Genomic DNA, 57671 nt, shown 5'->3' on the forward strand with positions numbered 1-57671 from the left:
TATATTATCTTGCATAAGCAAACAAAGAAACCATTTAAGCTAATTTTTTTTCAACTTAACAAACTTTAACATGGAAAATCTGTATAGTCTTAAAACTTATTCGATATTTATAGCTTACTAATCACTAACATGATAAAATTTTGCGCGCTCCTTCTATTTTGTAGTTTGGCTAATTTTGCAATTGCACAACAACATACCATTTCAGGAACCATAAGAGATACAGGCGGGCAACCAGTACCTTTCGCATCTATTTATATAAAAAATACCACCATAGGCACATCAGCCAATGTTGATGGAAAATACACAATAAAATTAAACAGCGGTCAGTATACGCTTAGTTTTAGGGCGGTTGGTTATAAACAGCAAGACCATATTGTTAATCCGGTTGAAAATATTAACCTAGATGTTAAGTTATCTTCTGAAAGTTATACACTTGATAATGTAACCATCAGGGCAAATGCAGAAGATCCTGCCTATGGTATCATCAGACAAGCCATTAAAAAAAGAAAAGAACACCTGGAAGAAGTGAAGGAGTTTTCTACCGATGTGTATATAAAAGGTGTTCAGCGGCTGAAAGGTGCCCCTAAGAAATTTATGGGCAGAGACATCAGAAAAGTGATGGATTTAGATACGAATAGAAAAGGCATCATTTACCTTTCAGAATCGCAGAGTAAATTTAATTTCCGCCGCCCGGGCGATGTGCATGAAGAAATGATTTCTTCGAAGATTGCCGGGAGAAACAATGCGTTCAGCTTTAATAAGGCATCAGATTTAATGGTCAACTTTTACGATAATTATCTTTTAGAAAATAAATTGAGTTCGAGAGGTTTTATATCGCCAATCGCAGATAATGCCTTGTTTTACTATAAATATAAGCTATTAGGCGAATCACAGGAAAACGGTATCCTTGTTCATAAAATACAGGTAATTCCTCGCCGGGAAAATGATCCTGTATTCAGAGGAATCATTTACATCATTGATGAAAGCTTTAGAATTTACAATACTGATCTGTTTCTGACTAAAAATGCGGGGATAAACTTTATTGATACCCTGAACATCAGCCAGCAATTTACTAAGGTAGAGAATGTTTATATGCCCACCAGCATTAACTTTCAATTCAATGGTGACATTTTGAAATTCAAATTCGCTGGTTATTTTGTTGGCGTATACAGCAATTACAACCTTCATCCAAAATTCCCGAAAAACTTTTTTAATGGCGAAATTCTGAAGATTACCCAAATGGTAAACAAAAAGGATTCTATATACTGGAGCAATAATCGTCCTATTCCTTTAACTGCCGACGAGAAACTAAATTACGTTCAAAAAGATAGTGTGGCGAAGCTTAAAGAATCTAAAAAGTACCTGGACTCTCTTGAAAAGGAGAATAATAAATTTAGTGTAGGTAAGCTTTTACTTCGTGGGGTGAGCATTAATGATCGCTATGACAAAAAATATTACACTTTCGACCCGGTATTGAGGGCTATTTTTTACAACACGGTTGAGGGCTTAACTGTAAAATATGGAGTTACTTATAGAAAAGATTTCGAGAATAACGTTTCTTACAGCATCAGGCCAGAAGTTAGATATGGCTTCGCCAATCAGAAATTAACAGCCAGTTTGACCGGTAATTATTTTTACAACCCCTTAAAAAGAGCCAATATAGGTGCTTCCTTTGGTAATGGAATTTTTGACATGAATAACCTGGGTTCGATGACCACCATTGGAAATATGGTTAACTCACTGCTATATGAAAAGAACTTTGCAAAATTTTACGAAAAGAGTTTTGTCAATATCAATACCAGCAGAGAAATTGCAACAGGTTTACAAGCCAGTTTAGCAGTTGAATATAATAAAAACCATTACCTGACCAACAGCACTAATTTTAAGTTTTTTGATAATAAAGAAAGGGAATTCACCTCTAACAACCCTTTCAGTCCGAATGTAGAAACACCATTATTTCCAACCTACACTTCAGTAAGCGCAACAGCTAGTTTAACTTATACCATCGGCCAGGAATATATCAGCAGGCCAGATGGAAAGTTTTATACTGAATCGAAGTTCCCTAAAATTACCGTTTTATACAAGATAGGATTGAATGGTGTGCTGGGCAGCAACGTTGATTATGACTTTTTAAAAGTAGAAGTTACACAAGAGCGTATTAGCTTAGGTTTATGGGGATATACTTCGTTTTTAGGTGGTGCAGGTATGTTTTTAAATAACAAACAAATGTACTTCCCAGATTATAAGCATTTCGCGGGTAACATTTCAACCATCTTCCCTCCTAACATCAGAAAATTTCAGTTTTTAGATTTTTATCAATTTAGTACAAACAAAGAGTATTTCGAAGCCCACTTAGAACACAACTTCGCAGGCTTCTTTATCAATAAAATCCCATTGCTGAGAAAGTTGAAATTACAGGAATTTGTTGGCGGGAACTACCTTACTCAACCTGATAAGAAAAATTATAAAGAATTTTACTTTGGACTTGAACGTTTAATTTTAAGAGCAAGTTATGGCTTTTCTTATGATGGAAGCAAAAAAATAAATCATGGATTTAGAATAAGCTATGGCTTTTAACGTCTGCACTTGTAATAATAGCTCTACAACAGATAAACGTTTTTGTTCATTTAAAATATTAATGATTAAGTTAAAAATTCTCTTTAAATCAATATTCTTACTATATTTCTTGCCGAAGATTTGACATACGGGATGAAATTATTTTTAAAGCTGTTTCTGGTAGCTTTTTTAGGGGGATTTACTGCGCAGGCGCAACAATTATTAACGTTAACAGGTAAGATTACCGATGGTAAAGGTAATCCTGTTCCTTTTGTGACCATTTATGTTAACACTACAACAAGAGGCACATCATCCAATATAGAGGGAAATTATAAGTTAAATCTTCCTGTAGGTAAAATAGATTTACTTTTTACGGCTATTGGGTTTGAAGCTAAATTACTAAGCATCAATTTATTTGAAAACAAATCCCTGAATATAGAGCTGGTATCTAAGGTATTTACGTTAAACGATGTGGAGATCGGTCGGAATAATGAACCAGAAAATACGGCTGATGAAATCATCCGAAAAACCATCGAAAACAGAAAGACATACCTTGATGAAGTTGAGGGTTTTACCTGCGATGTGTATACCAAAGGCATGCAAAAACTGCTATCATCACCAAAGAAATTTTTTGGGCGTGATGTGGCTAAAATTCTGGATCTGAATGATCAGGGGCAGGGCATTATTTACCTGTCAGAAACGGTCTCCAAGCTCGATTTTCAAAAGGAAAATAAAATTAAAGAGATGATGGTATCTTCCAAAGTTGCCGGAAACGACAACGGATTTAGTTTTAATAAGGCATCGGATTTAACCGTTAATTTCTATAAAAATGTGGTATTAGAAGATAAGCTGAATGTGAGGGGTTTTATCTCACCTATTGCTGATAACGCTTTTTCTTATTACAGGTTTAAACTGCTTGGCACCAATCAGGATCAGGATGGGCAAACCATTAGCAAAATAGAAGTTAAACCAAAAAGGATTAACGACCCGGTGTTTACGGGAGAAATCTATATCATTAATGGGAGCTGGCGGTTAAATTCTGTTAACTTATTTCTAACCAAAAAATCGGGAATTGAATTTATTGATACCTTAAACATTAAGCAACAACTAGTTTTAATTAATAAAGTTGCAGTTCCGTCATCCGTACAATTCGATTTAAAGGGCAAGGTACTTGGGTTTAAGTTTTCTGGTTATGCAGTAGGTGTCTACAAGAATTATAATGTTGAACCTGCTTTTAACAAACATTTTTTCAGCAACGAGCTTTTACGGATAGTTCCTTCATCCAATAAAAAGGATTCTTTATACTGGGCTAAATCACGTCCTGTTCCACTTACCTTCGAGGAAAGTGAGAACTATATCAAAAAGGATAGCGTAAGCAGGTTAAAATCATCCAAAAAGTACCTTGATTCGGTTGATCGGGTTAAAAACAAATTTAACCTCAAGCAAATACTCATTACTCCTTACGTATACTACCACAGTTACAATAAGAAAAGCATTACTTACGTCCCTCTTTTTAAGAGTGTATTCTACAACACCATTGAAGGGGTTGCCTTAAGGTATGCCGTTTCATTAAGGCAGGGCTTTGATGATGGCCGCTATTATTCGGTAAGGCCAGAAGTGCGCTATGGCTTTGGTAACCATCATTTTAATGGCAATATCCAGGCGAAATATTTTTACGACCCCATTAAGAATGGAATGATTAGCGTTGGTTTTGGAACAGAGGTGGCGAACTTAAATTCACTTAAGCAGAGCAGCCTTTTCCGTAACAGTATCAATGCGCTGGTGTTTGGTAGAAACATTTCCAAATTTTACGAAAGGCGTTATTTAAATATCCAGGCCAGCAGAGAATTTGCACCAAGTTTTGAATTGAAAGTTACGGCAGACTATGCAGAACGCGAAGCACTATTAAATTCCAGCTATCATTCATTCGGTAAAACAAATGATTTCACCGCTAACGATCCTTTTAATCCAACGGATAATGAAAGTCTTCTTTTCCCGAAACATACCGGATTTATATTAAGCGGAACGCTTGCTTATACCATTGCGCAAAAATACATTACCCGGCCTGACGGAAGATTCTATGTAGAAAGCAAATATCCCCGATTAGAAGTCACCTATAGAAAGGGAATTCCGAATTTCTTTAATTCTGACGTAAATTATGATTTTCTGTCGGCAGAGATTTTCCAGAAAGATATGCATTTTTTATTGCTCGGAAAGTCTTCACTAATGATCGGAGCCGGAAAATTCTTAAACGCTAAACAACTTTATTATCCAGACTGGAAACATTTCAGGGCAAACCGTTCCTTAATCTTTGATGCAGATGTTCGAAATTTCCACTTTTTAGACTTTTATCTTTTCAGCACAACCAAGCAATATTTCGAAGCACATTATCAACATAATTTTGGTTCGTTTTTTATTAGTAAGATCCCTTTGCTCAGAAGATTAAAAATTGAAGAGATTATTGGTGGGGCCTACCTCACCTCACCAGAAAAAAGAAATTACAGCGAATTTTTCTTCGGTTTTAAAAGATTAAACCTGAGAATAGATTATGGCTATGCCTTCGATTCAAACAGAAGAATAGAACAAGGTTTTAAATTGTCTTATGGCTTTAATTAATCTGATCAATACCATATTTTTAATTGCTTTTGCCAGTTTTTACCTTCCAGATAATTCCTTATCTTTGCCCCGCTTTAAACGCCGTTTGCAACGGTATCAACAGCGTTATGAAAAAATATCAGACACTACTTTATTATTGCTATAGTTACATAGCTGGTGCAGAACAATTTGCTGCAGATCACTTAAAATTTTGTAAATCATTGGATTTAGTCGGCCGTATTATCGTGGCTGATGAAGGTTTAAATGGAACGGTTTCAGGAACTTCTGAATCTTGTGAGGCTTACATGAAAGCTATACATGCAGATGAACGTTTCGCTAAGACGGAATTTAAAATTGATGATGTGGAAGAGCCATCCTTTTTGAAGATGCATTGCCGTTATAAATCGGAGATTGTGCATTCTGGTTTAAGAGATACTTCAATTATCAATCCGAATGAAAAAACAGGTAAACACCTGGAGCCTGCAGATTTCATGGCCATGAAAGATGATGAAGACGTAGTGATTTTAGATGTTCGTTCCAATTATGAACACAACTTGGGAAAATTTAAGAATGCCATTACTTTGGATATAGAGAATTTTCGCGATTTCCCTGAGCAGATTAATCAGCTGGCTCAATATAAAGACAAAAAGATTTTAACTTATTGTACTGGTGGAATTAAATGCGAAAAAGCTTCTGCACTTCTTTTACATCATGGTTTTAATGATGTTTACCAGTTGCATGGTGGCATTATCAAATACGGAAAAGAAGCTGGAGGTAAAGACTTTGAAGGTAAATGTTATGTTTTTGATAATCGCATTGCAGTAGATGTTAATCATATTAATCCAACGGTTGTTTCTGTATGCTACAACTGTGGCAAAACCACTCCAAAAATGATTAATTGTGCTAACCCGGAGTGCAATGAACACATTACACAATGTGATGATTGCGGAGAAGAATTACAAGGCTGTTGCTCTACAGCTTGTACCACCAACCCACGGAAACGCCCATACGATGGAACAGGTTATTATGTAAAAGTTCCTCAGCCCGTTGCTAAGAAAACAGTGTTGGCTGAATAATGCCATTTTTATATCTTCAAAAGCCTTTTGTAAATGTATCCTTTACAAAAGGCTTTTTATTTTAATGTTTATTACCAGTTTGCAAAGAATCAGATTAAGTCATTGATTCTGCATGTTCATCTAATTTTGTTTACTTTGTAAAGCGATGGCTTAATTACACTCCATTATATGTTTAGCGTTTTACGTCTGTTTTTATTATTCTTACTGTTATCCCATTCTACTTTTTCATCCGAAATTAAAAGTATAGGTGTTCCATATATCGAAAATTATTCTAAATCTATTTATGGGGCAGGCAATCAGAATTGGAGCATAGCTAAAGATAATCATGGTATTATGTACTATGGCAATGCCGAAGGTTTACTAACATTTGATGGAAGGTACTGGCAAAAGTATAAAATGCCCAACGGTCAGATTGTGAGGTCTGTAGCTGCAGATAATAAAGGAAAAATTTATACCGGATGTTTTGGAGAGTTTGGTTACTGGGCCATCAAAAACAACAAATTAACCTACCATTCCCTCACCTCCCTCATACCAAAGGGATCGAAAATTACAGATGAAATCTGGAAAATTTATATCGATCAAGACAGGGTAATTTTCCAGTCATTCTCCAAAATCTTAATTTATCAAAATCAGAAAATTTCGGTTATTTCATCATCAAAATCATTACTTTTTCTCCATAAGGTAAATAAAAGGTTTTTTGTAGAAATTTTGGAAAACGGATTACATGAACTTGTTGGAAATAAATTAGTTTATTTACCACAAAGCGATCTGTTGGGTAAGCAGGGCATTCTATCTATACTGCCCTACAAAAATGGTGGACTTTTAATTGGGACCAGCAAAAACGGCCTTTTTATTTATGATGGAAAAAATTTCAATCCACTAAATACACCTGCCAATGCTTTCCTAAAAACTTATCAGCTTAATAATGGTGTTCAATTACTCGGTAAGTATTACGCCTATGGCACGATTCTGAATGGTTTAATCATTATTGATGAAAATGGCAACATCGTACAGAAAATTAATAAATCAAGCGGACTTCAAAATAATACTGTATTAAGTTTATATGCTGATGATGAACAAAATTTATGGGCAGGTTTAGACAATGGTATTGATAGGATTGAATTAAATTCACCACTATATTTTTATTTTGATAAAACGGGTCAGTTTGGTACAGTTTACTCCAGCATAATTTTCAATAATAAAATTTATCTCGGCACCAATCAAGGTTTATTTTATAGTGAATGGTCTCCAAATACAGCATCGAACTTAAACTTTAAACTGATTCAAGGCTCTCAAGGGCAGGTATGGGAATTAAACATTATTGATAATGAATTGGTTTGTGGCCATAATAGCGGAACTTTTAAGGTTTTAGGCGATCGGATAGAATGGATCTCCAGAACAAGTGGTGGCTGGACCATTAAAAAGTTAAATTCCAATCCAAATTACCTAATTCAGGGCACTTACGTAGGCCTGTCTCTTTATCAAAAAACACCTGGCACCGGGTTGAAATTTATTACACAGATTTCAGGTTTTGATGCGCCATCAAGATTTATTGAACAGGACAATAAGGGTGATATTTGGGTCGGACATGCCTACAAAGGCCTTTATAAGCTCATGCTAAATTCAGATTACACTAAAGTTGTCTCGACAAAATATTTTGATGAAAGAAATGGATTGCCGGGAAATTACAATATTAATATTTTCAATTTAGAGAATAGAATTGTCTTTTCAACTGACCATGGCTTCTATACTTATGATGAACTGAGCAATAAATTTACCAGATACGAGGTATTAAATAAGAAATTAGGTTCTTTCGCTTCCTCTAATAACATCATCAAGGCAGGAGAAAAAAAATACTGGTTCATCAATCATGGGAAAACATCACTGGTCAATTTTACTGAACCAGGCAAAATAGAAATTGACTCTAACCAATTTAGTCTACTGGATGGAAGAATGGTTCAATATTATGAGAACATTAGCAAAATCAGTAATTCTATTTATTTGATTAGTGTAGATGATGGCTTTGTTATTTATCATACGCAACAAAATCAATCAAATGCCAGAAATAAGCTTCCTAGAATACTAATCAGACGTATTGACGACATTACTGATAAATATTATACCCTTAGTGAAACAGGAAATGATATGGAAATTCCATATCGTAGAAATAATATCAGAATCTCTTTTTCCCTCCCCTATTACAGGCAGGCGAAAGTTAAATACCAGTATTTTTTAGAAGGTTACTCGAAGGATTGGTCAGAGTGGAGCGATGCAACGGATAAAGATTTCACTAATCTGGCTAGTGGAAGCTATAAGTTTAAACTTCGGGCCAAGTTAAATGATTCCTCCGTTACAGATGTTACTACATTTAAATTCACCATTTTAAGGCCATGGTATTTAAATAACTGGTCATTGCTGGTGTATTCTTTATTTTTTGCAGTGATATTAATTTTTGGAAAGAAGATCTATGAAAGAAAACTAAAAAAGGATAGTCTGGCAATAAGTGCAAGGTTAAAGGCTGAACGAGATGAAATTTTAAGAAAGGAAGCCGAAGCAAATGAAAAACAAATCAATAAGCTTCAAACGGAAAAACTTCAGGCAGAACTGGCTTCTAAAAATAGGGAGTTAGCCAATTCTGCCATGACATTAGTTTATAAAAATGAGTTATTGCAAAAGCTAAGTGACGAGATTGCAAAGTTAAAAGATGAGAATGGCAAAAAGCTTTCTGACGATCAGACCCGTAAAATTCAAAAGGTGATTAATGATGGAATGAATGATGAACGGGACTGGCATTTGTTTGAGAATAGCTTTAACGAAGCACATGAAAGTTTCTTCAAAAAGTTAAAGGCACAGCATCCAGATTTAGTTCCTAACGACCTTAAACTTTGTGCATATCTAAGAATGAATATGAGCAGCAAAGAAATGTCATCACTTTTGAATATTAGTTTGAGAGGAGTTGAAATCCGAAGATACCGTTTACGTAAAAAATTAGAAGTACCGCACGATAAAAACCTTACCGAATTCTTAATGGAATTGTAGATCAGGCTTTACAAAAAATGCTAGGAACGATCTCATGAATTGGCAATTTTTGCCTGAAACTACATTACATCTTGTTTTTCGACTACATCATTACCTCTCACAAGCAAAAATTACACCCCACAAAAACCTTCGTGTACTTTTCACACTTAGCCTAATGTTAAAATAATGTTAAAAAGCTAAAAACTGCGTTTTTGGTCTGAAACAGCATTTGGTTCTATACTTTCACATAGCAATCTGGCTCTCATGGTGTAATGATGTTGAGGTAAATTCACTTGCACAAGCGAAGAAACAACCTCACTTTTATATTAACAATTAAACTAAATTTTAATAATAGCATGAAAAGAATCTTTACAAGAATTTCTGTTCTCGCTGCATTTTGCTTGCTAACCATTAACGTAGCATTTGCGCAAAACATTACCATCAAAGGTAAGGTAACTGATGGAGGTGATAAGACATCTCTCCCAGGCGTAACCATTGTTATAAAAGGAGCACAAGGCGGAACGCAGACAGATGCAGACGGAAATTATTCAATCAGCGCACCTGCTGATGCAACTTTAGTATTCAATTTTGTAGGTTACACCGCCCAGGAGCAGGTTGTTGCAAACCGTACAACTATTAATGTAGCTTTAGCTTCATCAACTCAACAACTCGAGCAGGTTGTGGTTGTGGGTTATGGTACACAAAGAAAAATTGATGTTACCGGATCTGTAGCCAGTGTTAAGGGCGAGGATATTTCAAAACAACCATCTACCAATCCAATTAGTGGCTTACAAGGTAAAGTTGCAGGGGTTTCTATCAGCAATAACGCTACACCTGGATCGTCGCCTCAAATTACCATTCGTGGAACGGGTACTATTTATGGTAACACAGGACCATTATATGTGGTGGATGGTGTTTGGTATGATGACATTACATTTTTGAATCCTGCAGATATTGCTAGCATTAATATTCTGAAAGATGCCTCTTCACAATCCATTTATGGTATCCGTGCTGCAAATGGTGTGGTATTGGTTACTACTGTTAAAGGTAAGACAGGTAATGCTACCATCAACTATAACGGTACTGTTGGCGTGCAAAGTGTAACGAATGCGGTTGAAATGACTAATGCAAGTGAATATGCAACTGTAGTAAATGAAGCATATGCTATAAATGGTTCCAGCCCTTTGTTTACAAATACAAATCTTGGAGAAGGTACAGACTGGTACGATCAGGCATTAAGAAATGCGATCATTACAAACCATCAGCTTTCCATTAATGGTGCAACAGAAAAATCCAGTTATAATTTTTCATTGGGTTATGTAGATCAGGATGGTATCATAAAAACAAATAATTATAAGAGATATACAGCACGTTTATCAAACGATTTTCAGGTAAAGAAAGACCTTAAAATAGGATATAATGTTACAGGTAGCTCTAGTATCTCTAAAAATGCTCCTGCATCAATATACCGTGCTTTATATACCGCTGCTCCGGTTCTACCGGTTTTTAATGCAGATGGTTCATACGGAGATCCGACTAAAGTACCTGTTGGAAATGGTACCGTAGATTTAGGAAATGGAAGTAACGTGAATCCTCAGGCTACACTTGATTTTAACAATAGCAGAACTTCAAAATACAGAATAACCGGAAATGTTTATGCAGAGTTAAAATTCGCGAAACATTTCACGTTCAAAACCAGCGCTGGTGGAGATTTCGGCCAGGAAGAAAACACCAATTATACCCCAAAATACAAGGCTACAACCGCACAAAACGCTAATATCAGTACACTCTCTATTGGCAGGGTTGAAACAAGAAACTGGATTTTGGAAAATACATTAACCTATGATAATAAGTGGAACGATCACAGTTTAACCGTATTAGCAGGTCAAACTGCACAACGTTATAAATCTTACACTACAACAGGAACCGCCCAGAATGTTCCATATCAATCTGAAGGCGATCTTTACCTGCGTTTAGGTAATGCCGATGGAAGGAAGATTGAAGATAGTGGCTCATTAAATACGGCTACATCCTATTTTGGTAGAGTAAATTATGGTTTTAAAAACAAATACTTATTGAATGCTTCATTGAGAGCAGATGCTGCATCACAGTTTTTCGGCGGAAGTGATTTATGGGGATATTTTCCTTCAGTTGGTGCGGGTTGGGTAATAACCAATGAAGATTTTATGAAAGATCAAAAGATCTTCAGCAATTTAAAGTTAAGAGGTAGCTGGGGTAAAGTAGGTAACGCAGGTGTACCTATCAATCCTACAACATTAACAGTAGATCAAAGTGCTGGTTTAATAGCATTCTATAATGGGATTGCGAATACTGGCGCAAGTGTAACCAGCATTGTTCCTTCAGCACTTTTTTGGGAGCGCAGTGCAGGAACTGATATTGGTTTAGAAATGGGTTTCTTTAACAACAAACTATCAATTGAAGCGGATTACTACAGTAAAAAGACAGAACAGGCAATCTTTAATATCCCTATTTTAGGTTCATTAGGTACATCTAACAGTTTGTTACTAGGCAACCAGGCCGATTTTAGAAATAGAGGATTTGAACTTTCTGCTACTTGGTCTGATAAAACTGATGGTGGTTTAACCTATTCTATCAGTGGAAATGTGGGCATCAACAATAATAAAGTTCTGAATGTAACCTCTGGCTCTAATCCAATAGACGCTGGTGGTACTGGATTAAATAACGCAGTAGTACCAACCAGAACTGTAGTTGGGCAACCAATAGGATCATTTTTTGGTTATGAGGTAACCGGCATTATACAAACTGCTCAAGAAGCTGCAACTTCTGGTTTATCAGGAGCTAAACCCGGAGATTTCAAATATGCTGATCTAAACGGAGACGGTACTATTGACCAAAGGGATAAAACCTTTCTTGGAAATCCAAATCCTAAATATACCTATGGTGTAAATACAAATTTCGCATACAAAAATTTCGATCTAACTCTTGACATTCAAGGTGTTGCTGATGTAGATGTATATAATGCGAACTTAGGTAACAGGTTAGGTAATGAAAACTACACTAAAGAGTTTTATGATAACCGCTGGACTGGTGCCGGATCTACCAACACTTATCCTTCAGCAAATTTAGCTGGCGGAAATAACAATCAAACCAACTCATTTTATGTAGAAAGTGGTGCATACATTAGGTTAAGAAATATTCAATTGGGTTATAATTTACCACAACAATTAACTTCCAAATGGAAAATACAAAAATTACGCGTGTTTGCAAATGCACAAAACGCAGTTAATTTATTTGGATACCGTGGCTTTACTCCTGAAGTTGGTGGAGTACCGACCAGTGCAGGTATTGATCTCAATGTATATCCAATGTTTGCTACCTATAATATCGGTGTAAACTTAACCTTTTAATTGATTTGAAAATGAAAACATATATGAACATAAAATTACAAAAATGGTGTGTAGTTGGTGTTTTATCCACCTTAGTATTCGCATCTTCTTGTAAAAAAAGCTTTCTAGATGTAGATCCTCAAGGACAACAGGCTGCCCAACAGTTCTGGAAAACCCAAGATGATGCAACTAAAGCCGTTAACGCCATTTATGGAAACTTACGTACGTGGGAAAACCTGGCCTTTCCAGCTATAGCGATAGAAAGCACTGGATCTGACGAAGCTGATAAAGGCAGCACACCTGTTGATGCTACCTTCTTTAATTTATATGATACTTTTACTGTTACCTCTACAGAAGGTTCTTTACAAAGTTTTTGGACTGGTCAGTACAGAAATATTAATCTTTGTAACCAGGTACTAGATAACGTTCCTTCTATTTCTATGGATGAAAGTTTAAAATCGCGTTATCTGGCTGAAGCGAAATTTGTAAGGGCTTATTCATATTTTAGATTAGTCAGAGCTTACGGTGGTGTGCCACTTAGATTAAAAGTTCCGGCAGATGCATCTGAATATAATATCCCACGAGCAGATAAAGCAGCAGTTTATGCTCAGATCGAAAAAGATCTAAACGAAGCTGCTGCGGCATTACCTGCATCTTACGGTGCTTCAGATTTAGGTAGAGCTACAAAAGGCGCAGCTCTTGGTATGCATGCTAAAGTGGCTATGTATCAACAAAAATGGAGTGATGTATTATCGTTAACCAATCAGGTAATTTCGATGGGTTACTCTCTATTTCCTGATTTTGAAAAGGGATTTCGTACTCAGAATGAAAATAATGTAGAATCATTATTTGAGGTTCAATGTGAATATTATCCTACAAATTTAGATGCATCTAATTCACAATATAGCCAGGTACAAGGTGTGGCTGGAGAACCAGCTGGAGGCTGGGGATTTAATACACCTTCTCAGGCCTTAATTGATGGTTTTGAAACAGGTGACCCAAGAAGAGATGCGACTATTCTTTTCCCAGGTGAAACGACTCCACAAGGAGATTTTATTAAAACCAATATAGTTAACATTGGCTATAATCAAAAGTCATATGTTCCTTTCAGTATGTTCATCGCTGGAAATCAAGGATCTCAACAAAATTTTAGAGCGTTAAGATTCGCTGATGTCTTGCTTATGAATGCTGAAGCAGCAAATGAATTAGGAAACCCTTCTTTAGCCTTAACATCGCTAAATAAAGTACGTGCTCGTGCAAGAGGTACTTTATCCGGAATTCTTCCGGATGTTGTCACTACAGATAAAGCATTACTTCGTTCGGCAATATATAACGAAAGAAAAGTTGAATTAGCTTTAGAGAATGACAGGTATTTTGATGTGATCCGTCAAGGCAGAGGTGTTGAAGTATTTGGTGTTAAAGGTTGGAAGGCTAATAAAAATGAAGTATGGCCAATCCCACAAACAGAAATTGAATTAAGCGGGGGCTTGCTAACGCAAAATCCTGGTTACTAATAAAAATTTTGATAAAGGTTGCCAGATGATCTGGCAACCTTTTTTTTTTAAAGTCGCTATGTTAAAAACTTACCATATCCGTCATATCTTAATTTTCTCGCTCCTCCTGGTTTCACTTTCATCATGTGCACAAAAAGAAAATGCTAATGATAGTGCTAAGCTGACCATCAAAAAAAATCTTTCTGATGAGCAACTTTTAGACCTCGTTCAAAAACAAACCTTCCAATATTTCTGGGATGGTGCCGAACCTACATCAGGAGCTGGAAGAGAGCGCTTTCATGAAGATAATGTTTATCCTGAAAATGATAAGAGCACAGTTGCAACCGGAGCTACGGGTTTTGGTTTAATGGCTATTTTAAGTGGCATTGACAGAGGCTACGTAACCAAAGAAGATGGTTTAAAACGGCTGAACAAAATACTTGATTTCCTGGCGAAAGCCGATCGTTTTCATGGTGCATGGCCACATTGGATTTATGGTGAAACAGGTAAAGTTCGCCCTTTCGGACAAAAAGACAATGGTGGTGATTTAGTGGAAACTTCGTTTGTAGCCCAAGCGCTGATCTGTATTGATGCTTATTACAAAAATGGATCTGCTCAAGATAAAGCCCTGGCAAAAAAAGCAGATGAGCTTTGGAGAGGAATCGATTTTAACTGGTATCGTAATGGAAACCAAAATGTACTTTACTGGCATTGGTCGCCAGAATATAAATGGGAAATGAACTTCCCCATTAAAGGTTATAATGAATGTTTGATAATGTATGTTTTAGCCGCATCATCGCCTACACATACCGTTCCCGCAGCAGTTTATCATCAAGGCTGGGCCGATAATGGTGCAATAAAAGCCAATTTTGAGGTCTACGGCCATCCATTCACATTGAAATATCAGGGACAAAAAAATGCTGTTGGTCCTTTATTCTGGGCACACTATTCTTATCTGGGTTTAAATCCTAAAGGTTTGAAAGACCGCTATGCAGATTATTGGGAAAACAATGTGAATCATACACTTGCCATACACGATTATTGTGTGGCCAATCCAAAGAAATTTAAAGGTTATGGCGAAAACAGCTGGGGCTTAACTGCAAGTTACTCCGTAAAAGGCTATGCTGCGCACAATCCTCAGGAAGATTTCGGTGTAATTTCTCCCACTGCAGCTATCTCTTCTATTCCATATACGCCAAAAGAATCAATGAAAGTAATCCGCCACCTTTATGAAGATTTAGGTGATAAAGTATGGGGTAAATATGGTTTTTATGATGCTTTTTCTGAAAGCGACAACTGGTATCCAAAAAGATATTTAGGCATTGATCAGGGACCAATAGTAGTAATGATTGAAAATTACAGATCAGGTTTATTATGGAAGTTATTTATGAGTAACCCAGATGTTCAGAAAGGGTTGACAAAATTGGACTTTCAATTTAAGCCATAGTATTAAACTGAATATAAATGTTTAGCCATCATATACTTAAATCTTAGAACCATGAAAAGAATAATTTTAATTTTAACAGCAATGATGGGATTAGTAATCCTTCACTCAAGTTTTACAACCATACCAAAGGCTAAACATAAAACAATAAAAGCAAAATTCGCTACTGTAAATGTAACCGCCACAAATTCAACCAGTGATGGTGTATATGTACAATTAGAAAATACTACCAGTGGAGGTAGCTATTCATTTTTTATCCCACCAAATTCTCCGAATGGAACAATCATTGGACAAATTCCAGAAAACGGAGATATTTATGCAGTAAAGCTAACCTCAACCGGTGGCGCTCATGATATGTGGGTTTACTGGGAACACCGAACACATGTTACCGGATTAAGCGTAAGTGGAATGGCAATTGGATGCTCTAGCTGCGCAAGAATAAATATTTTTAATTAATTATAACAGAATAATGGCTAAACATTTATTCAAGATTTTTAATAGTATAATTAATCTACGGTTACAAGCAACTGGTTTTAAATTAAATAAGCAGCGTTATAAATGAGAAATATTTTATTGATCTTATTATTTTTCAGCGCATTGGGATCTAAGGCCCAGCAAAAAACCTATTGTAATCCCATCAATGTTGATTATGGCTACACCCCTATTGAAGATTTTACCAAATGGGGAAAACACCGCGCCACAGCCGATCCTGTGATTGTTAATTATAAAGGTGATTTTTACCTTTTCAGCACCAACCAATGGGGTTACTGGCACAGTCCGGATATGCTGAACTGGAAATTTGAAGAACGCAAGTTTCTTCGCCCATGGAATAAAACGAAAGATGAATTATGCGCACCAGGCGTAGGCATTGTAGGTGATACCATGGTGGTCTTCGGAAGTACCTACACTAAAAACTTTACTTTATGGGGAAGTACCGATCCGAAAGGTAATAAGTGGTTTCCATTAGTTGATTCACTTGAAATTGGCGGTTGGGATCCTTCCTTTTTTACCGATGACGATGGTAAATTTTACATGTACAATGGCAGTAGCAATAACTATCCCATGTATGGAGTGGAGTTAGATCGCAAAACGTTTAAGCCAAAAGGAACGCGAACCCCCATGTATTTATTGGAAAGCTGGCGATATGGTTGGCAACGTTTTGGTGAATACATGGATAATACCTTTCTTGATCCCTTTTCAGAAGGTGCCTGGATGACCAAACATAATGGCAAATATTATTTTCAATATGGTGCTCCCGGCACCGAGTTTAGCGGGTATTCTGATGGTGTGGTTGTAGGGAGCAAACCCTTATTCTACGATACGCAGTTTACACCACAATCTGATCCATTAAGTTATAAAGGCGGAGGGTTTTCACGTGGTGCAGGTCACGGGGCAACCTTTCAGGATAATGCAAAAAATTACTGGCACATTTCCACCAGCATTATTTGTGTAAAAAATACCTGGGAACGCCGGATGGGCATCTGGCCAACAGGGTTTGACAAAGATGATGTGATGTGGACGAATACAGCATTTGGAGACTACCCGCTGTACCTTCCATCCGAAAGAAAAGAAAATGGCCCCGCTGGACCAGGCTGGATGTTGATCAATTATAAAAAACCTGTTACCGTTTCCTCCACCTTAGGGAGCTTTTATGCCAACAATGCAGTTGATGAAAGTATTAAAACTTATTGGAGCGCAAAAACAGGCAATAATGGTGAATGGATTCAAACTGACTTAGGCAGTTTATCAACAGTTAATGCCATTCAGATCAATTATGCCGATCAGGATGCTGAATTTATTGGTAAACAGATTGGTATCTATCACCAGTATAAAATCCTGTCTTCAACTGATGGAAAGAAATGGACAATCTTAGTTGATAAAAGTAAGAACAAAACCGATGTTCCTCATGATTATATTGAGTTAGAAAAGCCAGTTAAAACCAGGTTTATCAAAATGGTAAATATCCATATGCCCACCGGAAAGTTTGCTATAAGTGGTTTGCGTGTTTTCGGAAATGGTAATGGCGAAAAACCATCAGAAGTAAAAAACCTGATCGTATTGAGAACTGAAAAAGATAAACGCAGTGCCTATATTAAATGGGAACCTGTTGACAATGCTTTTGCATACAACCTGTATTATGGAACAGCACCAGATAAACTGTATAACTGTATCATGATTCATGATTTTAATGAATATTGGTTTAAGGCAATGGATAGCCAGAAAGCCTACTATTTTTCAATTGAAGCGATCAATGAAAATGGCGTTTCAGAAAAAACAGCGGTAAAGAAAGTAGATTAAATTTTAAAAGAACAAAATACACACATAATGAATAGAGCGAAAATCCTGATTATTTTATTAGCATCCTTTGCGCTGAACGCATCAGCACAAAACAAAAAAACAGTATCGTCCGAAGAGGCAAAGATGAACGCCTTCATCAGCAATCTTATGGCTAAAATGACGGTCGATGAAAAGATTGGTCAGCTGAATTTACCCAGTTCAGGAGATATTACTACCGGACAAGCCAACAGCAGCGACATTGGCAAGAAAATCGAAGCTGGGCAAGTAGGCGGTTTGTTCAACATTAAAGGTGTAGAGAAAATCAAAGCGGTACAAAAGGTTGCAGTAGAAAAAAGCAGAATGAAAATTCCACTACTTTTTGGTATGGATGTGATTCACGGTTATAACACCGTTTTCCCGATTCCATTGGGTGTTAGTTGCATCTGGGACATGGATCTGGTTCAAAAATCAGCTAGAGTTGCAGCGATTGAGGCAAGTGCAAGCGGTATTAACTGGACCTTCTCTCCTATGGTTGATATTTCCCGTGATCCACGATGGGGTAGAATTTCAGAAGGTAGCGGAGAAGATCCTTACCTCGGTTCAAAAATTGCTGCAGCCATGGTAAAAGGTTATCAGGGTAGATTACAAGCCAACAATGAGATTTTAGCTTGTGTAAAGCACTACGCCTTATACGGAGCAGCTGAGGCCGGCAGAGATTATAATACTACCGATATGAGCAAAGTGAGGATGTATAATGAATATTTCCCTCCTTATAAAGCCGCTGTAGATGCTGGTGCAGCAAGCATCATGGCTTCATTTAACGAAGTTGATGGCATCCCCGCTTCCGGAAGCAAATGGTTAATGACAGATGTTTTGCGTAACCAATGGGGTTTCAAAGGTTTCGTAGTGACCGATTATACCGGAATTCCGGAAATGATTGCACATGGTATGGGCGATTTGCAAACCGTATCAGCATTGGCGATGAATGCAGGTATAGATATGGATATGGTTGGTGAAGGTTTCCTCGGCACATTAAAGAAATCATTGGCAGAGAAAAAAGTAAGCATTAATGAAATTAACAGGGCTTGTCGTTTAATACTTCAGGCAAAATATAAACTGGGTTTATTTACTGATCCTTATAAATTCTTAAGTACAGCAAGAGCAGAGAAAGATGTATTTAACGCAGAAAACCGTCAGGTAGCACGTGAAATTTCAGCTGAAAGTTTTGTATTACTTAAAAATAACAACAACATTTTACCGCTTAAAAAATCAGGCACCATTGGTTTAATTGGTCCATTGGCAGATAATACCGCGAATATGTACGGAACCTGGAGTGTTGCTGCCTTGTTCGATAAGTCTGTTACCGTTTTACAAGGATTAAAAAATGCTTTAGGTAACGATGCTAAAATTTTAACCGCTCGTGGTTCAAATTTCCTGGCTGATTCAGCCATGGAACATCGCTATGTAAATGTTCACAATCCAACTTACAAACGCGATCCGCGCAGTGAAGAAGACATGATTAAAGAAGCATTAAAAGTTGCCGAAAAATCTGATGTTATCGTTGCCACTCTTGGCGAAGGTTCTGAATTTACAGGCGAAAGTAGCAGTGTTACAGACATCCAAATTCCTGAAACGCAAAAAAACCTACTTAAAGCCTTAGCCAAAACAGGAAAACCAATTGTTTTAGTATTGTTCACTGGCCGTCCGTTGGCATTAAAATGGGAAGAAGAAAATATTCCAGCCATCTTAAATGTTTGGTTCCCGGGAAGTGAAGCTGGAAATTCAATTGCTGATGTATTATTCGGTAAAGTTAATCCTTCGGGAAAACTGAGTACTACTTTCCCTCAAAACGTTGGCCAGGTACCGCTATATTATGCACACAAAAATACTGGTCGCCCGTTGGCAGAAGGTAAATGGTTTGAAAAATTCCGATCAAATTATTTAGATGTAAGTAACGATCCATTATATCCATTTGGTTTTGGTTTGAGCTACACCACTTTTAATTATAGTGATGTTAAATTGAGTGCTAACACTCTAACAAAAGGAAAATCGATCACGGCGTCAGTTACCTTAAGCAATACCGGTAAATACGTCGGAAAAGAAGTCGTTCAATTGTACATCCGCGATTTGGTGGGTAGCATTACCCGCCCGGTTAAAGAATTGAAAGGTTTCCAAAAGGTGAGTCTGAAAGCTGGAGAAAGCAAAACCATTAGTTTCAATATCTCAGAAAATGACCTTAAGTTTTACAATTCAGAACTAAAATTTGTTGCTGAACCTGGAGATTTTCAGGTATTTATTGGCACCAATTCCAGAGATGTAAAAGAAGCTGCCTTTACATTAAAATAAAGAAATCAAATTGTTACTAAACCCTGACTCATTGCAAAATGGTCAGGGTTTTTTATTTTTGTCAGATGAAAAAGATTGTGCTATCCATTTTTTTATTTTTCAGCTTTACATTTTTAAATGCCCAGGATTTCAAAAAATATGATTACGGAAGCTTTATTAAAAGAAGTGATTCCATTTATTATAGAATACTCTTCCCTGAAAACTTTAATCCCACACAAAAATATCCAATAGTATTCGTGTTGCACGGCAGGGGCGAAAGTGGAAAGGATAATGAAAAACAATTAACCCATGGTGCCGCATTGTTTCTTAGAGATGATGTCAGACAAAATTTCCCAGCCATAGTCATTTTTCCACAGTGCCCTATTGAAAGTTACTGGGCGAATGTGAATATCACCACAAATAGCAAAGGGAAGAGAAATTTTAGTTTTGTAGAAGGTGGTAGACCAACAAAAGCAATGCATGCCCTGCAGGGAATGGTTAAAGACTTTCTTAAAAAACCCTTTGTAGATAAGGAGCGGGTTTACGTAGGCGGCCTTTCAATGGGGGGAATGGGTACTTATGAATTGCTAAGGAGACAGCGTAAAACTTTTGCCTCCGCATTTGCAATCTGTGGTGGAGACAATACCAATAACATTAAAAAATATCAAACTGTACCCCTTTGGATTTTTCATGGCGGAAAGGACGATATAGTCGATCCGGCATTTTCCATCGCCATTGCCGAAAGATTAAAAACTGTTAGTGATGAAGTTAAATTTACGCTTTATCCTAATGATAACCACAACAGTTGGGATAGCGCATTTGCAGAACCTGGATTATTACCCTGGTTGTTTGGGCATAGGAGATAGATAACAGACTTTATAGGTTTTAAAAACCTATAAAGTCTATACAATTAATTATTATTCAGCCATATTATGGTATACGGCCTGAACGTCATCATCCTCTTCTAGCTTATCAATCAGTTTTAATACATCAGCAGCTTGCTCTTCTGTAACTTCATGATGAGATAAGGCAATCCGCTCTAATTTTGAACTTTTTAGTTCAATTCCTTTTTCTTCCAATGCTTTTTGTAGAGAACCAAAGTTTTCAAAAGCAGCCTGTGCAACTGCAACGTCATTCCCATCTTCATCAGCTTCTACGTAAAGTTCTTCTAAACCAGCGTCAATTAATTCGAATTCCAGTTCTTCCAGGTCAACACCTTCAGCAGGTGTAAAACGAAAAACAGATTTTCGGTTAAATACAAAATCCAATGATCCGGTTTTGCCTAAAGATCCGTCAGTCTTATTGAAATAGCTACGAACATTGGCTACCGTTCTATTGGTATTATCGGTAGCAGTTTCAATTAAAACCGCAACACCATGAGGTGCATAACCTTCATAAACAATTTCCTCATAATTAGCCATCGATTTATCAGATGCACGCTTGATTGCAGCTTCCACCCTATCTTTTGGCATATTTACCGCCTTGGCATTCTGCATGGCAGTACGTAAGCGTGAGTTGGTTTCCGGATGAGGCCCAGATTCCTTAACGGCCATTACAATATCTTTTCCAATCCGCGTAAACTGAACCGCCATTTTGGCCCAACGCTTAAATTTTCTTTCTTTTCTAAATTCGAATGCTCTTCCCATGTTTTAGTATTGAGATAGGTGACGGGAGATAGAAGACCTTAAACCTTCAGCCTACCAACCTTGTACCTAATTATTTATTTTTTAACTTATTCCTTCAGCTTTAGTCTTTTGACTTTGATCTTTTAGCTTTTAGCTTTGGTCTATTAGCTTTTCTTTAAATTATTTAACATATCTGCCGTCAATTTTGCTAAATCAAATTCTGGTTTCCATCCCCAGTCTTTCGCTGCGAAATGATCATCAATTGAACGGGGCCAGCTGTTTGCAATTTGCTGGCGAGGATCATTATCTGCGTAAGTTAGCGTAAAATTAGGAATATGTTTTCTGATTTCAGCAGCTAAAACCTCTGGTGTAAAACTTACACCGCTAAAATTATAACTACTTCGTACCGAAATCTGATCGGCTGGGGCATCCATTAACTCAATAGTCCCACGGATGGCATCATCCATATACATCATCGGGAGTTCAGTTTCAGCACTTAAAAAGCTCTGATAACTTCCCTTTTTTAAAGCTTCATGAAAAATATGAATGGCATAATCTGTAGTTCCACCACCCGGTGCTGCCTTCCAGCTGATTAATCCCGGATAACGAATACTGCGAACATCTAAACCATATTTTTGATTATAGTACTCACACCAACGCTCACCTGCAAGTTTACTAATACCATAAACCGTATTTGGATCCATCACACAATATTGCGAAGTATTGTCTTTAGGAGAATTTGGTCCGAAAACGGCAATAGAACTTGGCCAGTAGACTTTAGCTACCTGATATTCCAAGGCCAAATCCAATACATTCAAAAGGCCATTCATATTTAAATCCCAGGCTAATTTAGGATTCTGTTCTCCTGTTGCAGAAAGTAATGCAGCCAAAAGATAAACCTGAGTAGGTTTATACTTTTTAAAAATGCCATTAATCATTTCCTTATCCAGCACATTTACAAACTCAAATGGAGCAGAGTTTTTGATATCGTAATCAGGTCTGCGAATGTCGCAGGCAACTACATGATCATCACCATATATTTTACGTAACATGGTTACCAGCTCCGTACCAATTTGCCCGTTAGAGCCTAAAACAATAATTTTTTCCTGCATATTTTTTTTGAGAATGTGCAAAGGTAAAAAAATGAGACAAATGGGCTATAAATTATTTTTACCGTCAAGCAATCATTGAAATGATTTTTCACTTTTTAAAATTTGAAATGAATAACAAATATCAAGAGCTATTTAGTATTTGAAGTTATTGATCATCCAAACCTATAAGTCTAAACGGAAGCTTATTTGAAAAAAATTATAGATTAAATCGTGATTTATTTTATCAAAATTAGCTCTACACTAGGCTTAAGGCACCTTCAGCTTTAAAAAACAGATTTGCACCTAGTTAATGTAGTTTGTACACGAAGTAATTAGTAATTAAAAACTAATAATAAACGTGCTTAAGACGGTAATTCAAACTCTATTTAGAACGATTCTATCTAGTAACAATCGCATAGATTATGTTTATTTTAAAGACTTCGTATTTGATTATTATGCCTTTTTTTTCTAATATTACTTATTCAACGCAAACATAACCATATATAAATATAACAAAACAATGCATAGAAGAGAAGCACTCAAAAACGTTGCATTTTTACTGGGAGGAGCCATCTCAGCAAGTACAATGGGCGTTTTATTTGAAAGTTTTACGCTTCCTGAAAATGAAAAGAATTTCGTTTCTTTTTCTGTACAGGATCAAAAAATTTTCGCTGAATTTGCCGACATTATTGTTCCCACAACAAAATCATCTGCAGGCGCTAAAGCAGCTGGTTTAGGCAAATTTATTCCTATGATGATGCAAGACTGTTATCCAAAAGAAATGCAAACCTCATTTGCCAGAGGATTTAAACAACTTCAGGATAAGTCAATGCAAGATTATAAGAAAAACTACATCTCCTTAACCGTTCCTGAACGAACCAAATTAATGGTGGATTTGAGGCTGATGTCTATCGCGCAAAAAGAAACCAAATCAGAAGAAAATAAAGATCTGGTTTACTTTTTCATTACCGCCAGAGACCTTACTTTACTAGGTTACTATTCTTCAGAAATTGGATGCACTAAAGCACGGGAATATGTTCTCGTTCCGGGCAGATTTGATGGAAACACCAAGCTAAAACCTGGACAAAAATCCTGGGCAACCTAATTTCACAACTACAACGACAAAACATCATGAATTTAAATACAAATTTAAAAGCAGAAAATACGTACGATGCTATTGTTATAGGATCGGGGATTAGTGGCGGCTGGGCTGCAAAAGAACTTACTGAGAAGGGCTTACGTGTACTTATGCTCGAAAGAGGAATGAACATTGAGCACATTACAGGTTATGAAACTGCCATGAAAAATCCATGGGATTTTGAACATGCCGGTAAATTAACAGAAGAGCAAAAACGTACTCACCCAGTACAAAAAAGAGATTATCCATATAGCGAAGCCAACGAGAAATGGTGGGTAAATGATTTGGAATGTCCATACACCGAGGATAAACGTTTTGACTGGTACCGTGGTTTTCATGTTGGAGGGAAGTCTTTAATGTGGGGCCGTCAGAGTTACCGTTTAAGTGACCATAACTTTGAAGACAATGCAAAAGACGGACATGGCAGCGACTGGCCTGTACGCTATAAAGAACTTTCTCCATGGTATGATTATGCAGAGCGATTCGCAGGAATCAGTGGCTCTAAAGAAAACTGGTCTACCTGTCCAGATGGGGAATTTTTACCTCCAATGGACCTGAATGTGGTAGAAAAATCAGTTAAAAAAAGAATCGAAGAGCATTATAAACGCGAAAGGATCATGATGATTGGCCGTGTGGCTAATTTAACAGTTCCTCATAAAGGTCGTGGTAACTGTCAATACCGTAACTTATGTAGCCGTGGTTGCCCGTTTGGAGCATATTTCAGCACACAATCTTCTACCCTACCTGCGGCAATGGCCACTAAACGTTTAACGTTGAGACCATACTCTATCGTAAATCATATTATTTACGATAAGGATACCAAAAAAGCTAAAGGTGTAATGGTAATTGATGCAGAAACCAATAAAACAATGGAGTTTTATGCAAAAATCATTTTTGTAAACGGCTCTACGTTAGGTTCTACATTCATTTTATTAAACTCAACTTCAGATGCACATCCAAATGGATTGGGTAATGGCAGTGGACAGTTAGGCCATAACTTAATGGATCACCATTTCCGTTGCGGTGCATCAGGAGATGCAGAAGGTTTTGATGACAGATACACTTATGGACGCCGTGCGAATGGTATTTATGTACCTAGATACCAGAACATTGGAAATGATAAACGCGATTACCTTCGTGGTTTCGGTTATCAGGGTGGTGCAAGCAGATCAAACTGGCAAAGTGATGTGGCCGAATTATCGTTCGGTTCTGGCTTGAAAGAAAAAATGACTAAACCAGGAAACTGGACAATGGGTCTAGGCGGTTTTGGAGAGATGTTACCTTATTACGAAAACCGGGTTTACATTGATAAAACCAAAAAAGATAAATGGGGCCAGCCCGTATTGGCAATTGATTGCGAGTATAAGGAAAATGAGAAAAAAATGCGGGTAGATATGATGAATGATGCTGCAGAAATGCTGGAAAAGGCAGGCATGAAAAATATCAGAACCTACGATGCTGGTTGTTATCCAGGTATGGCTATCCATGAAATGGGAACCGCAAGAATGGGTAATGATCCAAAAACTTCAGTTCTCAATAAATGGAATCAAATGCATGAAGTTAACAATGTATTTGTAACAGATGGTGCTTGTATGCCTTCAATCGCATGTCAAAACCCGTCACTAACATTTATGGCTTTAACTGCTCGTGCAGCAGATTATGCCGTAAAAGAATTAAAGAAAAACAACATTTAAATAGGTAAAAGTTGAAAGGTTTAGGGTATATGAGCGTAAATCATATACCTTAAACCTTTTGATTTAACCTGAAATTTTATGAAAAGAAAATTAAAAATGGGTATGATAGGCGGTGGAAAAGACGCCTTCATTGGAGCAGTACATCGCCTTGCAGCTAATATGGATGGTTTAATTGAACTAACCGCAGGTGCATTAAGTGTGAATCCGGAAGTTGGTTATGAATCTGGAAAACTACTCTTCCTCCCTGACAACAGAATATATAAGAGTTACGAAGAAATGATTCAAAAGGAAAGTGAATTACCTGTTGATGAAAAAATAGATTTCGTAACGATTGTTACCCCTAATTTTGCTCACTTTGCTCCGGCTATGCTGGCTTTGGAACATGGCTTTAATGTGGTAATCGAAAAACCAATGACACTTACCTTAGAAGAAGCTAAATTATTAAAAGCTAAGGTAGAAGAAACAGGATTAACCCTTTGTTTAACGCATACCTATTCTGGTTATCCAATGGTTAAACAAGCCAGGCAAATGGTTAGTGATGGTCTGCTGGGTGCTATCAGAAAAATTATTGTTGAATATCCGCAGGGTTGGTTAAGTACCTTGTCTGAACGTGAAGGAAATGCACAGGCTGCCTGGCGTACGGATCCATCAAAAACGGGCAAAAGCGGTAGCATGGGAGATATCGGAACGCATGCAGCGCACTTGGCAGAATATATTTCGGGTTTGAAAATTAATAAGATCTGTGCAGATCTAAATATTGTAGTTCCTGGAAGGGCTATTGACGATGATGGAAACGTGCTCCTAAAATTTGATAATGGTTCAAATGGCGTACTTATTGCATCTCAAATTGCTGCAGGAGAAGAAAATGCATTAAAAATTAAGGTATATGGTGAAAAAGGTGGATTAGAATGGCACCAGATGGAGCCAAATACGCTTATAGCTAAATGGCCTAATGCACCAGCTCAAATCTACAGAACAGGTAATGGATATATGGGAAGCTTCGCTAAACACAATACCCGCACACCTGGAGGACATCCTGAAGGATACCTGGAAGCATTTGCCAACATTTACAAAAACTTTGCATTAACTGTTAATGCAAAACTTAATCAGGAGCAACCGACACCAGAAATGTTAGATTTCCCAACAGCTGATGATGGAATCCGGGGAATGGCATTTATTGAAAATGTGGTAAACTCAAGCAAATCAGATCAGAAATGGTGGGATTATAAAATTTAAGATAAGCATGACAACAATAAAAGGACCAGCCGTATTTTTAGCTCAGTTCATTAGTGACGAAGGGCCATTTAATTCACTGGATAATATATGCAAGTGGGCAGCAGGTTTGGGTTTTAAAGGGATCCAAATGCCTACTTTGGATAAGCGGTTTATCGATTTACAAAAGGCTGCAGAGAGCAAAACCTATGCTGATGAGTTAAAGGGAACAATTGCTTCTTATGGCTTGGAAATCACTGAACTATCTACGCATTTGCAAGGGCAACTGGTAGCTGTTCATCCTGCCTATGATGATTTATTTGATGCCTTTGCACCAAAGGAACTTCATAAAAACCCAAAAGCCAGAACAGAGTGGGCAGTGCAGCAAATGAAATACGCTGCAAAGGCATCGCAAAACTTAGGGTTAAATGCGCATGCTACTTTTAGTGGTTCATTACTATGGCAATATTTTCATCCATGGCCTCAACGTCCTGCAGGTTTAGTAGAAGAAGGCTTTGCTGAACTTGGAAAACGCTGGATGCCTATTTTAAATGAATTTGATCATTGCGGTGTGGATGTCTGCTATGAAATTCATCCTGGTGAAGATTTATTCGACGGTGAAACCTATGAAATGTTTCTGGATGCTGTTAATCAGCATAACAGGGCATGCTTATTGTATGATCCATCTCACTTTGTATTACAACAGTTAGATTATATTCAATACATCGATATTTACCATGAAAGGATTAAAGCTTTTCACGTAAAGGATGCAGAGTTTAATCCAACTGGTAAGCAAGGTACATTTGGGGGTTATCAAAGCTGGGCTAATAGAGCTGGCCGGTATCGCTCTCCTGGAGATGGGCAAGTAGATTTTAAAACCATATTCAGTAAGCTTGCTCAATATGATTTTAAAGGTTGGGCAGTTATGGAATGGGAATGCTGTATTAAAAACCAGGAAGATGGTGCACGTGAAGGTGCAGAATTTATTAAAAATCATATTATTAAAGTAACTGATAAAGCATTTGATGATTTTGCTGCATCGGGTAGTGATAGCGCTTTCAACAAAAAAATATTAGGTTTATAAGAGTAACAACACCAACATTTACATCTGCCTGGTTTTCTACATTAGATCATCAAAACTTGCAGACTTAACTTGTTATTAAAACAACACACACACACACATGAAAAAAACATTATTAGGTTTAGGCGCTGTAGTTATATTTATGGCCTCTTTTACCAAAGCAGATTTAGAGAAAGAGAAGACGGTAGTAGCAACAGCTACATTATCAAACCATGCGATGCAGATGAGCGCAGGCGAAAAGCTGATTAATAAATCAGACTGTATCGGTTGCCATAATAAAGTGAATAAAATTATCGGCCCGGCATACGTAGATATCGCAAAGAAATATCCTGCTACAGAAAAGAACATCAATTATTTAGCAGACAAGATCATCAAAGGTGGTACAGGTGTTTGGGGAACCATGCCAATGACAGCTCACTCTACATTAAAACCTGCAGATGCTAAATTGATGGTTAAGTATATTTTATCATTGAAAAAGAAATAAATAGCACGTCATTTAAACCTCAAACTATTCTAATGAAAACAGAGCAAGAAAATAAAAACACGAGTAACCGCCGTGATTTTATTAAAACCAGCGCCATCGCCGCTGCTGCATTTATGATCGTTCCCCGCCATGTTTTAGGTGGGACAGGATTTATTGCACCTAGCGACCGTTTACTCATTGCCGGTATTGGTGTGGGTGGTAAAGGACAAAGTGATATTGCCATGTTTGCCAAAAGCGGCAAGGCTGATATTGCCTTTTTATGCGACGTGGATGATCGTCGTGCTGCATCAAGTGTAAAAGCATTTCCAAAAGCGAAATACTACAAAGATTATCGCGAAATGCTCGATAAGGAACATAAAAATTTTGATGCGGTATCCATTTCTACTCCTGATCATAATCATGCAATTCAAGCCCTAGCAGCCATGCAACTGGGTAAGCATGTTTATGTACAGAAACCACTTACACACGATATTCATGAAGCCCGTATCTTAACTGCTGCAGCAAAAAAATATAAGGTGGTTACGCAAATGGGTAACCAGGGTGCATCAAATGATGGTCCACGCCAAATGAAAGAATGGTATGAAGCAGGATTGATCGGAGATGTACATACGGTTTACGCCTGGACTAACCGCCCGGTTTGGCCACAAGGAATTCCATGGCCAGATAAAAAAGCTGAGATTCCAAAAGAGCTTGACTGGAACTTATGGTTAGGTACAGCGCCTGAGAAAGATTACGTAGATAAATTGGTGCCCTTTAACTGGCGTGGCTGGTGGGATTATGGAACAGGTGCACTTGGCGACATGGGCTGCCATTTAATTGAAGCTCCCTTTAGTGTGCTAAATTTAAAATATGCTAAAGAAGTTGAAGCTAGTGTTGGCTCAGTTTACGTTGATGAATTTAAACGTGGATATTTCCCGGAAAGTTGTCCTCCTTCAAGTCATGTTACCTTAAAATTCCCTAAAACAGATAAAACGAAAGGTGACGTAACTTTACACTGGATGGATGGCGGTATTCAGCCTGAACGCCCTGCTGAATTAGAAGCCAACGAAACTTTTGGTGATGGTGGCAATGGTACCTTATTTATCGGAACAAAAGGTAAAATGATGTCGGAGACCTATAGTGCAAACCCGAAATTATTACCACTCAGCAGAAACAAAGATATTAAGGTAAAAGAAAAATATGCCCGGGTTAAAGGTGGTGCCGACGGCCATTATGCGCAATGGGTTGAAGCATCAATTGCAGGCTATGGCAAACAGGAAGTAAGTTCTCCTTTCGAAATTGCTGGTCCTTTAACTGAAGCTTTATTAATGGCCAATTTAGCCATTAGAAGTTTCGATATTCAGAAAACTGTAAATGGTAAAGTGACTTATCCAGGCAGATATATGAAGATGCTTTGGGATAATGACAACATGAAAATCACGAATTTTGATGAAGCAAACCAGTTCGTAAAACGCGAATACCGCAAAGGCTGGAATGACTTAATTCTTTAATAAATCCTCATCATTGCGAGGCACCATGCAATATAATAAGATGCTTTATACCTCGCAATGATGATAAATAAAACACAATGAAAAAACTTATTCTTTCTGCCTGTATCATACTGGCAGTTACACAAATATCTAAAGCCCAAAAAGGCTTTAAACCTTTGTTTGATGGTAAAACAACCACTGGCTGGCATACGTATAATAAAACAGCCGTTGGCAGCGCATGGCAGGTTCAGGATGGAGCTTTACACCTCGATCCGAAAACTAAAGGTACAGATGGCGGCGGTGACTTAGTTACCAATAAAGAATATAAAGATTTCCATTTGAAATATGAATGGAAAGTAGCCCCAAAAGCAAATAGCGGATTAATTTTTTATGTTCACGAAGAACCGAAATACCATGCTACTTACTCTACTGGTTTAGAAATGCAGGTATTGGATAATGATGGTCATCCTGACGGAAAAATCACTAAACACCGTTCAGGAGATTTATACGATTTAATTAAAAGCTCATCAGAGCCAGTTAAGCCAGTAGGCGATTGGAACAAGGCAGAAATTATTAGCAAAAAAGGAAATTTAACCTTAATTTTAAATGGAGTTGAGGTTGTGAAAACGACTTTATGGGATGAGAATTGGAAAAAGCTGGTCGCAGGAAGCAAATTTGCTAAATGGGAAAACTGGGGAACTTACACATCAGGAAAGATAGCATTACAAGATCATGGTGATGAAGTTTGGTACAAAAACATTACCATTAAAGAATTATAGCACAATAGAAAATGTAAGTGGAGCTTGTATAATGTGAATATTTATTTGCTTTACTTCCATTTCATATTTAAATAACACGTAAGTTGGATACACCAATCCAATATATTTTACCACTTAAATTCCATTTAATTAAACTGACCAAATGAATAGTACTACCCGCTTTAAACTCTCTACCATGATGTTCCTCGAATTTTTTATTTGGGGGTCCTGGTTCGTAACATTAGGAACCTTTTTAGGGAATAACTTAAAAGCAACAGGTGGAGAAACAGGAGCAGTTTTCTCTACTCAATCATGGGGCGCAATTATTGCCCCTTTTATTGTTGGTCTAATTGCCGACAGATATTTTAATGCAGAAAGAATTCTTGGTGTGTTGCATATTGTTGGTGCAATATTGATGTATCAAATGTATAATGCTACTGATGTAAGTGTATTTTATCCTTATGTTTTGGGTTATATGATTTTGTTTATGCCAACCTTGGCTCTGGTAAATTCGGTATCATTTAACCAGATGAAAGATCCTGAAAAGGAATTTGCAAATATTCGCGTTTTCGGAACAATCGGATGGATTTTGGCTGGCTTAGCCATTAGTTTTGTTTTCCATTGGGATTCAGCTGAAGGTGTTACACAAGGCTTGTTAAAAAATACTTTTCTCTTAGCAGGAATTGCATCAGCAGTATTAGGCCTATTCAGCTTTACATTGCCCAAAACACCTCCAAAAGTTTCTTCATCTGAAAAAATTAAAATTGGTGATTTAATTGGTCTTGATGCACTAAAATTATTAAAGGATAAGAATTTTGCCATTTTCTTTATTTCATCAATATTGATTTGTATTCCTTTAGCTTTTTATTATCAAAATGCACACCCATTTTTAACTAACGTTGGCGTCGAAAATCCAACTGGAAAAATGGCAATCGGGCAAATATCTGAAGCACTATTCTTACTTTTTATTCCAGTATTCTTTGCTCGTTTTGGTTTTAAGAAAACCATATTGGTTGGTATGCTTGCCTGGGCAATTCGCTATGCCTTATTTGCATACGGAAATGGGGCAGAATTAAGCTGGATGTTAATTATTGGTATTGCTTTACATGGTGTTTGTTATGATTTCTTCTTTGTATCAGGTCAAATTTATACCAACTCTAAAGCTGGGGAAAGATACAAAAGCTCTGCGCAAGGTTTAATTACATTAGCCACTTATGGTGTAGGAATGTTAATTGGCTTTGAGGTCGCAGGAAAAATCACCGACACTTATAAGGCAGCGGATGGCGCAATTGACTGGGAAATGGTTTGGATCATTCCTGCAGGTATTGCTGCAGTAGTTTTTCTACTTTTTGCAGTTCTTTTTAACGATAAAACAAAGTCTGAAATAGAAGCTAAAGCCCTTTAAAAAAATGTCATCAAAATTAAATAGAAGAAATGCGCTAAAAAACATCATTGCCGGCACTGCTGCAATTGGTGTTTCATCAAGTATTTCATCCTTTGCTATGGATCAGCCAAAACCATCTCAAAAGCTTAAAGGTAATATTAACCACTCCGTTTGCCGTTGGTGCTTTAGTACGCTAGATGTAGATACGCTATGCTTAGAAGCAAAAAAAATTGGCATAAAAGGCATTGATTTGGTTGGTCCGAAGGATTGGCCAATTCTTAAAAAGCATGGTCTGGAATCAACCATGTGCAACGGAGCAGAAATTAACCTCGTTGACGGCTTTAACGATAAAAAGTTTCATGAAACCTTAATTAAAAATTATTCAGCCATGATTCCATTGGTTGCTGCTGCGGGTTATAAAAATTTAATCTGCTTTAGTGGAAATCGCCGAGGAAAAGATGATGAAACCGGATGGAACAACTGCGTAGAAGGATTAAAACAATTAATGCCATTAGCAGAAAAACACGGCGTGGTATTGGTAATGGAATTGCTGAATAGCAAGATAAACCATGCCGATTATCAATGTGATAAAACTGCCTGGGGTGTTGAACTTTGTAAACGTTTAGGCTCTGAAAACTTTAAACTGCTTTACGATATTTATCATATGCAGATTGACGAAGGTGATGTGATTCATACCATTCGCGATCATCACCAATATATTGCTCATTATCATACTGCTGGTGTTCCAGGCCGGAATGAAATTGATGATACGCAGGAACTTTATTACCCTGCAATTATGAAAGCCATTTTAGAAACCGGCTTTAAAGGTTTCGTTGCACAAGAATTCATACCTAAAAATGCAGACAAAATTGCTTCGTTAAAGAAAGCCATTGAAATTTGCGACATTTAATTAATTATTATGTTATCAAGAAAAAGTTTTATCATCAACAGTTGCTTAGCTGTAGCAACATTACTTTTGGCTCCATCTTTTGCATGTGTAGCCCAGAAAAAAGCAGTTGGCATACAACTCTATTCATTAAGAGCAGACCTGCCAAAAGATCTAAAAGGAACAATTGAAAAGGTTGCAAAAGCAGGTTTTACAGAAGTTGAAACTTATGGATTTTCCATAAAAGGTCAGTTTTGGGGCTTAACTCCAGTTGAATTTAAAAAATTGCTTAGTGCAAACGGACTTAAAGCAGTGAGTGGCCATTATGGTTTAGGTACTTTTTTAACAGATGGCAACACTGATGAACTGAAAGCTGCTATTGCCGCTGCAAAGGTTTTAGGCAGTGAATATGTTACTATTCCTTATCTAGATGCCAGCATCAGAAAAAATGCTGAAGACTATAAAAAACTTGCTGCAAAAATAAATATTGCAGGCAAAATGTGTAAAGATGCAGGTTTACGCCTGGCTTATCACAACCATGATTTTGAATTCCAGAAACAAGGAGAAACCACAGGCTATCAAATTCTTTTAAATGAAACTGATAAGAAATTAGTTGACTTTGAATTGGATTTATACTGGGCTGTACGTTCTGGAAATGATCCAATAAAACTATTTACAGCTAACCCTGGTCGTTTTACCATGTGGCATGTAAAAGATATGGATAAAACTAACCCTGCGTTAAATGCAGAAGTTGGTACAGGAAGTATTGATTGGAAACCAATTTTCGCTGATGCTAAATTATCAGGCATGAAACATTTCTTTGTTGAGCATGAAACCAATTACAAGCCTAACCCAATCGAATCTGTTGCAGCAAGTTGTGCTTACATCAAGAAAAATATCTTAAAATAAAATTTGTCATCCATAGTCATCCGATGAATATCTCCATGTAGCTTATATTCATTAGATAACTAACCGTCTTTTTACTCTTTACTGGCCATAGCGTCTTGCTATGGCCTTTCTAATTCAGCTTTCCTGCCAATACACAGGTATTTTTGTATCTTTTGGTATTTCCTTTCAAATCAAAAACATCAAATAACATAATATAAATTCCAATTGCAGCTTTTTGTCCGTTATCATTCAAACCATCCCAGGTTAAAATTCCGTTTGTTCCGATGGTTTGATTTTTTAATAATTTCTTAACCAGCCTCCCTTTATCAGTATAAATGTTAACTGTTGCTAAACTTGCATTTGATGATACTTGATATTCCAATGTCACCAAATCCTCAAAACTATCTCCATCAGGAGAAAAAATTTTGGAAAGTAGCCTGACATAGTTTTCATCACCACCTAATTCCTGAGAATTTTTATAAGTTGGGGTAGCAAAACCAACAGTGGCCGCTGCAGATTTAAAATTACCAGGTTCGTTTGTAGCCACATCAAAAGAAACACGTTCAAGAGAAACCCCATCGTTATTTTGAATGAGCGGATGATGTGTTTTTGCATCATAATCTAGTCTATCAATAATCAAATGGTTGCTTAAGAGAATCACACTTCCTTTATCATTATTATAGGCTGGAATTGAACCTAGCTGAACAAAGTTGTCCGGATTTTGGACAAAATAATTCAGTTTTACATTAGCCATATTTGTACTCAGTACCCAATAAGTATTTGGATTAATCAATACATTTTTGTTAGAAACAGATTTTACATTCGAAATAACACCATTGGAATCTACATTCGCAATCTGCAAATCCTTCAAATCTAATGGTTGGTTGGTATGGTTAAAAACTTCAACAAAATCTACTCCACCAGGCTTGGGATTGAATAAAACTTCAGAAACAAGAATATCATTTCTTTCTATCTTTTTCGCCATGAATAAATTTGCTGTGTTGGCAGCAGCACTGATCACCTTTCCGGCGCAATCCGTAACATTAGTTATGGTTAACCTATTTTCCACTCCTCGGAATAAGTTTGTTAGAAAATGAAGCGTTACAGTGGTATAGTCTGGATGAATGGTTATCGATTTAGGATTACCGGATCCATTGTTAATAGAATAATTGGAAACATCAACTGCAGAAAGACTATCAACAACTTTAGAAAATTCAACCTGAACAGTTACACTATCGATAATTATCGCATTGATCAGCTTAAGCACTTCAGCACTTAACTGATTTTTATACGCTGCATTTTGCTTTCCCGGTGTACCGCCAGAAACGTCTGAAGATCCGATCCAATTCTGAATTCCGGTGCAAATGTTTTTAGGATCGATCAATTCTAAACTGAATCCACCCCTCCTTTTCACTTCATCCTTATACCACATGTCGCTATAAGCAACCTTGTCTATTATCTTACCTGAGTTATCGCTCAACGTTAGGATATCTTTATCATTATTTAAACTGGGCCAAGTTGCAAGTCCGATTGTTTTTCCATAAGGTTTAAATAATGCTTCATCGGCCTTTGCCGTTAAAATAATATACTGATTTGGCTTGATGGTATCTACAGGAAAAGTAAAGGTTGAAGTTTGATCAGCATACTTCCAGCCCTGGGTTAAGATATACTCATTTGTCGTATTCCAAATTTCAACGTATTCCTTTTGAAGCAATGTAGCACTTCCGCCCGGGTTAGCAAATATTTCATTAATAACAATGTCGCCATATTTTATAGCATAAGTTTTAATATAAGTAAACTCCATGCTACTATTTGCTGCAATCACATTGCCTTTAATATCCCTTATATTGTTTAGATTAAGGTTATACAAGCCAGATTCAAATTCCTTCAAAAAGGTTAAGCGATAAACGTTTTTCTGTGTGGTTGAGGTAACTTTATAAGGATTGCCATAAGAATTTGATAACACATAATTCGCCGTTGAGATTGCAGTATTCGAATCCAGAGGTTCAGAAAAAGTTACTTCTAACGTTTTAGAATTAATCACTGAGATACTTTTTAGAATCGGAGGTGTAGTATCTGGAATAAGATCTTTAATGATGAAATCATCAAAAAAGTACTGATTGCATCTGGAAGCGGTTGAATATTTGCAAAAAATACCAGCGAATACCGAGGCACGAAAAGTAGCATCTGTAACACTTCCTTCCATATTAAAATTGTTTCCTCCAGCAATATCAGTAAATAATTCCCACTTCCCGGAAGCATCTCTGGTTACTTTTACTTTTGCATAAACATTACCCGCCTTTGATCGTTTTTTTTGTGGCCCGGTGATAATTCTGGAGGTCGATGTTCCACTTTGCCTGTATAAGTGAAATCCATCCGTAGCGCCGGTTTCTCCCACCTGAACATAATACCCGTTTAAACTTCCTTTCAAATCTTCTTTATCGGCAATTAAATAAATGCGAACAAAGTTGGTTGAAGTAGGGTTAAAATTAAGTTGCACCAAAAACTCCCAGCTAGCATTTAAACTTAGCCGATTCGTGGTAGATAAAGCAATTGTTTGCGACGACAATCTCTGACCTTTGGATTGAAGTTGTTTTTGAGCATTAACCTGAAAATCATTTACATTACCTTTCCAAGTGGGATCTTGGGAGAAATCGCCATCTGAAAATGATTCGGTAACTTGGGAAAATGCAATTTTACATAATAACAATAGGGATATAAGCAGAATTTTCTTCATATTTGGGCTTATATCAAATGTTTCATAAATATAATAATTAAAATTTAAAATGAAAGTAGCAGTTGTAGGTGCAACCGGATTGGTTGGAACCGTAATGTTAAAAGTATTGGAGGAAAGAAATTTCCCTTTAACAGAGTTAATTCCCGTAGCATCAGAAAAGAGTGTTGGTAAGGAAATTACTTTTAAGGGTAAGAAGTTCCCAATCGTTAGCATGGACACTGCAATTGGCATGAGACCAGATATCGCACTGTTTTCTGCTGGTGGAAATACTTCATTAGAACATGCCCCACGTTTTAAAGAAGCTGGCACTACTGTTATCGATAATTCTTCGGCCTGGAGAATGGATCCTGCAATTAAATTGATCGTTCCTGAAGTAAACGCTCATGAGCTTTCTATTGATAATAAAATTATCGCTAACCCTAACTGTTCTACCATTCAAATGGTTGTGGTTTTAAAACCTTTACACGATAAATATAAAATTAAACGTGTGGTGGTTTCTACTTACCAATCCGTTACCGGAACAGGCGTTAAAGCGGTTGAGCAATTAATGAATGAGCGTAAAGGTATTGATGGACCAAAAGCTTATCCATATGAAATTGACTTAAATGTTCTTCCACATATTGATGTTTTCATGGAAAATGGATATACCAAAGAAGAAATGAAAATGGTTAAGGAAACCAATAAGATCATGAGTGATGATAGTATTAAAGTTACTGCGACTACGGTTCGTATTCCGGTAATGGGAGGACACTCAGAATCTGTAAATATTGAGTTTGAAAACGACTTTGATTTAGCTGAAGTACGCAGCATTTTAGAAAAATCGCCAGGTATTATTGTTGTTGATGATGTTGCGAATTTAAAATATCCAATGCCTAAGGATGCACATGAAAAAGATGAGGTTTTTGTAGGTCGTATTCGCAGAGATGAATCAGCACCTAAAGCTTTAAACCTTTGGATTGTTGCAGATAACTTACGTAAAGGTGCAGCCACCAATGCCGTTCAGATAGCAGAATACCTTATTCGGAAAGAATTAGTTTAATATTTTATAAAGGTAAACTTAAGCCCGTGTCACAAACACGGGCTTTTTTATGCACGCTTCAGAATGAAGCTATTCCGATCACCATCTATTCCATATTATTTATGCGACTGTATTTGACAAAATTTAGCAATAGAGTAAATATTTCAAAGGAAAAATAAAATGCCAATCACCAAATTATATATAATTTGGTGATTACAATATTAAATTTATATATAATTTAGTGATTACGATACTCAAATTATATATAAATTAATTATCTTTGTTATAGATTGATTTATAATCATATGATTGAAAGAGTATTAGAAAATTATATTGAATCTAAATTTTTTAAGGGAAAAGCAATTATAATTACCGGTGCAAGGCAGGTTGGTAAAACAACTATGTTAAAAAAACTGGCTAAGAAAAAAGATCAATCTTTCGTTTTTCTTAATTGTGATGAAGCCAATGTGCGTATAACACTGGAAAATATCAGTATAGAACGTTTAAAGTCTATAATAGGAACGCATAAAATCCTGTTAATTGATGAAGCACAAAGGGTTACAAATATTGGTTTAACGTTAAAGCTTATTGTAGATAACTTTCCAGAAGTACAACTTTTAGTTACAGGTTCTTCATCTTTAGATTTGGCAGCTGGCACAAAAGAAAGTTTAACAGGTAGAAAATTTGAGTATCATCTTTTTCCCTTTTCTGTTGCAGAACTTGTACAGCATACCAATATCCTTACCGAAGAACAATCATTAGAAAAAAGATTAATTTTTGGTAGCTATCCGGATGCAATCAACTATCCAGGCGAAGAAAAGGAACTCTTATTAAATCTAACAAACAGTTACTTATTTAAAGATATACTAGCGTTGTCTGGTATTAGAAAACCAGTTCAGCTTGAAAAATTAGTACAGGCATTGGCGCTGCAGATTGGAAACGAAATCTCATATAACGAGCTTGGGCAAATGATAGAAGCAGATAAGTTAACAGTTGAACGATATATAGATTTACTTGAACAATGCTTCGTTGTATTTAGATTGGGTGCTTACAGTAAAAACCTTCGGAATGAAGTAAAAAAGGGGAAGAAAATATATTTTTATGATAACGGCATACGTAATGCAGTAATCCAGAATTTCAGTCCGTTAAGTTTACGGCAAGATACCGGGCAACTTTTCGAAAATTACATTGTATCTGAATTTATAAAAGCCAATAGTAATCAAATTAAACATGCCAAGCATTTCTTCTGGAGAAGTTTCCAGCAGCAAGAAATAGATTTGATTGAAGAGTTCGAAGGAGATTTAACAGCATACGAGATTAAATGGAACGAAAACAAGAAAGTTAAATTTCCGACAACATTTACTAATGTTTACCAAAACGTACAAACCAATGTTATTAATAAAAAAAATTATACCGATTTATTGGTTAGAAGCTTCTAAAGCTAAATATTTCATATGAAAAAGTCACTCATAATCCTTTTATATACACTATTTTATGTTAATTGCTTTGCTCAAAATAGAATCCAAAATCTGGAAAAAGCATTTAATGTTTTACTGGGTGACGAGCAGGCCAAACATGCCATAACATCTATTTGTGTTTTAGATGCACGTACCGGAAAAATACTGTTCGCTAAAAATGAACAGATAGGCCTGGCGACAGCATCAACTTTAAAAACCATTACTGCTGCATCTGCTTTCAGTATCTTAGGTAAAGATTTTCAGTTTCAAACTACATTAGCCTATTCCGGAGAGATTACACCTGCAGGAACTTTGAAAGGCCATATCATCATTACTGGTAGTGGCGATCCCACACTTGGTTCTTCACGATATCGAAATAGTGAGCATGCCGTTTTAACCCAGTGGGTGGAGGCAATAAAATCTGTAGGAATTAAGAAAGTTGAAGGTTCAATTATAGGTAACGATCAAATATTTGGCACACAAACTACACCCGAGGGCTGGGTATGGCAGGATATTGGCAATTATTATGGTGCCGGAACATCAGGACTAGCCTGGAGAGAAAACCAGTTCGATATACAACTGCGTCCAGGGTCAGGTACAGCAACAGCGGTACAAATAATAAAAACAGTTCCACCTACACCATATATCCAAATTGAAAATGAATTGAAAACTGGCCCAGCAGGTAGTGGGGATAGAAGTTATGCCTTTCTTCCACCCTATTCAAATGTTGCCTATTTACGTGGCACCTGGGGTATGGGGATTGGAAAACCAGGAATTTCCGTAGCCCTGCCCGATCCGGCTTTTGATTGTGCTTATCGATTACAGGATACCTTAAAAAGATTGGGCATTCAAATTACCCAGGAAGCTACTACAACCAGATTATTAAAAATAAACAAACAATCGTTTCCTGCAATTACGCAAAAAATCAATACGGTAACTTCCCCAACTTTAAGCGAAATGACCTATTGGTTTTTAAAGAAAAGTATTAATCTTTACGGAGAAACTTTATTAAAAACTATTGCCGTAAAATCTGGTAAACCTGCAACTACCTCTAAGGGAGCAGAAACTGAAATTAATTTCTGGGCGGCTAAAGGCATTGATCAATCGGCTTTGAACATCATTGATGGCAGCGGACTTTCTCCGGGAAATCGAATCACAACCTTTGCTATGGCAAATATCTTGTTCCAGGTTCAAAATGAAAACTGGTTTCCAGATTTTTATAAAGCTTTGCCTGAATATAATGGGATGAAAATAAAAAGTGGCACTATAAATGATGTTTCGGCATTTGCCGGATACCACACTGATGCTGCTGGAAATAAATATGTGATCGTAATTAATATTAATAATTATAGCGGAAGTGGAATCAATAAAAAATTGTTCCGGGTACTGGATGAACTAAACTAAATTAAACTTAAAACTAAACGTTATGCTACACTTTGTCAAAAACATTCAAACGGTTGATGGACTAATTTCTAATTTATACAAAGACATTACTATCCCTGAGATGACTAAAAAAATTACTGATATCTTTGAAATGCAAGGATACAAGGTGATTGATCAGCAATTTGGAAATTTGATTTTAGAAAAAGGTAATCGCACTACAAGACTTTTATTAGGTGCCTTCGTAAAGTATTTTAAATTTAGTGTAACCATGACCCAAAATACTGAAAATGAACTTACCGTAAATGTATTTCAGCAATCAAGCGGTATGTCTGGAGGTTTAATTGGCATGAACCAAATTAAAACAGAACTTACGAGGCTAAACTTTGTTTTTGCCAATATTTAATATCTATTTATCATTTTTATTTCAACCATTCGATCAATAAACATTGATGCTTTGATATAAAACAGGTCGAAAACGATATAAAGTTCTTACAATAGAAATTAATCATAAAACCTAATTTAAGATAAAAATGTTGATCTGACATGGATGTAAGAATTGAAAATTGGATCGATCACCTTAAAGAAGAGAAACCTGATTACCATTTTGGAGACCATGTGCATATGGTAGATTCAGCATTTTATATGCCTCAGCTGGGTAAGTATCGAAGGATTTGGATTTATCTGCCAAAAAGTTATAAAAACTCCAATAAGAAATACCCTGTTCTTTACATGCATGACGGACAGCACTTATTTCATGCTACACCAGCTAGAAATGATGAATGGGCGGTTGATACTATCACAGATAATTTGATACGGGAAGGTGCTCATGAAATGATTATTGTCGGCATCGATCATGGTGAAAATGACCGACTAAAAGAATATAATCCTTACGACAGCCAATATGGCAAAGGTGAGGGAAAAGCATATATACAATTTCTGGCTGAAACACTCAGGCCTTTTATAAATCAGCAATACAGAACACTAACAGACGTAGGTAACACATCAATAGCAGGAAGTTCACTGGGTGGTTTGATTTCTATGTTTGCCATTGCAGAATACCCAAAGGTTTTTGGCTCGGCCGGGATATTTAGTCCGGCATTTTGGCTGGCACCAGCAATTTATACCGATATTACTGACCGTTTATCCGATTTAAAAAATAATAAGGTCTTTTTAGTTACCGGAGATAAAGAAGGAGCGGAAATGGTAAATAATGTCGAAAAAATGTATTCAATATTAAATCCTGATGGCCGCAACAAAAATATTGTTTTTCATGAATGCGAAGACGGAAAGCATACAGAATGGTTTTGGCACCGGGAATTTCCAGCATTTTACGACTTTATAAAGAGGTGATCAGACAATTTAATATATGGTAACCACTTACAAAACCCTCTATATTAAATTAAAATTAACTGATCATTAGGCTTTATAATGATCGTAACATTAAGCCTGAAAACGCTTTATTTATTTAAAAAATATATTAACTTTGATGTTAGGCTTAGTAATTGTACTTTATACACTAAGCAGGTTAAAAAATCAATAAAATTAAATAAAATGAGCATAATTGTTAATGTCCATGCCAGACAAATTCTCGATTCGAGAGGCAACCCAACTTTAGAAGTAGAAGTAGTAACAGAAGCAGGCGCTTTCGGGCGTGCAGCGGTACCAAGTGGTGCATCTACTGGTCAACACGAAGCGGTTGAGTTACGCGATGGAGATAAATCTACATATTTAGGTAAAGGCGTTTTAAAAGCTGTAGAAAATGTAAATACTAAAATTGCTGATGCTTTAAGAGGTATTGATGTTTTTGAACAAAATACAATTGATAAATTAATGTTAGACCTTGATGCTACCGAAAACAAAGGTAATTTAGGTGCTAACGCGATTTTAGGTGTTTCTTTAGCTGCTGCAAAAGCTGCTGCTGATGAAATTGGCCAACCCTTATACCGTTACATTGGCGGCGTAAATGCAAACACTTTGCCAATTCCGATGATGAACATCATCAACGGTGGTTCTCACTCTGATGCGCCAATTGCTTTTCAGGAATTTATGATTATGCCAGTAGGTGCACCATCATTTGCTGAGGCTTTGCGTTGGGGAACCGAAGTTTTCCATACATTAAAAGGTATTTTACACGATAGAGGTTTAACTACAACTGTTGGTGATGAAGGTGGTTTTGCCCCTACTTTTGACGGTACAGAAGATGCAATTGAAACCGTTTTAAAAGCGATTGAAAAAGCCGGTTACAAACCAGGTTCTGATATCTATTTAGCTCTGGATTGTGCATCATCAGAGTTTTACAAAGATGGAAAATACGATTATACAAAATTTGAAGGCGAAAAAGGTGCTATTCGTAGCAGCGAAGAACAAGCGCAATATTTAGCTGATTTATCTGTAAAATATCCAATTATTTCGATTGAGGATGGTATGGATGAAAATGATTGGACAGGTTGGAAAGCTTTAACAGATAAAGTTGGCGACAAAGTTCAATTGGTTGGTGATGATTTATTTGTAACAAATGTTACGCGTTTACAACGTGGTATTGATGAGGCAATTGCTAACTCAATTTTGGTTAAAGTGAACCAAATCGGATCGTTAACTGAAACGATTAATGCTGTTTCTTTAGCGCAAACTAATGGTTATACATCAGTTATGAGTCACCGTTCTGGCGAAACTGAAGATGTAACGATTGCTGATTTAGCTGTCGCATTAAACTGTGGTCAGATTAAAACTGGTTCAGCATCACGTTCTGACAGAATTGCAAAATACAATCAGTTGTTACGTATTGAAGAAGAATTAGGTGAGAACGCTCGTTTCATTGGTTCGAAATTCAAATACGCAAAGAAATAACCCCCTAAATCCCCTAAAGGGGACTTAAGTTGTTAACAAGTTGAAAAACTTATTTGCAAAACATCCGGAGATTTTAAATCTTCGGATGTTTTTTTATACATTTACGTCATTACTTCGTGCCTCGCAATGACGATTTTGAGAAACTATGAAACGTTTAATAGACCTTTTCCGCAATAAATATTTTCTGGCAACGGTTGCGTTTGCCATGTGGATGCTGTTTTTCGATAAAAACGATATGATGTCGCAATACGAATACCGCAGTCAGGCGAATAAATTACAAGAAGAGAAAGAGTATTTCGAAAAGGAAACTGCGCAGGTTAAAAAAGATTTAAATGAGCTGAATACGAATTTAAATACCGCTGAAAAGTTTGCCCGTGAAAAGTACTTCATGAAAAAAGACAATGAGGATGTGTTTGTAATCATCCGAGAAGAGAAGAAAGATTAACGATCAGCAATAATAGAGCTATTTTTTTTTGTGAAAATTGGCTCCCGCCATAAAATATTTAAGTAGTTAAAACATTGCCTAAAAGTTCCAGTTATTCTGGAAGCTAATATTCAAATTTAGGCAAGGAAAGTTTAAATTTTACAGCGATAATGCGCATCACAAAAATAAAGGCTATCGCTAAAAATTTTGCTATTACCGTTCCAACATTTATTTCTAATAATAAGAAGTAAAACATCCCTCCCATTATACACGCCGTAGCATAAATTTCCCGTTTGAACACTAGTGGAATGGTATTGAGTAAGGTATCTCTGATAATCCCTCCAAAGCAGCCTGTAATTGTGCCTAAGGCAATACAAATCCCAGGGTTTAAACCAAGGGATATCCCTTTAGCTAATCCTAATATTGTAAATAATCCTAAACCTAAACTATCAAATAAAAACAGCGTGATTTTCATTTTCTGCACATGTGTTTTAAAAAACATAGTTGCCAATGCTGTAAATAAAATAATTAAACAAGTTTGCATATCCCGCATCCAGGCCACAGGTGTATCTCCTATCAACAAATCTCTCACTGTACCACCTCCAATTGCTGTAACAAATGCAATAATTAGCACACCAAATGGATCAAGTTTGCGTTGCATAGCAGTAAAAGTACCCGATATAGCAAAAGCGATGGTACCCAATGCTTCAATAATCTCGTAGGTAGAAATGCTATAGTGCTCCATTTCTTTTTCTTAAAAACCATTCCAAACTCAACATCACCAGAATTAGCGCAAATAACCCTTTTATGTTTATTAATTCATCATACTTGCGATCCTCGTAGCTGATGGTTTTAATATTTTCATTTTTAAGAATTTCATCCCCTATCTTCATTAAATCTGCCGGCATAAAAAGTTTGCCATTGCTTTGCTTGGAAATTGTACTCAGCAACTGATGATTTGCGGTAGTCTGCTGATATTCTGTAATTACGGCATTTATGTAAAAACTTCCCGAAGCTGTAAACCGTTTTCCACCTATGGAAGTATTCGCCAGATAGGAATAATTACCTGCCAGCATTTTTCCTGCATCTAGTTGATAGGCATTGTCAGTTTTTGAAAAAGTATAATTGAAAACTTTCCCAGCTTCATTTTTTATTTGCAAAGTGACTTCCGGTTCATTCACAGCCTGGTAACTATCATTATATAGAGTGGCGTTAAATTGAATAGCTTCATTTTCATCATAAGCCGACTTTGAAGTAAAGACTTTAAACCTTCGCTTATCATCTTTTACAGAGAGGTATTGAATTGTTTTAGAAATCAGGTCACTTAAGCCAGACTCACTTACCTCATTTTTAGCTTCTGAAAGTTTCCATCTCCATAAGCCCTCTCCCATTAAATAACCTGCCTTTAAGCCATTGTCATTAGTAAAGAACCATAAGGGTTGCTGCGTACTGATTTGCCCTATACGCTGATTGAAAACTGATGAAACATTAGCATTCACTGTTAATCGTCCGAAGGGCGAAAGTAGCGGATCAAAAGATGCAAATATTTTTCCATCCTGATCATTTAAGCTAAAACTGGTAAAACCCTTGGCGAAATCAGGATAGATCTCCTGAACCTGGCCATTAGAAGAACCTAAATTTACCTGATTCTGAATTTTGTTAAAGGCATTAATGCCACTGTTTGCCCCGAGAATATACCATATGGGTTTTTTAATCAATTTTAATCTTTCCAAGAAGTTTGCTGAAATGTTTTGTGCATCTGGTAATTGATATAAAACTATCAGATCGAATTTTGATGGATCAATACTGCCTAGATCATCAGCCAAAGCCAATTTAGCATCATAATGTTTATTTAATGTTATGGCTTCTTTTAACACACTTAAATCCGGGTGTGGAGCAGCCGCAGCTAGGAGTACCTTTTGACGGCCATCAATCACTTCTACATAAAAAGTTTGTGCATTATTTTTGGTGGTGATTTCATTGGGTAAAACACCTAATTGAATGGTATATTTTTGTACACCGATTTTGCCTGCATGAATTTTCACTGGAATGGTTTTCACAAATGAATTTCCATTGATAGCAATATTCAGCTGTTGAATCTTTGACCCATTTTGGCTTACACTTAGCGTCGCACTTTCACCATTACTCTGAAAGGCCTGCACCTGAACTTCTATAGTAAAATCATCATCTAAATAAACAATATTGTTATAATTTACATTCGAAATCAGAACATCACGTTTGGGAATACTGTCGCCTAGAGCAACCGTATAAACTGGTGCATTGATTTGATTGATACTGTATAAAGGATTTTCGCCGTGATTAAAAATTCCATCTGTAGCCAATACAATGGCACCCAAATTTCTATTGGTATATTCATCTCTGATTTTTTGAAAGAAAGCAGCAGCATCAGTAAGTTTTCCCTGATTCTTGAAATCAAGACCATCTTTTACGCTATCTGAAAAGTGATAGACCTTTACTTCAAATTTATCTGAAAGTTTATCCTGCAATTTTTTTAGATGTTGTTCATAGCTTTTTTGGTCAAAACCTGCTGCTTTAATCTGACCAATAGAAAGGGAATTATCCTGTCCGATAATGATTACGGGTTTATCTAAAGTATAATTAAGCGTTTTTATTAGCGGTGCAAACAAAAGCCAGGCGATAGCTGCCACTCCTATAATCCTAAGTATTGCCAAGCCATAACGTAATTTCTTGTTGAGATTTTTATCTCCTTGATAAAGCAACCATGCGTACAGAACACCCAGCGCTATGCAACCCAGAAAATACAAAATAGAAGTACCAGCAAAAACGCCATTCATATTTTATAAAGATGCTAATTTTGTTACTAAACGCAAAGGAAGCGAAGAATTTACGCTAAAAGCACAAAGATTATGATTTTAAGCACAGCGCTCACAGCATAATCTTCAGAAATACACATCGCCATATTTTGAGTCTTATCTTTGCACTTAAACTTAACGTTTTTTGCGGTTAAAGTATTAGCTTTAACTAAACATATATTTATGAAATTAATCTGTTTAACGCTTTTATTATCACTCAGCATAATGGCCGAAGCACAAAATAATTTCAAGGCCACTCAAATTAAATTCGAAAGGGTAAAAAAGGCTTATCAGGAAAAGTGGGAAACTTTACATCGGTCACTACAATCAGCTGGTTATCAAGATAATTTTTCATTGATCATTAATGCTTACAAGGCTGAAGGTAAACTGGAGATTTGGCTAAAGGGCAATACCGATCAGAAATATTCATTATTTAAGACTTATGATTTTTGTGCACATTCAGGTATTCTGGGCCCAAAATTGATGGAAGGCGATAAGCAAACGCCGGAAGGTTTTTATTATATCAATATTTTTAATCCGGTGAGTACTTATCATTTATCCCTTGGCATTAATTATCCAAATGCTGTCGATTTATTTAGAACAGGTAATAATAGAAAGCCTGGCAGCGATATTTACATCCATGGCAATTGTGTCACCGTTGGCTGTATCCCATTAACCGACGAGAAGATTAAAGAGGTTTATATTTTAGCGGTTGAGGCTAGAAATGCTGGACAAGAAAAAATTCCGGTAAATATCTATCCATTCAAAATGACAGAGGGAAACATGAACAAATACGCAACACAGTTTCCTGTCCAAACCAGTTTTTGGAAAACACTACAAGCAGGTTATCGGGCTTTTGAGCGGAAGAAAAACCTCCTGCACATTACTGAGGTTAAAGGAAAATACATTATAAAATAAAGACCTGCTAATTTTTAAATTTAGCAAGTCTTTATTTTTTGGTATTTCGGCTTAAATTAAAGCATTCCGCCACAAACTGATAATGTTTGGCCTGTTACATAAGCACTCATATCTGATGCTAAGAACACACAAACATTAGCAATATCTTCCGTTTCACCCGCACGTTTTAATGGAATATCTTTTTCCCATCCAGCAACCACAGCAGGATCTAAAACCTCTGTCATTTCTGTACGGATAAAACCCGGAGCCACCACGTTGGCACGGATATTTCTTGAGCCTAATTCTTTAGCAACTGATTTTGTAAAACCAATAATTCCAGCCTTAGATGCAGCATAATTAGCTTGTCCGGCATTACCCGTAACACCAACAACTGAACTCATGTTGATAAAAACACCTTTACGTGCTTTCATCATTACTTTAGATGCAGCTTTTGTTACATTGAATATAGACTTTAAGTTGATGTTGATGACATCATCCCAATTTTCTTCACTCATCCGCATTAACAAACCATCTTTAGTAATCCCTGCGTTATTTACCACAATATCAATTGTTCCGAATTCTGCGACAACATCACTGATCAACTGTTCGGCCTGATCAAATTTTGATGCATCAGAACGATAGCCTTTGATCTTTGTTCCAAAACTTTGCAGTTCTTGCTCTAGTGCTTCGCCTTTTTCTACTGATGACAAGTATGTAAATGCCACATTAGCACCTTGCTCAGCAAATTTTTCAGCTATTTTACGACCAATACCTTTCGATGCACCAGTAATTAATGCTGTTTTTCCTTCTAGTAATTTCATTTATTATTTTATTTTTTGTCAGTCTGAGCTTGTCGAAGACCGATCTGTTATTTATTTTTTATAGTTTGATAATCTTACAATCTCATCCCAATCCTCATTAAATAATGCTTCTTTCTTTCTTCGACTCCATCCTTTAACCTGCTTTTCAAAATCTATTGCATCTTCTATTTGATCAAATCTTTGAAAGTATTTTAATAATACTGGTCTTCTAGAAAAGGTATAACTAAAAACGTTTTCGCCGCTGTTGTGTTGTGCAAGTCTAATTTCCAAATCATTTGTTACCCCTACGTAATAACTTTTATCTGAGCATTCCAATATATAAACAAAGTAATTATGTATTGTAGGCATAAATTTCAGTGGGTTAAGTTATAAAATAACGCTATATCACATACCATTCTTTGTCATAGCAAGCAGTCTAAAAACCTCAAAATTCCTTCGACAGGCTCAGGATGACAACCGCTTGCATATCACAATTCCCCACTTAAACTGCAGGTTCCTGCTGACTCAAGCAATGGAAACTTCCTAATCCCCAAATAATATCTACAGAGTTAATACCGATCACTTTTCGATCTGGAAAACATCCTTGAATAATATCTAAAGCTTTCTGATCGTTTATATCATTAAAAATCGGTACAATTACGGCTGCGTTGGCAATGTAAAAGTTTGCGTATGATGCCGGCAAGCGTGTATCATCATAAATTACGGGTGATGGCATCGGCAACTCCACAATATTTAATGAACGACCATCATGCAGTTTCATGGCTTTTAGTGCTTCTAAATTTTCCTGTAGCAAGACATAGTTTTCATCCATCGGATTACTTTCTACAACGGTCAAAACTGTATCTTCATTTACAAAGCGGGTGATATCATCAATGTGTCCATCGGTATCATCCCCTACTATGCCATCGCCCAACCACAACACTTGGTGCTGACCATAATATTCCAGCAAATATTGTTCAATCTGCTCTTTAGTCAAATGAGGGTTACGGTTTTCATTCAGCAAACAAGCTGTAGTGGTTAAAACTGTTCCGGCACCATTAAATTCTACCGATCCACCTTCCATAACAATATCAGGTGCAAACAAGGGCAAATTAAAGTGTTTCGCAATTTTAGTAGGAACCACATCATCCAAATCAAATGGAGGATATTTTCCACCCCAGGCATTGTAACCCCAGTCTACTACCGCCTTTTGATTTTCTTTAAGCAAAAATGCTGGCCCATGATCACGACACCAAGCATCATTGGTTTCATTGAAATAAAATTCAATCTGACTTAAATCTGCATCAACTTTTACTAATTCGGTAGTTGCAAATGCTTTCATCTCCTCATCCCGAACATTGATACGCACTTTCTCCCCTTCTGCAACAGCTTTGATAAATTGGCAATATGGTTCATAAATCGTTTCAATTTTACCTGGCCAGCTTTCCTCTTTGTGTGGCCAGCTTAACCAGGTTGCTTCATGTTTTGCCCATTCAGCCGGGAATGAATAACCTTGCTGTTTCGGTGAATAATCGAATTGATTGATATTTAATTCTTTTCTTGGAGGGAAATTTGACATTCGTTTGGTGTTATAATTTTAGAGGTGTCACAATGAGCTTGTCGAAATGTTTAGTCCTTCGACAGGCTCAGGGTGACATCTACTTATAATGTTCGCTTTAAGCTTTGGTCTTCAACCTTTTAGCTTAATCCTCGTCTATATATCTTTTGGTAATCGGTTGATAAGTATCTATTCTCCTATCTCTTAAAAACGGCCAGTGCTTGCGCATGAAGTCGCTTTGATCCAGGTCTAATTCTACTACCTCTGTTTCTTCCTGATCATGGGAGGCTAGATAAAGTAACTTACCTTGAGCATTTGTAGCGAAACTACCACCCCAGAATTTCATAGCACCATCTTGTTCAAAACCCACCCGATTCACACTCACTACCGGTACGCCATTGGCAACGGAATGAGAACGTTGTATGGTTTGCCAGGCATTATATTGGTCTTGATTGGTTTCTTCATCCTGAGTGGTATCCCAACCAATAGCCGTTGGATAAAACATAATATCCGCTCCCATTAAAGCAGTTATACGAGAAGCTTCAGGATACCATTGATCCCAACAAATTAAGATGCCGATTTTAGCGAATTTTGTTTCGAAAACCTTATAACCTAAATCACCCGGGGTGAAATAGAATTTTTCATAGAAAGCCGGGTCATCAGGAATATGCATTTTGCGATATTTACCTAAATATGAACCATCTGCATCTAAAACAGCTGTTGTATTATGATACAAACCTTGAGCACGTTTTTCAAATAAAGATGCAATAATAACTACGCCTAATTCTTTCGCCACCACTTGTAAAGCATCTGTTGATGGTCCAGGAATCGCTTCAGCTAAATCGAAATTATCATAATCTTCAACATCGCAGAAATACAATGAAGTAAAGAGTTCCTGCAAACAGACAATTTGCGCACCTTTTGCAGCAGCCTCTCTTACTTTATCAATCGCTTTATTTAAATTTTCTTGCTTATCCTGAGTACAACTCATCTGTACCAAGCCAACGTTTACTTTCTTCATCTTATGTAAATGAGTTAGTGAATGATAGAATGATAGAATGTCTAGCTTATGCCTCATTCACTCATCCAAAATTCATTCATTCAAAATTTTCGTCAAAGTTAATATTTTGTTTAAAAATAGAACGGCATATTTGCTTAAATGTTTTCTGGAAAAGAATAGGATAAGCCCAGGATATTTTTATAATTGGAACATTTTAAACTTAAGAAGTTTCGCATCGCACAAACCAGTAAATTTCATAAGTTAAATTATACTCCAATTTCTTCTCGGTATTCTTGTTGCAATTCAAATAAACATTTGGCACATAAACAGCCATCATACAATTCTGATATGTATTGTACTTCATTAATGCTGAGTTGCACCACGCTACATTGACATTTGGTATAAGCATTTGCCTTGCATTCAATAGCTGTTCCACATCTTTCGCAGGGAATAATCTCGTGTTTGCTATGTTTAAAGGTGTTGTTCATTGGTTCAATGGTCATTAGTTCACTAGTGTTTGGCGCCTTAGCAACGAATGAACCATTGGCTAATAAACTGATGAACTAAAAGCAAAAATATACACAAAAAATAAGGTTTTGAGCATTTGCTCAAAACCTTACGATATGATTAGATTCGTCATCCTGAACTTGTTTCAGGGTCTTCTTTAAATGAGATGCTGAAATAAATTCAGCACGACGACCTCTTTAAGATTGCTTCAGCCCGCTCAAATCCAGCCTCGCAATGATAGCAAGACGGTAAGCTTTTCGCTTTAGTCTTTCAGCTTTAGTCTCTTAGCTTAACCTGAACAGCTGATACAGCCTTCTTCCATTGAACAAACTGGTCCGTCGACGATTTCTTCTGCAACCTGATCTGCTGACATTTGAGCAGGAATAACTGCTTCAATTGCTTTCCCACCTTGATTTTCTACTGTAAACTGAACCGCTTGGTTAGCAGCTTGTGTACGTAGATAATACATACCTGTTTTCAATCCTTTCTCCCATGCATAAAAATGCATTGAAGTTAATTTTGAAGTATTTGGCGCATTTACAAACAAGTTTAACGATTGTGATTGACAGATATATGCACCACGATCGGCAGCCATATCAATGATGTTACGCATCTTAATTTCCCAAACCGTTTTATACAATTCTTTAATGTAATCAGGGATAGATGCAATGCCTTGAATTGAACCGTTAGCCAATATGATTTGATTTTTCATATCGTTGTTCCATAAACCTAAAGCAACTAAGTCTTTCAATAAGTGTTTATTCACCACTACAAATTCTCCACTTAGTACACGACGGGTATAGATATTTGAAGTATAAGGTTCGAAACATTCGTTGTTACCTAGAATTTGAGAGGTAGATGCAGTTGGCATTGGTGCAACCAATAAAGAGTTGTAAACACCATCTTTCACTACTTTACTACGTAAGGTTTCCCAATCCCAACGACCACTATCTGGTGTTACGTTCCATAAATCGAACTGAAACTGACCTTTTGATAAAGGAGATCCTGCAAATGTTTGGTATGGACCATTTTCTACAGCCAAATCATGAGAAGCTGTCATTGAAGCGAAATAAATCGTCTCGAAAATATCTTTGTTTAAACGTTTTGCTTCATCACTTTCGAAAGGTAAACGCAATAAGATAAATGCATCAGCTAAACCTTGCACACCTAAACCAACCGGACGGTGACGCATGTTTGAGTTTTCAGCTTCCTGAACAGGGTAATAATTATGATCAATAATTTTATTCAGGTTTAAAGTAGCCTGATAAGTTACTTCATATAATTTATCATGGTCAAACTGGCCATTGATTACAAAACGAGGCAATGCTAAAGAAGCTAAGTTACAAACCGCAACCTCATCTTTTGATGTATATTCGATAATCTCTGTACACAGGTTAGAACTTTTGATAGTTCCTAAATTCTGCTGATTAGATTTGCTGTTTGCAGCATCCTTGAACAACATATATGGTGTACCTGTCTCAATTTGTGAATCTAAGATAGCAAACCAAAGTTCCTGTGCTTTAATGGTTCTTCTACCACGACCTTCAGCTTCATACTTCGCATATAATGTTTCGAATTCCTTACCAAAGCAATCAGCTAAACCTGGTGCTTCATGCGGGCAGAACAATGTCCATTCTCCATTATCCTTAACACGTTGCATAAATAAATCGTTTATCCAAAGCGCATAGAACAAATCACGGGCACGCATTTCTTCTTTACCGTGGTTTTTACGCAAGTCTAAAAATTCAAAAACATCAGCATGCCAAGGCTCCAAATAAATAGCAAAGGCACCTTTACGTTTACCTCCACCCTGATCTACATAACGGGCAGTATCATTAAATACACGTAACATTGGAATGATACCATTACTCGTACCATTTGTACCACCAATATAAGATCCTGTTGCACGGATGTTATGGATACTTAATCCAATACCACCTGCACTTTGAGAAATTTTGGCAGTTTGTTTTAAAGTATCGTAGATTCCTTCAATACTATCATCTTGCATAGTAAGTAAGAAGCATGATGACATTTGAGGTTTAGGGGTAGCAGCATTAAATAATGTTGGTGTTGCATGTGTAAACCAACGCTCACTCATTAAATTATACGTTTTGATGGCACTCTCGATATCCTCTTTGTGAATACCCACTGAAACACGCATAAACAAATGTTGTGGGCGTTCTACAATCTGACCGTTTACTTTTAAAAGATATGATTTCTCTAAAGTTTTGAAACCGAAGTAGTCAAAACCAAAATCACGATCGTAAATGATAGAACTATCTAAGATATCTTTATTTTTTTCGATAATTTCAAAAACATCATCCGCAATTAGTGGTGCTGCTTTCTGTGCTTTCGGGTCAAAATATTCGTACAACATTTTCATTGTACCCGAGAACGATTTGGTGGTATTTTTATGCAAGTTAGAAACCGCAATACGCGATGCTAATAAAGCATAATCAGGGTGTTTTGTAGTTAACGATGCAGCTGTTTCTGCAGCAAGGTTATCCAACTCTGACGTAGTCACACCATCATATAAACCTTCGATTACCTTTTTAGCAACATCGATTGGATCTACAAGGTCTGAATTTAAACTGTAGCACAACTTTTGAATACGAGCTGTGATTTTGTCGAATTGCACGGGCTCTTTGCGGCCATCTCTTTTTAGTACGAACATAGGTGATGAGATTTATTTTGTTAATGAGTGAGTTTTGAAGGATTGAATGACTTTCCTATCAACCTTTTGAACCAACTCTAATATTTTATTTATTTTTTGAATGATGAAAAGAGCAATCACTCATTCTATCATTCATTAATTCAAATTTTAATTAAAAGTCTTCATCTAAAGAAAACGCCTGTTTATTATTATCAGCAGAAGTTAACACTCCACTTTTCTGATAATCTCCAACACGTTTTTCAAAGAAATTAGTTTTTCCCTGTAATGATATCATTTCCATAAAATCGAATGGATTGGTTGTATTGTAGATTTTTTTATAACCCAGTTCCTGTAACCATCTGTCGGCCACAAATTCAATATACTGGCTCATTAATTTTGCATTCATCCCAATTAAAGCCACTGGTAATGCTTCTGTAATAAATTCTTTTTCGATTTCTACTGCATCGCTGATGATACCATGAACTTGTTCTTCGCTTAATTTATTGCTCAACATACTGTACAATAAACAAGCAAATTCACAGTGAGAGCCTTCGTCTCTTGAAATTAACTCATTACTGAAAGTTAATCCTGGCATTAAGCCACGTTTTTTTAACCAGAAAATTGAGCAGAAACTTCCGCTGAAGAAAATACCTTCAACCGCAGCAAATGCCACCAAACGTTCTGCAAAAGTTCCATTATCAATCCAGCGTAGTGCCCATTCTGCTTTTCTTTTTACCGCAGGTACGGTATCAATAGCATGAAATAAACGGTCTTTTTCTTCCGGATCTTTAATATAAGTATCGATTAATAAGGCATAGGTTTCAGCATGGATGTTTTCCATCATGATCTGAAAACCATAAAAACAACGGGCTTCAGGTAGCTGAACCTCACTCATGAAGTTTACGGCTAAATTTTCATTCACAATACCATCACTGGCAGAGAAGAAAGCAAGGATATGGGAGATAAAATGTCGCTCGCCATCATTTAAATTATCCCAGTGTTTCTGGTCATCAGAAAGATCAATCTCTTCAGCTGTCCAAAAACTGGCTTCGGTTTTTTTATACATTTCCCAAATTGCCGGATATTTAATCGGCAAAAGCACAAATCTATCTTTGTTTTCTTGTAGTAATAATTCCTGTTCCATAACTGATACTTTATTTTCTTCATTTTAATCAGAGCCGACAAAGACATGCATCCACCAATTTTATATGATGATTGTGATATCTTGATCAAAACGCTGTAGTGAAAGTGCTAACCCTCGCCTCTTGGCAAACAACCGCATTTTTAGCTTGGTAAATTTAAATAGGCAATCAGAGAGAATGCTTGTAAAGCACTAAAAATTAAGCTTTTATATTTGTTTTCAAGTGCAAGAAGTTGAAGAACTTTGTTGAAACAAATATAGATACAGACGGCTTGTTTTTTGAATCAAAGTTGTTAACACCATTGGGATTTAAGTGAAGAAACCCATCAGCTAAATATCATTTTCAGGCGAAAAAAAAGCTAATTGTTTAGTTTCAAGGGGCTAGCAAACAAAAATAAGTGTTAATAACTTAAATTAAAGGCATATAACCTTTAAGAAATAGAGCTAAAAGGAATATTATTCTAAGGTATAACTAAGGCTTACTTTGGCTATTCCCTGGCGGAATATACCAATTTGCTTTGCAGCACTTTCAGATAAGTCTATTGCTAGTTTTTTAGAAAACGGACCCCGGTCATTAACCTTCACTACAACCGATTTTCCATTGTCAGGATTAGTTACTGTGATTAAGGTACCCATCGGTAAAGTACGGTGTGCGGCTGTTAATTTTTTTGCTCTGTATTTTACGCCACTGGTTGTTCGGCGGCCTTCAAACTTTCTGTGGTAATAAGTTGCCATAACTGTTTTTTTTATACTATCGGGCTCATTTGATGAACCAGAATTTTGTGCTTTACCTTGTAAAAACAGGAAACAAAAACTTAATAACAGCAGATACTTCATAGGCTAAATTTTCTTTGTCGAGCGTGCAAATATAAGCATTTAGTTTATAATCAACAATTTGTGGAAAAACAGCTAAATTTTGAGCATTAAAAAAGGCGTATAACTTATCGCTATACGCCTCTACCTAACCCAACTATACCCACCTTATTTTTTATCCGGCACGAAATTCATAGAGATTGAATTTACACAATGACGCGTGTCTTTATTGGTAAATCCTTCGCCTAAAAATACGTGGCCTAAATGCGCTCCACAATTGGCGCAAACAATTTCTATACGTGATCCATCAGCATCAGGAATGCGTTTAACGGCACCTTTTATTTCATCATCAAATGCAGGCCATCCACAATGTGCATCAAATTTACTTTCAGATCTATATAATGCTGCATTACAACGTTTGCAGGTATAAGTACCCTTTTCGGTTGTATGTTCGTATTTACCTGTACCAGGATATTCCGTTCCTTTATTAACAATTACTCTTTCTTCTTCGGGTGTTAATGGATTCCAGTTCATTTTCTTTTTCGGTATGATATTTTCTGATTGCTGTGTTTGTTTTACTTCTTTCTTTTCCTGCTTTTGAGCACAGGCAGAAAGGCTGGTAATTAAAACAACAGCAGAGATCAAAAATAGTTTATTTAACATTGTGTTCATGTATCAATATACGGTATTGATTTTGATTTGGTTTGCTGGTTTAAGAGAATCATATTCTATTTACAGAACAATGATAAATGTGGCTTTTAGTTGGGAGTTGGGATGCAGAAGCCTCTCCCTGACAAAGTTTGGATGGTATGTTCTTTTCCTGTAAGTCCCTCTCCTGAAAGATAGGGAAATAGAAGGTAGTGGTTTAAACCTAAAGTAAAATAAAAAATATTAGATTGTTATGAGGTGATCATTACGAAAGTAAAATAGCCTCTCCCTATGAAAGTTTAGTAGTTTTATTCTGCTCTGCACGTCCCTCTCCTGAAAAAGAGGGAAACTAGGATTAGTGATTTGAACCTATAGCCAAAATATTCATTATCACGAATTGTAAATGATCTTATGAAAAGACAAACGAAAAAGCAAATTTAACCAACTCCAGTAATCCGTTGGGTTATACTCTCTACCCCCCCAATCCCTCTCTTTCAGGCGAGGGACAGTACAAAAAAGCCTGACCACAACCTTTAATAGGGTGAGGCCAAAAAAAAAGCGTCTCGAACCTAATCGAAACGCTTTTATATAAAGAGATTTTTAAATCTTATTTTGCTAATTCTTCTGCCATTGCAGCGCCGATTTCAGCAGGGCTTTCTACCACACGAATACCACACTCACGCATGATTTTCATTTTGGCAGCAGCAGTATCATCAGCACCACCAACAATTGCACCAGCGTGACCCATTCTACGTCCTGCAGGTGCAGTTTGACCAGCGATGAAACCTACAACCGGTTTAGTACCATTTTCTTTAATCCAACGGGCAGCTTCAGCTTCCATTCCACCACCAATTTCACCAATCATGATGATACCGTGAGTTTCAGGATCGTTCATTAATAACTTAACGGCTTCTACAGTTGGTGTTCCGATAATCGGGTCGCCACCAATACCGATTGCAGTGGTAATACCTAAACCTGCTTTAACCACCTGATCTACCGCTTCGTAAGTTAAAGTTCCAGATTTAGAAACCACACCAACATTACCTTTCTTGAAGATAAAGCCTGGCATGATACCAATTTTAGCTTCATCAG

45 protein-coding genes (1 of these 45 running past the window's edge) are annotated in these 57671 nt (G+C 36.7%); 30 read left to right on the forward strand and 15 right to left on the reverse strand.

Features of this window, described 5'->3' with window-relative positions:
- The first annotated feature begins 129 nt into the window (after positions 1–129).
- From EV200_RS04410 to EV200_RS04460, 12 genes are all read left to right on the forward strand, one after another.
- The gene (locus EV200_RS04410) at positions 130–2577 is read left to right on the forward strand and encodes a DUF5686 and carboxypeptidase regulatory-like domain-containing protein (protein ID WP_132529621.1); all 2448 of its coding nucleotides are present in this window, start codon (positions 130–132) and stop codon (positions 2575–2577) included.
- Between the two features lie 132 nt (positions 2578–2709).
- Complete coding sequence (locus EV200_RS04415; protein ID WP_132529623.1) at positions 2710–5172, forward strand: DUF5686 and carboxypeptidase regulatory-like domain-containing protein; 2463 nt, start codon at positions 2710–2712, stop codon at positions 5170–5172.
- A complete protein-coding gene (locus EV200_RS21715; RefSeq protein ID WP_165877854.1) occupies positions 5159–5317 on the forward strand; it encodes a hypothetical protein in 159 nt (52 codons plus the stop codon). The genes EV200_RS04415 and EV200_RS21715 overlap by 14 nt, the downstream gene beginning before the upstream one ends.
- A complete protein-coding gene (gene trhO, locus EV200_RS04420; protein ID WP_132529625.1) occupies positions 5280–6227 on the forward strand; it encodes an oxygen-dependent tRNA uridine(34) hydroxylase TrhO in 948 nt (315 codons plus the stop codon). The genes EV200_RS21715 and trhO overlap by 38 nt, the downstream gene beginning before the upstream one ends.
- 168 nt (positions 6228–6395) lie before the next feature.
- Entirely contained in the window at positions 6396–9266 is a 2871-nt protein-coding gene (locus tag EV200_RS04425; RefSeq protein ID WP_132529627.1) for a triple tyrosine motif-containing protein, read from the forward strand.
- Between the two features lie 335 nt (positions 9267–9601).
- The gene (locus tag EV200_RS04430; RefSeq protein WP_132529629.1) at positions 9602–12634 is read left to right on the forward strand and encodes a SusC/RagA family TonB-linked outer membrane protein; all 3033 of its coding nucleotides are present in this window, start codon (positions 9602–9604) and stop codon (positions 12632–12634) included.
- Between the two features lie 23 nt (positions 12635–12657).
- Positions 12658–14127 (forward strand): RagB/SusD family nutrient uptake outer membrane protein, encoded by a 1470-nt coding sequence (locus EV200_RS04435; protein ID WP_208864504.1) that lies wholly within the window; start codon positions 12658–12660, stop codon positions 14125–14127.
- A gap of 58 nt (positions 14128–14185) precedes the next feature.
- A complete protein-coding gene (locus tag EV200_RS04440; protein ID WP_132529633.1) occupies positions 14186–15553 on the forward strand; it encodes a glucoamylase family protein in 1368 nt (455 codons plus the stop codon).
- A gap of 51 nt (positions 15554–15604) precedes the next feature.
- Positions 15605–16006 (forward strand): hypothetical protein, encoded by a 402-nt coding sequence (locus EV200_RS04445; RefSeq protein ID WP_132529635.1) that lies wholly within the window; start codon positions 15605–15607, stop codon positions 16004–16006.
- Between the two features lie 102 nt (positions 16007–16108).
- Positions 16109–17848 carry a family 43 glycosylhydrolase gene (locus EV200_RS04450; RefSeq protein ID WP_132529637.1) on the forward strand — a complete coding sequence of 580 codons (1740 nt, stop codon included), beginning with the start codon at positions 16109–16111 and terminating at the stop codon, positions 17846–17848.
- 27 nt (positions 17849–17875) lie between these two features.
- A complete protein-coding gene (gene bglX, locus EV200_RS04455) occupies positions 17876–20173 on the forward strand; it encodes a beta-glucosidase BglX (RefSeq protein WP_132529639.1) in 2298 nt (765 codons plus the stop codon).
- 65 nt (positions 20174–20238) lie between these two features.
- Positions 20239–21018 (forward strand): carboxylesterase family protein, encoded by a 780-nt coding sequence (locus EV200_RS04460; RefSeq protein ID WP_132529641.1) that lies wholly within the window; start codon positions 20239–20241, stop codon positions 21016–21018.
- A gap of 51 nt (positions 21019–21069) precedes the next feature.
- On the opposite strand, the gene EV200_RS04465 is transcribed toward EV200_RS04460, so the two are convergent.
- Together EV200_RS04465 and EV200_RS04470 are read right to left on the reverse strand one after the other, a co-directional pair.
- Positions 21070–21798 carry a YebC/PmpR family DNA-binding transcriptional regulator gene (locus EV200_RS04465; protein WP_132529643.1) on the reverse strand — a complete coding sequence of 243 codons (729 nt, stop codon included), beginning with the start codon at positions 21796–21798 and terminating at the stop codon, positions 21070–21072.
- Positions 21799–21941: 143 nt separating this feature from the next.
- Entirely contained in the window at positions 21942–22889 is a 948-nt protein-coding gene (locus EV200_RS04470; protein ID WP_132529645.1) for an NAD-dependent epimerase/dehydratase family protein, read from the reverse strand.
- 499 nt (positions 22890–23388) lie between these two features.
- On the opposite strand from EV200_RS04470, the gene EV200_RS04475 reads away from it, so the two are divergent.
- The 10 genes from EV200_RS04475 to EV200_RS04520 all read left to right on the forward strand — a co-directional run bounded on the left by EV200_RS04475 (position 23389) and on the right by EV200_RS04520 (position 33883).
- Positions 23389–23973, forward strand: a complete 585-nt coding sequence (locus tag EV200_RS04475) for a gluconate 2-dehydrogenase subunit 3 family protein (RefSeq protein ID WP_132529647.1) — start codon at positions 23389–23391, stop codon at positions 23971–23973.
- Between the two features lie 26 nt (positions 23974–23999).
- Positions 24000–25700, forward strand: a complete 1701-nt coding sequence (locus EV200_RS04480) for a GMC oxidoreductase (RefSeq protein WP_188754103.1) — start codon at positions 24000–24002, stop codon at positions 25698–25700.
- A gap of 78 nt (positions 25701–25778) precedes the next feature.
- Complete coding sequence (locus EV200_RS04485; protein ID WP_132529651.1) at positions 25779–26936, forward strand: Gfo/Idh/MocA family protein; 1158 nt, start codon at positions 25779–25781, stop codon at positions 26934–26936.
- Between the two features lie 7 nt (positions 26937–26943).
- Entirely contained in the window at positions 26944–27996 is a 1053-nt protein-coding gene (locus EV200_RS04490) for a sugar phosphate isomerase/epimerase family protein (protein ID WP_132529653.1), read from the forward strand.
- 97 nt (positions 27997–28093) lie between these two features.
- Complete coding sequence (locus EV200_RS04495) at positions 28094–28477, forward strand: c-type cytochrome (protein WP_132529655.1); 384 nt, start codon at positions 28094–28096, stop codon at positions 28475–28477.
- Between the two features lie 32 nt (positions 28478–28509).
- Positions 28510–29967 carry a Gfo/Idh/MocA family protein gene (locus EV200_RS04500; protein ID WP_132529657.1) on the forward strand — a complete coding sequence of 486 codons (1458 nt, stop codon included), beginning with the start codon at positions 28510–28512 and terminating at the stop codon, positions 29965–29967.
- Positions 29968–30044: 77 nt separating this feature from the next.
- Positions 30045–30725, forward strand: coding sequence for a 3-keto-disaccharide hydrolase (locus EV200_RS04505; RefSeq protein WP_132529659.1), 681 nt, complete (start codon positions 30045–30047; stop codon positions 30723–30725).
- A 142-nt stretch (positions 30726–30867) separates the two neighbouring features.
- Positions 30868–32109 (forward strand): nucleoside permease, encoded by a 1242-nt coding sequence (locus EV200_RS04510; protein ID WP_132529661.1) that lies wholly within the window; start codon positions 30868–30870, stop codon positions 32107–32109.
- A 4-nt stretch (positions 32110–32113) separates the two neighbouring features.
- Entirely contained in the window at positions 32114–32998 is an 885-nt protein-coding gene (locus EV200_RS04515) for a hydroxypyruvate isomerase family protein (RefSeq protein WP_132529663.1), read from the forward strand.
- Between the two features lie 9 nt (positions 32999–33007).
- A complete protein-coding gene (locus EV200_RS04520) occupies positions 33008–33883 on the forward strand; it encodes a sugar phosphate isomerase/epimerase family protein (protein WP_165877855.1) in 876 nt (291 codons plus the stop codon).
- A gap of 109 nt (positions 33884–33992) precedes the next feature.
- On the opposite strand, the gene EV200_RS04525 is transcribed toward EV200_RS04520, so the two are convergent.
- Positions 33993–36599, reverse strand: a complete 2607-nt coding sequence (locus EV200_RS04525) for a lamin tail domain-containing protein (RefSeq protein ID WP_132529665.1) — start codon at positions 36597–36599, stop codon at positions 33993–33995.
- A gap of 49 nt (positions 36600–36648) precedes the next feature.
- Here EV200_RS04525 and EV200_RS04530 point away from each other — a divergent pair, with 49 nt between their 5' ends.
- The 7 genes from EV200_RS04530 (at position 36649) to EV200_RS04560 (ending at position 43749) form a co-directional block, all read left to right on the forward strand.
- Positions 36649–37638 carry an aspartate-semialdehyde dehydrogenase gene (locus tag EV200_RS04530; RefSeq protein ID WP_029286811.1) on the forward strand — a complete coding sequence of 330 codons (990 nt, stop codon included), beginning with the start codon at positions 36649–36651 and terminating at the stop codon, positions 37636–37638.
- 284 nt (positions 37639–37922) lie between these two features.
- The gene (locus EV200_RS04535; protein ID WP_132529667.1) at positions 37923–39056 is read left to right on the forward strand and encodes an ATP-binding protein; all 1134 of its coding nucleotides are present in this window, start codon (positions 37923–37925) and stop codon (positions 39054–39056) included.
- A 15-nt stretch (positions 39057–39071) separates the two neighbouring features.
- Positions 39072–40478, forward strand: coding sequence for a D-alanyl-D-alanine carboxypeptidase/D-alanyl-D-alanine endopeptidase (dacB, locus tag EV200_RS04540; protein ID WP_132529669.1), 1407 nt, complete (start codon positions 39072–39074; stop codon positions 40476–40478).
- A gap of 22 nt (positions 40479–40500) precedes the next feature.
- Positions 40501–40860, forward strand: a complete 360-nt coding sequence (locus tag EV200_RS04545) for a hypothetical protein (protein ID WP_132529671.1) — start codon at positions 40501–40503, stop codon at positions 40858–40860.
- Positions 40861–41000: 140 nt separating this feature from the next.
- Positions 41001–41807, forward strand: coding sequence for an alpha/beta hydrolase (locus EV200_RS04550; protein WP_132529673.1), 807 nt, complete (start codon positions 41001–41003; stop codon positions 41805–41807).
- Between the two features lie 201 nt (positions 41808–42008).
- Complete coding sequence (eno, locus tag EV200_RS04555) at positions 42009–43304, forward strand: phosphopyruvate hydratase (RefSeq protein WP_132529675.1); 1296 nt, start codon at positions 42009–42011, stop codon at positions 43302–43304.
- 145 nt (positions 43305–43449) lie between these two features.
- On the forward strand, positions 43450–43749 hold the full coding sequence (locus EV200_RS04560) for an FtsB family cell division protein (RefSeq protein ID WP_029286805.1): 300 nt from the start codon (positions 43450–43452) through the stop codon (positions 43747–43749).
- A gap of 103 nt (positions 43750–43852) precedes the next feature.
- On the opposite strand, the gene EV200_RS04565 is transcribed toward EV200_RS04560, so the two are convergent.
- Positions 43853–44473 (reverse strand): trimeric intracellular cation channel family protein, encoded by a 621-nt coding sequence (locus tag EV200_RS04565; protein WP_132529677.1) that lies wholly within the window; start codon positions 44471–44473, stop codon positions 43853–43855.
- Positions 44460–46544 carry a hypothetical protein gene (locus tag EV200_RS04570; protein ID WP_132529679.1) on the reverse strand — a complete coding sequence of 695 codons (2085 nt, stop codon included), beginning with the start codon at positions 46542–46544 and terminating at the stop codon, positions 44460–44462. Before EV200_RS04570 ends, EV200_RS04565 begins: the two co-directional genes overlap by 14 nt.
- 201 nt (positions 46545–46745) lie before the next feature.
- On the opposite strand from EV200_RS04570, the gene EV200_RS04575 reads away from it, so the two are divergent.
- The gene (locus EV200_RS04575) at positions 46746–47480 is read left to right on the forward strand and encodes a L,D-transpeptidase family protein (protein ID WP_132529681.1); all 735 of its coding nucleotides are present in this window, start codon (positions 46746–46748) and stop codon (positions 47478–47480) included.
- 56 nt (positions 47481–47536) lie between these two features.
- Here the strand turns inward: EV200_RS04575 and fabG are convergent, their stop codons facing one another.
- From fabG to sucD, 10 genes are all read right to left on the reverse strand, one after another.
- Positions 47537–48280: a 3-oxoacyl-[acyl-carrier-protein] reductase gene (fabG, locus tag EV200_RS04580; protein ID WP_132529683.1), complete on the reverse strand. Its 744-nt coding sequence runs from the start codon at positions 48278–48280 to the stop codon at positions 47537–47539.
- Positions 48281–48331: 51 nt separating this feature from the next.
- A complete protein-coding gene (locus tag EV200_RS04585) occupies positions 48332–48628 on the reverse strand; it encodes a GIY-YIG nuclease family protein (RefSeq protein WP_229676763.1) in 297 nt (98 codons plus the stop codon).
- 133 nt (positions 48629–48761) lie between these two features.
- On the reverse strand, positions 48762–49838 hold the full coding sequence (locus tag EV200_RS04590) for an agmatine deiminase family protein (protein WP_132529685.1): 1077 nt from the start codon (positions 49836–49838) through the stop codon (positions 48762–48764).
- Positions 49839–49962: 124 nt separating this feature from the next.
- A complete protein-coding gene (locus tag EV200_RS04595; protein ID WP_132529687.1) occupies positions 49963–50838 on the reverse strand; it encodes a carbon-nitrogen hydrolase in 876 nt (291 codons plus the stop codon).
- Between the two features lie 245 nt (positions 50839–51083).
- Positions 51084–51320 carry a cysteine-rich CWC family protein gene (locus tag EV200_RS04600; RefSeq protein WP_229676764.1) on the reverse strand — a complete coding sequence of 79 codons (237 nt, stop codon included), beginning with the start codon at positions 51318–51320 and terminating at the stop codon, positions 51084–51086.
- Between the two features lie 293 nt (positions 51321–51613).
- Entirely contained in the window at positions 51614–53998 is a 2385-nt protein-coding gene (locus tag EV200_RS04605; protein ID WP_132529689.1) for a ribonucleoside-diphosphate reductase subunit alpha, read from the reverse strand.
- 151 nt (positions 53999–54149) lie between these two features.
- Positions 54150–55121 (reverse strand): ribonucleoside-diphosphate reductase small subunit, encoded by a 972-nt coding sequence (locus tag EV200_RS04610; RefSeq protein WP_132529691.1) that lies wholly within the window; start codon positions 55119–55121, stop codon positions 54150–54152.
- 453 nt (positions 55122–55574) lie between these two features.
- Positions 55575–55955 (reverse strand): septal ring lytic transglycosylase RlpA family protein, encoded by a 381-nt coding sequence (locus EV200_RS04615; RefSeq protein WP_132529693.1) that lies wholly within the window; start codon positions 55953–55955, stop codon positions 55575–55577.
- Between the two features lie 144 nt (positions 55956–56099).
- The gene (locus EV200_RS04620) at positions 56100–56603 is read right to left on the reverse strand and encodes a methionine-R-sulfoxide reductase (RefSeq protein ID WP_132529695.1); all 504 of its coding nucleotides are present in this window, start codon (positions 56601–56603) and stop codon (positions 56100–56102) included.
- Between the two features lie 583 nt (positions 56604–57186).
- A protein-coding gene (gene sucD, locus EV200_RS04625; RefSeq protein ID WP_132529697.1) for a succinate--CoA ligase subunit alpha crosses the window boundary here: on the reverse strand, positions 57187–57671 show its 3' portion. Its footprint extends 388 nt past the window's final position; 485 of the gene's 873 nt are visible here — the last part of the coding sequence; its start codon lies off the right edge, out of view; its stop codon occupies positions 57187–57189.

It is taken from the genome of Pedobacter psychrotolerans, from assembly GCF_004340665.1.
GTDB lineage: Bacteria > Bacteroidota > Bacteroidia > Sphingobacteriales > Sphingobacteriaceae > Pedobacter > Pedobacter psychrotolerans.

What these genes read in the sequence shown, in the direction of transcription:
- EV200_RS04410 (WP_132529621.1), top strand. Translation starts at nt 130, where the DNA reads ATGATAAAATTTTGCGCGCTCCTTCTATTTTGTAGTTTGGCTAATTTT.
- EV200_RS04415 (WP_132529623.1), top strand. Translation starts at nt 2,710, where the DNA reads ATGAAATTATTTTTAAAGCTGTTTCTGGTAGCTTTTTTAGGGGGATTT.
- EV200_RS21715 (WP_165877854.1), top strand. Translation starts at nt 5,159, where the DNA reads ATGGCTTTAATTAATCTGATCAATACCATATTTTTAATTGCTTTTGCC.
- trhO (WP_132529625.1), top strand. Translation starts at nt 5,280, where the DNA reads ATGAAAAAATATCAGACACTACTTTATTATTGCTATAGTTACATAGCT.
- EV200_RS04425 (WP_132529627.1), top strand. Translation starts at nt 6,396, where the DNA reads ATGTTTAGCGTTTTACGTCTGTTTTTATTATTCTTACTGTTATCCCAT.
- EV200_RS04430 (WP_132529629.1), top strand. Translation starts at nt 9,602, where the DNA reads ATGAAAAGAATCTTTACAAGAATTTCTGTTCTCGCTGCATTTTGCTTG.
- EV200_RS04435 (WP_208864504.1), top strand. Translation starts at nt 12,658, where the DNA reads ATGAACATAAAATTACAAAAATGGTGTGTAGTTGGTGTTTTATCCACC.
- EV200_RS04440 (WP_132529633.1), top strand. Translation starts at nt 14,186, where the DNA reads ATGTTAAAAACTTACCATATCCGTCATATCTTAATTTTCTCGCTCCTC.
- EV200_RS04445 (WP_132529635.1), top strand. Translation starts at nt 15,605, where the DNA reads ATGAAAAGAATAATTTTAATTTTAACAGCAATGATGGGATTAGTAATC.
- EV200_RS04450 (WP_132529637.1), top strand. Translation starts at nt 16,109, where the DNA reads ATGAGAAATATTTTATTGATCTTATTATTTTTCAGCGCATTGGGATCT.
- bglX (WP_132529639.1), top strand. Translation starts at nt 17,876, where the DNA reads ATGAATAGAGCGAAAATCCTGATTATTTTATTAGCATCCTTTGCGCTG.
- EV200_RS04460 (WP_132529641.1), top strand. Translation starts at nt 20,239, where the DNA reads ATGAAAAAGATTGTGCTATCCATTTTTTTATTTTTCAGCTTTACATTT.
- EV200_RS04465 (WP_132529643.1), bottom strand. Translation starts at nt 21,798, where the DNA reads ATGGGAAGAGCATTCGAATTTAGAAAAGAAAGAAAATTTAAGCGTTGG.
- EV200_RS04470 (WP_132529645.1), bottom strand. Translation starts at nt 22,889, where the DNA reads ATGCAGGAAAAAATTATTGTTTTAGGCTCTAACGGGCAAATTGGTACG.
- EV200_RS04475 (WP_132529647.1), top strand. Translation starts at nt 23,389, where the DNA reads ATGCATAGAAGAGAAGCACTCAAAAACGTTGCATTTTTACTGGGAGGA.
- EV200_RS04480 (WP_188754103.1), top strand. Translation starts at nt 24,000, where the DNA reads ATGAATTTAAATACAAATTTAAAAGCAGAAAATACGTACGATGCTATT.
- EV200_RS04485 (WP_132529651.1), top strand. Translation starts at nt 25,779, where the DNA reads ATGAAAAGAAAATTAAAAATGGGTATGATAGGCGGTGGAAAAGACGCC.
- EV200_RS04490 (WP_132529653.1), top strand. Translation starts at nt 26,944, where the DNA reads ATGACAACAATAAAAGGACCAGCCGTATTTTTAGCTCAGTTCATTAGT.
- EV200_RS04495 (WP_132529655.1), top strand. Translation starts at nt 28,094, where the DNA reads ATGAAAAAAACATTATTAGGTTTAGGCGCTGTAGTTATATTTATGGCC.
- EV200_RS04500 (WP_132529657.1), top strand. Translation starts at nt 28,510, where the DNA reads ATGAAAACAGAGCAAGAAAATAAAAACACGAGTAACCGCCGTGATTTT.
- EV200_RS04505 (WP_132529659.1), top strand. Translation starts at nt 30,045, where the DNA reads ATGAAAAAACTTATTCTTTCTGCCTGTATCATACTGGCAGTTACACAA.
- EV200_RS04510 (WP_132529661.1), top strand. Translation starts at nt 30,868, where the DNA reads ATGAATAGTACTACCCGCTTTAAACTCTCTACCATGATGTTCCTCGAA.
- EV200_RS04515 (WP_132529663.1), top strand. Translation starts at nt 32,114, where the DNA reads ATGTCATCAAAATTAAATAGAAGAAATGCGCTAAAAAACATCATTGCC.
- EV200_RS04520 (WP_165877855.1), top strand. Translation starts at nt 33,008, where the DNA reads ATGTTATCAAGAAAAAGTTTTATCATCAACAGTTGCTTAGCTGTAGCA.
- EV200_RS04525 (WP_132529665.1), bottom strand. Translation starts at nt 36,599, where the DNA reads ATGAAGAAAATTCTGCTTATATCCCTATTGTTATTATGTAAAATTGCA.
- EV200_RS04530 (WP_029286811.1), top strand. Translation starts at nt 36,649, where the DNA reads ATGAAAGTAGCAGTTGTAGGTGCAACCGGATTGGTTGGAACCGTAATG.
- EV200_RS04535 (WP_132529667.1), top strand. Translation starts at nt 37,923, where the DNA reads ATGATTGAAAGAGTATTAGAAAATTATATTGAATCTAAATTTTTTAAG.
- dacB (WP_132529669.1), top strand. Translation starts at nt 39,072, where the DNA reads ATGAAAAAGTCACTCATAATCCTTTTATATACACTATTTTATGTTAAT.
- EV200_RS04545 (WP_132529671.1), top strand. Translation starts at nt 40,501, where the DNA reads ATGCTACACTTTGTCAAAAACATTCAAACGGTTGATGGACTAATTTCT.
- EV200_RS04550 (WP_132529673.1), top strand. Translation starts at nt 41,001, where the DNA reads ATGGATGTAAGAATTGAAAATTGGATCGATCACCTTAAAGAAGAGAAA.
- eno (WP_132529675.1), top strand. Translation starts at nt 42,009, where the DNA reads ATGAGCATAATTGTTAATGTCCATGCCAGACAAATTCTCGATTCGAGA.
- EV200_RS04560 (WP_029286805.1), top strand. Translation starts at nt 43,450, where the DNA reads ATGAAACGTTTAATAGACCTTTTCCGCAATAAATATTTTCTGGCAACG.
- EV200_RS04565 (WP_132529677.1), bottom strand. Translation starts at nt 44,473, where the DNA reads ATGGAGCACTATAGCATTTCTACCTACGAGATTATTGAAGCATTGGGT.
- EV200_RS04570 (WP_132529679.1), bottom strand. Translation starts at nt 46,544, where the DNA reads ATGAATGGCGTTTTTGCTGGTACTTCTATTTTGTATTTTCTGGGTTGC.
- EV200_RS04575 (WP_132529681.1), top strand. Translation starts at nt 46,746, where the DNA reads ATGAAATTAATCTGTTTAACGCTTTTATTATCACTCAGCATAATGGCC.
- fabG (WP_132529683.1), bottom strand. Translation starts at nt 48,280, where the DNA reads ATGAAATTACTAGAAGGAAAAACAGCATTAATTACTGGTGCATCGAAA.
- EV200_RS04585 (WP_229676763.1), bottom strand. Translation starts at nt 48,628, where the DNA reads ATGCCTACAATACATAATTACTTTGTTTATATATTGGAATGCTCAGAT.
- EV200_RS04590 (WP_132529685.1), bottom strand. Translation starts at nt 49,838, where the DNA reads ATGTCAAATTTCCCTCCAAGAAAAGAATTAAATATCAATCAATTCGAT.
- EV200_RS04595 (WP_132529687.1), bottom strand. Translation starts at nt 50,838, where the DNA reads ATGAAGAAAGTAAACGTTGGCTTGGTACAGATGAGTTGTACTCAGGAT.
- EV200_RS04600 (WP_229676764.1), bottom strand. Translation starts at nt 51,320, where the DNA reads ATGACCATTGAACCAATGAACAACACCTTTAAACATAGCAAACACGAG.
- EV200_RS04605 (WP_132529689.1), bottom strand. Translation starts at nt 53,998, where the DNA reads ATGTTCGTACTAAAAAGAGATGGCCGCAAAGAGCCCGTGCAATTCGAC.
- EV200_RS04610 (WP_132529691.1), bottom strand. Translation starts at nt 55,121, where the DNA reads ATGGAACAGGAATTATTACTACAAGAAAACAAAGATAGATTTGTGCTT.
- EV200_RS04615 (WP_132529693.1), bottom strand. Translation starts at nt 55,955, where the DNA reads ATGAAGTATCTGCTGTTATTAAGTTTTTGTTTCCTGTTTTTACAAGGT.
- EV200_RS04620 (WP_132529695.1), bottom strand. Translation starts at nt 56,603, where the DNA reads ATGAACACAATGTTAAATAAACTATTTTTGATCTCTGCTGTTGTTTTA.